We start from the raw sequence: 56,735 nt of genomic DNA on the forward strand, positions 1-56,735 counted from the left end.
CAAGCGTTGCGCTCATATCCAATAGTCCATCAGCTTTTTAAGGGACTATTGGTTAATATGAGCCATGTGATAGCATTCCAAGAAGCGAGCTCGGAGAGCGAAGCTGATTGGCATAATGCGAACCACTCAGGGGCTGGCATCCCGAAGGGATGACTGAGGAAGTTTAATCTTTTTACAGCCCCAAAGGAAGTTTCTTCACTTGTCTGCTTAACGGTTCGCCGTGCTCTGCGAGCAGCCGCGCACTGCCGTGCTTGCTCCTTGGAAGGCTATCACAGGGGCCAATTAAGAAGAATTGACACTATTCTTATTTTCGAAAGCTGAAAATGATAATCTGTGGCAGGCTGTCCGTGCTTGCGTACTCCTGTGCCGCCCATAAAAACAGTGGCAAGGCTGAAGGGATATGATATAATAGAGGCGGAGCAATGTGACTTTATTTTTTTCAGTGAAGGTGGGACGTAAAAAGTACCACGGGGGACAGATATGAAACCAATGAGCTTGGATCAAGTAATCAATCTACAAAACAAACTGGTTCCGGAAATGGTCCAGCTGCTGATTGAGCGCTACAAGGTACTGCGCCAGATCAGCCACGACCAGCCCGTAGGGCGGCGTACTTTGGCCAAGACCCTGGGAATCAGCGAACGGATCCTGCGCTCCCATGTGGATTTTCTCAAGGAGGCAGGTCTTTTGGACTTCTCCCTGACGGGGATGAGCATTACAGAAGAAGGCGCTGCCCTGCTGCAGGAATTGCAGGACTATGTGAACCGTCTGCAAAAATTGTCGTCCCTGGCCCAGCTCCTGGAAGAAAAGCTCCATTTGCAGAAAGCAGTGGTGATTCCAGGAGATGCAGACCTGGATCCGGTGGGCACCCGGGAAATTGGCCGGGTGGCAGCGGGCATCCTGCTGCGGCTGCTGGGGGACCACAAAGCCCATATTGTGGCGGTTACCGGGGGTACCACCATGGCGGCTCTTGCCGAAAACATCTACGGCAATGAACCCCATTGCACGGTAGTGCCTGCCCGGGGCGGACTGGGGGACAAAATGGAACTCCAGGCCAATACCATTGCCACGGTGCTGGCAGGCCGGTTGAAAACCAAGTACCTGCAGCTGTACGTTCCCGACAGCGTCAGTGAGGACGTGCTGGACAAGATTCTGGAAGAAGACGCAGGGGTGAAGCAGGTGGTGGAAACCATCAAAAGTGCTGACATCCTGGTCCATGGCATGGGACAAGCCCAGGTCATGGCCGAAAAGCGGGGCGTAGATCCCTGCATCATTGCCCGCCTGAAAGAGGAGGGGGCCGTAGGGGAAGCCCTGGGCCAATATTTTAGTTTGGATGGCAGGGTGGTCTATAGTACGGATACCCTGGGCCTGATGGTCAACGATCTGGAAAAGATTCATACGGTCATGGGCATTGCCGGGGGCCATTCCAAGGGACCGGCCATCCTTTCCGTGCTGCGCAGCGGCAAACAGGATATCCTGGTAACCGACGAGGCAGCAGCCCGGGAAATCATCAATTGTTTACAGATGGAAAACAATCATAAGCTGGATAACATTTAGGAGGAATGAAAAATGGTAAAAGTTGGTATTAACGGTTTTGGTCGTATTGGTCGCTGCGCTCTGCGCATTGCTGTAAAGAACCCGGAAGTAGAAGTGGTTGCAGTCAACGCCCGTTCTGGGATTGACACCTATGCCCATCTGCTGAAATACGATTCCGTCCATGGTACCTTTGATCTGGACGTACGGGTTGACGGCGACATCATGCACGTTGGCGACAAAGCCATCAAATTCACCCATTACACCGACCCCAAAGAAATTCCCTGGGGCGAACTGGGCGTAGATGTTGTACTGGAAACCACCGGCAAATTCAAGAGCCGTGAACAGGTACAACCCCATCTGGACAACGGCGCCAAGAAAGTCCTGATTGCCGCTCCGGCCAAAAACGAAGACATCACCATCGTACTGGGCGTTAACGAAGACCAATACGATCCGGCAAAACATAACATCATTTCCAATGCTTCCTGCACCACCAACTGCCTGGCTCCTTTCACCAAAGTACTGCTGGACAACTTCGGCATTGAAAACGGCATGATGACCACCGTTCACTCCTACACCAACGACCAGAAGATTCTGGACGCTGCCCATAAGGACCTGAGACGTGCCCGTGCCGGCGCCTGCTCCATCATTCCTACCACCACCGGCGCTGCCAAAGCCATCGCCCTGGTACTGCCTGAACTGAAAGGCAAACTGAACGGTATGGCCATCCGCGTCCCGACTCCGGACGTTTCCCTGACCGACCTGGTAGTGAACCTGAAGAAAGAAACCACCAAAGAAGAAATCAACGAAGCCATGAGAGTTGCTTCCGAAACCACCATGAAGGGCATTCTGGGCTACAACGAACTGCCCCTGGTTTCCAAAGACTACAGCGGCTGCCCGCTGAGCTCCATTGTTGACGGCCTGTCCACCATGATGGTTGGTCCCAAGACCGCCAAAGTAGTTTCCTGGTACGACAACGAATGGGGTTATTCCAACCGTTTGGTTGAACTGGCCATCTTCGTAGCCAAAAAAGGTCTGTAAGAGAAAGGCGGGTACAACCATCCATGGAAAAAAAGACGGTCAAAGATATTGATCTGAAAGGGAAAAAGGCACTGGTGCGGGTGGACTATAACGTCCCCATGAACGACCAGGGGGAGATTACGGATGTGATTCGTATCGAAGCTTCCCTGCCTACCCTGTACTACCTGCTGGACCAGGGCGCTGCAGTCATTCTGCTGGCGCATCTGGGACGGCCCAAAGGCAAGGTAAACCCCAAATACAGCCTGAAGCCTGTGGCAGAATGCCTGTCCAACATGATCCATCGGCCGGTGAAATTTGCCGAGGACTGCATTGGACCTGTTGCCCAAAAGGCTGCTGAAGTGCTGCAGCCCGGGGATATCCTGCTTTTGGAAAACCTGCGCTTCCATCCGGAAGAAGAAAAAGATGATCTGGACTTTGCCCAGGAACTGGCTTCCCTGGGGGATGTGTACGTCAACGACGGCTTTGGCGTATCCCACCGGGCCCACGCTTCCGTAGAAGGCATCACCCATTATCTGCCGGCTGTAGCTGGCTTCCTGCTGGAAAAGGAAATTGCCTACCTGGGCAACGCTGTGGATAAACCCCAGCGTCCCTTTGCTGCCATCATCGGCGGCGCCAAGGTAGCCGACAAAATCGGGGTTATCCGCAGCCTGATCAAAAAGGCTGACGTAATCCTCATTGGCGGCGGCATGGCCAACACCTTCCTGGCTGCCCAAGGCTATAACCTGGGCAAATCCCTGGTGGAAAAAGAAAGCCTGGGTATTGCCAAGGACCTTTTGGCCGAAGCAGCAGCCCAAAACACCAAAATGCTCCTGCCGGTGGACCTGATTATGGCCGAGAAATTTGACAATAACGCAGAACACGAAGCAGAAGACCTGGATAAACTGAATCCGGAATACATGGCCCTGGATATCGGCCCCAAAACGGCTGAGCTGTACGCCAAGACCCTGGCCGGCATGAAGACCATTGTGTGGAACGGTCCTATGGGCGTATTCGAAATGCCCAACTACGCGGAAGGCACCCGCCGGGTGGCCGAAGCTATGGCTGCTTCCGAAGGGATTACCATTGTAGGCGGCGGCGATAGTGCTGCAGCCGTAAAACAAATGGGCCTGGACGACAAGATGAGCCACGTTTCCACGGGCGGCGGTGCTTCCCTGGAATACCTGGAAGGCAAGGTCCTGCCGGGCCTGGCTTCCCTGGATGACCTGAGAACCCCCATTGTGGCTGGCAACTGGAAATGCAACAAGACCGTGGACGAAGCCCTGCAACTGGCACACGAAGTGCTCCACAGCACGGAAGAAGCCAGATGTGAAGTGGTGCTGTTCCCGCCCTTTACGGCGCTGGAATCCGTAGCCGCAGTAGTGGACGACGCAGGCCTGGGCTACGGCGCCCAAGACCTGTTCTACGAAGACGAAGGTGCCTACACCGGTGCCGTTTCCGGCAAGATGATTGCCGAAATCGGTTCCCAGTACGTTATCGTAGGCCATTCCGAACGGAGAAAATTCTTCGGGGAAACCAACGACCTGATTGTGAAAAAAGTGCTGGCTGCCTATCGCAACGACCTGGATCCCATCCTGTGCGTAGGGGAAGACGCTGACGAACACGAAAAAGGCTCCACCAAGGACAAGATTTTGTCCCAGCTGCTGCCCGTGCTCCAGGTACTCACCGACGAACAGGCCAAGCGCCTGCTGGTTGCCTACGAACCGGTTTGGGCCATTGGCACCGGCAAGAGCGCCGAAGTGCGTGATGCCGTAGCGGCTGCCGAACTGATCCGCAGCGAAGTGGCCAAGAAGTTTGGCAAGGACGTAGCCCGCTACACCCGTATTCTGTACGGCGGCAGCGTGACCAGCGAAAATGCCCATGCCTTCCATGAAGACGGCATCGATGGGGTTCTGGTAGGCGGCGCCAGCCTGTCTGCCAAAGACTTCTCCGCCATTGCCAACACGTTTTGAGGCGGCTTATGAGTAGTAAACTTGCTGTACTGATGATTCTGGACGGGTGGGGCATTGCTCCGCCCGGTCCAACCAATGCGGCTTTCTGTGCCCGGACGCCCCATTTGGATTTTTATTTCAACCGGTATCCCCATAGTGAGCTTCTGTGCTCCGGGGAAGCGGTGGGGCTCCCTGACGGCCAGATGGGCAACTCCGAAGTGGGCCATCTGAGTATCGGCTCCGGCCGGATTGTGTACCAGAGCCTGACCCGGATTACCCGGGCGGTGAAAGACGGCTCCCTGGAAAAGAACCCGGTGCTGCTCCAGGCTATGGAGCAGGCCAAGGCACCTGGGAAGACCCTGCATCTCATGGGGCTCCTCAGTGACGGCGGTGTCCACAGCCATATTGACCACCTGCTGGGACTTTTGACCATGGCCAAAAAGCAGGGAGTGGAGCAGGTATGCATCCACGCTTTCCTGGACGGCCGGGATACGCCGCCCCAAAGTGCTGGGGTGTACCTGGAACAACTGGAAAAAGCCTGCCAGGAACTGGGTCTGGGCCGTATTGCCACCGTTTCCGGTCGGTACTACGCCATGGACCGGGATAAACGCTGGGAACGGGTGGAAAAGGTGTACGCTGCTATGACGGGAACGGAAGCTCCCAGCTATGACAGTGCCGCCGCAGGTCTCAAGGCTTCCTACGAAGCCGGCAAGACCGATGAATTTGTGGTGCCCTTCCAGGTGAAGGGAGCCTTTGCTCCGGTGAAAGCCGGGGACAGCGTGATTTTCTTCAACTTCCGCCCGGACCGGGCCCGGGAACTGACCCATGCCTTTACAGATGCGGACTTTACGGCCTTTGCCCGGCCTCAGGAAGCCTATCCGGTGCATTTTGTCTGTATGACGGAATACGAAAAGGGCATTGCTGCGCCGGTGGCTTTCCCGCCGGAAGAAATCAACGATACCCTGGCAGAAACCGTTTCCAAGGCGGGCCTGAAGCAGCTGCACATAGCCGAAACCGAGAAGTACGCCCACGTGACCTTCTTCTTTAACGGCGGCCGGGAACAGCCCTTCGCTGGCGAAGACCGGATTCTCGTGCCCTCTCCCAAGGTGGCAACCTACGATTTGCAGCCGGAAATGAGTGCCTATCTGGTTACGGAAAAGCTCAAGGAAGCCCTGGAAAGCGAAAAGTACCAGCTGGTGATTTTGAACTTTGCCAACCCGGATATGGTGGGCCATACCGGCTCCTTTAAGGCTGCGGTAGCCGCAGTGGAAGCCGTGGACGAATGTGTAGGCGGTCTGGTAGAAGAAATCCTGCGCCAGCACGGCACAGTGTGCATTACGGCTGACCATGGCAACGTGGAAGAAATGGAAGACCCCATTACCCACGCCCCCATGACGGCCCATACCACCAACCCGGTGCCCTTCCTGGTAGTGGGACAAGGCCCCGAGGTGAAGGTGGAAAACGGCGGGCTGGCGGATATTGCGCCCACCCTGCTGGATATTTTAGGTTTGGACAAACCGGCAGCAATGACCGGCCACAGTTTGTTAGTACATAAATAGAGGTGGAAAATATGCCAATTATTGAAAATGTATGCGCAAGAGAAATCCTGGACTCCCGGGGCAATCCTACGGTTGAAGTAGACGTACTGCTGGACGACGGTACGGTGGGCCGCGCTGCGGTTCCTTCCGGCGCTTCTACCGGCGTGCACGAAGCTGTAGAACTGCGGGATGGAGATGCCAAACGCTTCGGCGGCAAAGGCGTCAACAAGGCTGTGGAAAACGTCAATGAGACCATTGCCGATGCCTTGATTGGCCTGGATCCTACCCGTCAGGTAGAAATCGACGAAATGCTGATCCGGCTGGACGGCACCCCCAACAAGGGCCGTCTGGGTGCCAACGCCATCCTGGGCGCTTCCCTGGCTGTGGCCAAGGCTGCTGCCGAGTCCCTGGGTCTACCTCTGTACCAATACCTGGGCGGCGTTAACGCCAAGGAACTGCCGGTGCCCATGATGAACATCCTGAACGGCGGTGCCCATGCAGACAACAACGTGGACATCCAGGAATTTATGGTTATGCCCGTTGGCGCTGACAGCTTCGCAGAAGCCCTGCGCATCAACGCGGAAATTTACCAAGCCCTGAAGAAAGTGCTGAAGGGCCGGGGCCTGGCTACCGCTGTAGGCGACGAAGGCGGCTTTGCTCCTAACCTGGAATCCAACGAAGAAGCCTTGCAGGTCATTGTAGAAGCCATTGAAAAGGCTGGCTACAAACCCGGTGAAGAAGTGATGCTGGCCATCGATACCGCTGCCAGCGAACTGTACACCGATGGCAAATACGACCTGAAGGGCGAAGGCGTGGTAAAGACCTCTGCCGAAATGGTGGACTGGTACGCCGACCTGGCTGACCGGTATCCCATTATCTCCATCGAAGATGGTCTGGCAGAAGACGATTGGGACGGTTGGAAGCTGCTCACCGACAAGCTGGGCAAGAAGGTCCAGATTGTGGGCGACGACCTGTTCGTGACCAACGTAGAACGGTTGGCCAAAGGCATCGAACTGGGCGTAGCCAATGCCATTCTGATCAAATTGAACCAGATTGGTACCCTGACCGAAACCCTGTCTGCCATTGAAATGGCCAAACGGGCTGGCTACACCGCCATCGTTTCCCACAGAAGCGGTGAAACGGAAGACACCACCATTGCTGACGTGGTAGTAGGCGTCAACGCCGGCCAAATCAAATCCGGTGCACCCTGCCGGACCGACCGGGTGGCCAAGTACAACCAGCTGCTGCGGATCGAAGAAGATCTGGGTGCTGCTGCCCAATACAACGGCCTGAAGGTATTCTACAATTTGAAGAAATAATCCTTCGGGATAGAAAAATCCCCTGCTTTGGAAAGTTCCAAGGCAGGGGATTTTTACGTTCTAGTTACAGGGTGTAGCGTTTGCACAGACCGGCCAGGTGCAGGTTCATGCCTTCGGTGGGCAGGCTGGCGTATTCCAGGACCAGCCGGGCCTGGGGAGCGAACTTCTTCACGCCGCTAAAGAAGCCGGGCCAGCTGATGGTGCCGGAGCCCACAGGCAGGTGCTGGTCGCCCTGGCCATCGTTGTCGTGGACGTGGCAGCCCAAGAGCCGGGGGCCAAACTCCCGCAGCACCTCCGTCAGGTTCCAGCCGTTGACATGGGCGTGGCCCGTGTCCAGCAGGAAGAAGGCTTCCGGGAAAATTTCCTTTAGGGCGGAGAAGTGTTCCCAGTCAAACAGTACGTTGTTATAGGGCCGCAGGCCTACGTTCTCGATGACCAGGGGAATCCCCGCTTCCTCGCTGATTTTCAGCAGGGTGGACAGCTTCCGCCAAACCCGGAGCCGCAGGGTTTCCAGGGTTTCTTCCTGGGGCAGGGCCTCGTTGGTGTGGATCACCACAAACTCCGCCTGGATTTTGGCAGCGTAGCGGAAGGTGTCCAGAAACACGTTCAGGTAATGGGTTTCGTCCGGGGCCGCCAGATTCACCTGGACGCAGGGGCCGTGGACGCTGATGCCGTTATGGCGCTGGTCGGTCATTTGGGGCAGCACCGCATCCCAGTAGGCCGGGGTGCCAAACTCGTAGAAGAATTCCAGCCCGTAGGCCTTGTCCAATTTACAGAAGTCGTGGAAGCGGAAGCCGGCGTAGGCCAGGTCGCTGACGGACAGTTTCATAGTAGAACCTCGCTTTCTGCATCAAAGAAACAGGTATCTTCCCAGGCAAAGCTGATGCCGGGGGCATTTTCCGGCATGGGGGCGGCGGTGCTTAGCCGCAGGTCCGTACCGTCCGGCAGGGTCAGATACGTAATCCAGTGGCTGCCCAGGTTTTCGGCGTAGCTGCGGACGGCGGGGAGCATGGCGTCCGGGGCAAAATGGCATTTTTCCGGTCGGATGCCCAGGATAATTTCGTCCCGGGCGTGGAGCTTCTCCGCATAGGGGGCCGGTACCTGGAGCCGGTGCTTGCCCCAGATCAGCACATCGGTGCTGACCTTGGCCCGAATCAGGTTCATGGCCGGGGTGCCGATGAACTGGGCCACAAAGGTGTTGGCCGGCCGGTGGTACACGTCCTCTGGAGTGCCAATCTGCTGCAAGATGCCCTGGTTGATAATGGCAATCCGCTGGGCCACGGTCATGGCTTCCACCTGGTCATGGGTTACGTAGATCATGGTGGGGTGGTAGATTTCGTGGAGCTTTACCAGCTGGGTCCGGGCCTGCTGCCGGAGCTTGGCGTCCAGGTTGGACAGGGGTTCATCCAAGAGAAAGTAGGGGGACTGCTTTACCAGGGCCCGGCACAGGGCCACCCGCTGCTTCTGGCCCCCGGACAGCTCCTTGGGGTAACGCTGGGTCAGGCCCTCCAGGTCCAGCAGCTCGATAACCTGCTGGGTGCGGTTTCGGATTTCTTCTTCCGGCAGCTTTTGCAGGTGCAGGCCAAAGGTGATGTTGTCCCACACGGTCATGTGGGGGAACAGGGCGTAGCTCTGGAACACCATGGCAATATTCCGCTTGCCGGGGGCCACGTCGTTGACCCGCTGGTCGCCCATATAAAGGTCACCGCTGGTAATGGATTCCAGACCGGCAATCATGCGCAGGGTAGTGGTTTTGCCGCAGCCGGAGGGGCCCAAAAGAATCAGCCGCTCCCCCTGGCGGATGGACAGGTTCAGGTCCCGGACCACCTGGACTTTCCCGTAGACTTTGGATACGTGCTTAAAGGTCAAACTGTATTGGGGCTCAGACATGGAGTACTTTCCTTTCAGCCCTTCATGCCGGACTGCATGAAGGTATTGAGAATAAATTTTTGGCAGAACAGATACAGGATCAGGGGCGGCACGCTGGTCAGCATGGCTACGGCCATGGCGATGCCCCATTCACTGCCCCCTTCGGCGCTGATGAACATCTGGAGGGCCAGGGGCAGGGTGTAGTTGTCCCGGTCCTGGAGAATCAAGAGGGGCCAGAAGTATTCGTTCCAGGAGTTGATGAAGAAGAAAATCCCAATGGCCAGGGCGGAGGGCTTTACCAGGGGGAAGACAATCTTCCGCAAAATGGTCAGGGCCCCGGCGTTTTCCAGCACCGCCGCTTCCAACAGTGCCTTGGGAATGCCCCGCATGGTCTGGCGCAGGAGGAAAATCCCCATGCCGTCTGCCAGGCTGGGCAGAATGACGCCCCAGGGGGTATTTAACAGCCCCAGCTGGCTCATGAGCAGGTAGTTGGGCATAATCAGCACGGTGGTGGGAATGAAAAAGGTCAGCAGCATGGCATTAAACAGGGTTTCCCGGCCCTTAAAGTCGTAGTACACAAAGACAAAGGACGCCAGGGTACTGGTTACCAACTTGCCCACGGTGACGATGCAGGCAATGAAGAAGGTGTTTCCCAGGAAAATGAAGAAGGGAAAACGGTCCAGCACCACCTCGTAGTTGTCCCAGGTGGGGGGCCAGGCAAAGGGGTTCAGGGATGCTGCAAAAATCTGGTTCATGCTTTTAAAGGACGTGGTAAACATGAACAGCAGGGGGTACAGGGTCAGCAGTACGGCAAAAAGCAGCAGCAGGTTCCAAAGGGGGCTTGTGCCCGCAGATGGTTTTTTCATGGCAGCCTCCTTTTAGTTTTCGTAGTGGACACGTTTGTCCAGGAACCGGGTCTTCAGCGCCAGGAAAATCAAATACACTGCCATACACAGCATGGCAAAGGCTGCGGATTTGCCTGTCTGGAAAAACACCAGGGCGTATTGGTAAACGATATAGACAATATTGGAACTTCCCTGGTCCGGACCGCCCTGGGTCAGCATATTCACCGGCACCAGCATATACTGGAGCCCAAAGATAATGGTAATGGTGAACACGTAGAGGGCGGTGGGGGAGGTCATGGGAACGATAATCTTCCGGAAGATGGTCCAGTTGGAAGCATCTTCCAGCCGGGCGGCTTCAATCAGCTCTCGGGGTACGGCCACCATGGCGGCCAAAAGGACAATCAGGTTGTAGCCAAAGGCCTTCCAGCCGATGATGGTGGCAATGGCAAAAATTACCAGGCCGTCTTCCTTGAACCAGCGGGGGGATTCTACGCCAAAGTAGTGGAGAATCAGGGACACCGGGCCGGCCAGGGGATTGTACATCCACAGGAAGATAATGCTGGCTACAGCCAGGGAAATGGTGCTGGGCAGGAACAGGGCGGAGCGGTAGAAGGTCTTTAACTTTTCGTTCTGCACCAGGTAGGCCAGGACGAAGGAAAAAACATAGGGCAGCAGGAAGTTGAAAATCAGGAGGAAGCCGGCCAGGGTAAAGGTATTGCCCAAAATCTTGGCAAATTCCGTGCTGGCAAAAATCTCCTGGTAGTTTTGCCCACCTACATATTTCATATCGGGACTGATCATATTCCACTGGAAGAAGCTCAGGTACGCATTCTGCACCAGGGGCTTGTAGTAGAACAGCCCGAAAATCACCAGGGCTGGCAGCATAAACAGCAGCGCCCGGCCCAGCTGGCTTTTGGAGGATTTTACCGGAGTGTTCATAGGAACCTTCTTTCTTTGCTTAGAGATAAGGGAAAGGACCGGGAAGCCAGCATCCCTAGCTCCCGGTCCTCAAGAGTCCTGCTACAGCAGGGCGTTCACTTTTTCAGCGGTTTCTTTCAAAGCATCTGCAGCGGATTCCTTACCGCTCAAGATTACATCTCGCACGTCGATCAGCAGCTGTTCCGCTTTCAGACCGTTGGCACCAGGGAAGCTGGCCCATTTAACCAGGTCAGGCATAGTGGACAGGGCGTTTTGGATGTTCTTGTTGCCGTCAATGACTTTCTTGAAGGCGGAACCTTCAGCATCCATGCCTTTGCGGGGCGGCAGGTAGCCGGTACCGGTGCTCCATTTGGTCAGGGCTTCCTTGGATTCCAGGAATTTGATGAATTCCCAGGCTGCTTTTTGCTTGGCAGGATCCTTGGAGAAGCACATCAGGAAGTTGCCGCCGGCAGGTACCTTGCGGGCTTTGCCGTCAAATACGGGGAAGGGTTCGGCAATGACCTTGAAGTTGGCGCTCTTTTCAAAGTTGGCCCGTTTGCCGATGGTGGTGCAGACCATGCCCACCTTGCCACTGATAAAGGCCTGGAAGCCTTCTTCGTTGGTGGCGTGGAGGCCGCTGCCGTTTTTCACCATATCTGCCAGCAGCTGGTAGGCTTGGGCAGCTTCGGGGCTGTCAAAGGCAGCGCGGACTTTGCCGTTTTCCTTCTTCAGCATTTGGCCGCCGTTGGATTCGATGAGCGCCTGCTGGGCCCAGTTGTCGGCGTATTCCTGCATGAAGAAGCCAGGGTCGCCGGTCTTTTCTTTAATGATGGCGGCGTCTTTGGCCACTTCCGACCAGGTCTTGGGCGGGTTGTTGGGGTCAAGGCCGGCTTTTTGGAACAGATCCGGGTTGATGTAGAGCACGGGCACGGATACGGAGTAGGGCAGACCAATCTGTTTGCCGCTTTCCGTTTGGGCCAGGGCCAGCACGTTGGGCAGGAAGTTTTCCTGGAGGTAGCCCTTGTCGTACTTGTTGGCCAGTTCGTTGATATCCGTGTACTTCAGGTTATCGTTGGCGTAGTTCAAATAGCTGTAGCCCATTTGGACCACGTCCGGGTTTTTGCCGGAAGCCAGGGCTGCCTGGAGATTCTGGGTCAGGCCCTTGTACATATCCGGATTGTATTTTTCGGTGACTTCAATATCCGGGTGGGATTTGTTGAATTCTTCCACCAGCTGTTTCACGGTTTGTCCGCCGAAGTTTTCGGCAGCCACATGCCAGTATTCAATTTTGACTTTCTTGTCAGCCGAGCCGCCGGTGCCTGCTTGGGAGCCGCAGCCCATAATGCCCAGGGACAGTACCCCTGCCAGGGCCAAGGCCAACGTTTTGGATAATTTCATAGTGTTCCTCCTGTGAAATGGTTTTTGTTTTGTCACAAAGCCAGTATAAAAAGTTCATGTATGAAACCTGTGCACAGGGGGTAAAATTCCCGTAAAATTTCACTAGATTGAAAATTCCAAAGCGTCCTGCTATAATAAATACAAATATGAGATAATTTTTAGCGGCATATAACGGAAACTGTTGGGAGGTTAGTCATATGAAACAACATAAATTTTGGGCTTGGGCCACCTGTTTTGCCTTTGTGATGACCATGGTAACGGGAATGAAAAGAAAATAATGCAGCAAAGGACTGACGCAGGCTAGCACCCAGCGCAGTCCTTTTGTTTCTGAAAGGAGTCTTAACCATGCCTTGTACAACCTTACTGGTAGGAAAGAATGTAAGCTATGACGGGTCCACCCTGATGGCCCGGAACGAGGATTCCCCCAGCGGGCAATTTACCCCCAAAAAATTCATTACGGTGCTGCCCGAGGAGCAGCCCAAGGAATACCATGCCGTACTGTCCAAAGTGGTGATTCCCCTGCCGGATAACCCCCTGCGCTATACGGCCATGCCCAATGCCCAGAATAACGAAGGGATTTGGGGCGAAGCCGGCATCAACGCCTGCAACGTGGCCATGAGCGAAACGGAAACCATTACTTCCAATCCCCGGGTGCTGGGAGCGGACCCCCTGGTCAAGGACGGCATCGGGGAAGAAGACCTGCTGACACTTGTCCTGCCCTATATCCGCACGGCCCGGGAAGGGGTGTTGCGGCTGGGGAAGCTGCTGGAAACCTACGGCACCTATGAAATGAACGGCATTGGCTTCCAGGACGTGAACGAAATCTGGTGGCTGGAAAGCATCGGCGGCCATCATTGGATTGCCAAACGGGTACCCGATGATGAGGTGGTAGTCATGCCAAACCAGCAGGGCATCGACTATTTTGACCTGTGCGACGCCTTTGGGGAGCAGAAGGAACACCTGTGTTCCCAGGATCTGCTGAGCTTTATTACGGAAAACCACCTGGACCTGACCCTGAACGAGGAACGGGACGTGCCACTGGCTAAGGATACGGTGTTTGATTGCCGGCTGGCCTTTGGCAGCCACGATGATGCGGACCATACCTACAATACCCCCAGAGCCTGGTTCATGCTCCGGTATCTGGCCCCCTTCAGCTACAAATGGGAAGGGCCCGACGCCATTTTCCGCCCGGAAGATGACGACCTGCCCTGGTCCCTGGTCCCCGACCGGAAAGTGACCGTGGAAGACGTAAAATACCTGCTCAGCAGCCATTACCAGGGCACCCCTTACGACCCCTATGGCCGGGGCAGCGAAGCCCAGAAGGGCAAATACCGGCCTATCGGCATCAACCGCACCAACTTTGTGGCCCTGACCCAGCTGCGGCCCTATATGCCGCCGGAAAAAATGGCCGTGGAATGGATTGCCGAAGGCTGCAACGTGTACAATGCCTTCGTGCCCTTCTACGCCAATGTGGACCGGACCCCGGAATACCTGTCCCAAACCGGCGAGCTGCCCGATACCCACGAGTTTTATTGGGCCAACCGGCTGATCGGCGCCCTGGCAGATAGCCACCATGCGGCCACCGCCAGCGCCATTGAACGCTACCAGAACGCCGTAGCGGCCAAGGGCCGTGCCCTGCTCCAGGAAGGGGATAAGGCGGACCTGCCGGCGGACGGCGTCAGCGAAGCCCTGGCCCAGTGGAACGACAAAATTGCCTCCATGGCCCAGGAAGAAACCCAGAAAGCCCTGGGCAAGGTCCTGTACGAAGCCAGTAACGGCATGAAAAACAGCTTTGCCCGTTCCGACGCCTAAGCAAACAGCAAAATAGACGCAAAAAAGCCTTCAAGTTCCAGCCCGGTGCTGGAGCCTGAAGGCTTTTTCATTAATCCAGGTCGTCGTCCTTATTTTCTTTCTGTTTTTCTACCTTGGGACAGGTAATGTCAATCAGTAGTTCAATCATATGGTGGAGCAGCCGGACTTCTTCGGTATTGGCTGCCTTGTAGTAGGTTTCCTTGCCCGAACGGCGGCTGACAATCAGGCCGTTTTCCCGGAGCTGCCGCAAATGGTGGGACAGGGCAGGACTGCTCATGTGCATCAGGGCCGACAGATTGATGACGCATTCCTCAAAATGGCACAGGAACCAGAATAACTTGATGCGATTGTTGTCGGATAAACAGCCAAACAGTGTGGAGACAGCAGAAAAATTGGTTTGGTCCGGCAGGTCCTTCAAAACGTAATTGAGATTTTCACCGTGATCATGAGGCAGAGCTTCCATGCATATCTTCATCCCTTCGCTTTGATAATGGATTTGTCAGTATTCATTATACCATAATATCGTATGTTTTCTGAAAATAGCTAAAAAGAATTTTTTTCGCCGGAAGGGAAGTGCTAACAAACATTATCTTGGGTTTTTTCATCCTAACTGTGGACAGGTCCCCAGGTTCGTCCTATAATGGAAACAATGCGGAGATTCTTTATTTACACAGGGGGACTGTACATGCTGTTAAAAGATTTACAGATTGGAGAATCTGGAATCGTACGAAAAATAAATCTTCCCTTTCAGGTGGAACGGCGGCTGCAAGCCTTGGGCATGACCCCGGGCACCCAGATCAGCGTCATCAACCGGAAGGGCAAGGGCATTATGATTATCCTGCTGCGGGGCACCCGGTTTGCCCTGGGCTACAATATGACCCGGAACATTACCGTGGAAAAGGGGGCTGCACCCCATGTCTAAACACGAAAACCTGACCATTGGGTTCATCGGCAACCCCAACTGCGGCAAAACCACCCTGTTCAACGCCTATACCGGCGCCAATCTAAAGGTGGCCAACTGGCCCGGGGTAACCGTAGAGAAGGTGGAGGGCGCCATCCGCCACCACAACATGAACATCCGGCTGGTGGACCTGCCTGGGACCTACAGCCTGACCTCCTATACCATGGAAGAAATCGTTTCCCGGGACTTTATCCTCAGCGATGAAGTGGACGTGGTCATCAATGTGGTGGATGCCTCTGCCCTGGAGCGGAGCCTGTACCTGACCCTTCAGCTGCTGGAACTGGGCAAGCCCGTGGTGATGGCCCTGAATATGATGGATATTGTAGAAAAGCGGGGCATGGAAATCGACCTGCACCGGTTGCCGGAAATGCTGGGCATTCCGGTAATTCCCGTTTCGGCCCGGAAGCGTCGGGGCCTGGACGTACTGCTGCACGCAGCGGCCCACCATAAGGACGCCAAGTCCACGGACCCCTTGATCCACAACCACAAGGCCATGGGCAGCCATGTGCTGAACCACAAGGAATACGCCATGGTGTATTCGGATTCCATCGAGGATCGGATTGACCAGGTGGAAGCGGCCCTGGAGGCCCGCTATCCCGAACTGGTGAACAAGCGGTGGCACGCTATTAAGCTTCTGGAGCGGGACAAGGAAATCTGGAAGCGCTGTCCGGTGGACCTGCCGGAGGTGCTGGACAAGAACTACGAAACCCAGATTATCAAGGAAAAATACGATTTCTTTGAAGAAATCATTCGGGAAGTGCTGCTCCATAAGGAGGAGCGGGACAAGCTCACCGACCGGCTGGACAAGGTGCTCACGGACAATATCTGGGGCATTCCCGTGTTTCTGCTGATTATGGGGCTGGTGTTCTTCCTGACCTTTACGGTGGGCGACTGGCTGAAGGGGTATCTGGAAGCCGCCATTGGCTGGTTCAGCGACGGCCTGGCCGCCCAACTGGCTGCCTGGCAGGTCAACGCAGCCCTGACCAGCCTGATTATCGACGGGGCCCTGGGAGGCGTGGGCATCATCGTTACCTTCCTGCCCAACATCCTGATTTTGTTCCTGACCCTGGGCTTTTTGGAAGACAGCGGCTACATGGCCCGGGTAGCCTACGTGATGGAAGGCATCATGAGCAAGGTGGGGCTGTCCGGCAAGGCCTTTATCCCCATGCTGCTGGGCTTTGGCTGCACCGTGCCGGCGGTCATGGCCTCCCGGAGTCTGGAACACAAGCGGGACCGGTTGAAGGTTATCCTGGTAACGCCTTTTATGAGCTGCAACGCCCGGCTCACCATCTATATCCTGTTTTCCGAAATGTTCTTCGGGAACCGGGCCATGCTGGTGGCCTATTCCATGTATATGATTGGCCTTTTGGTGGCCATTCTGGTATCCCTGGTTATCCACTGGACGGATAAGGCCCGGCACAAGGACAAGGACGACTACCTGCTCATCGAGCTGCCGGAGTACAAGATGCCGGACCTGCGTACCGTGTGCATCTACGTGGAAGATAAGGTGAAAAGCTACCTGGAAAAGGCCGGCACCACCATCTTCCTGGCTACGCTGCTTATCTGGTTTGTGCTGAACTTTGGCCCCAGCGGCTATACCACCGACGCGGCCCAAAGCTACGGCGCCGTCCTAGGCCACTGGCTGGTACCGGTGTTCCGGCCCATCGGCCTGGGCTTCTGGCAGATTACCCTAGCACTGCTGGCCGGGATTTCCGCCAAGGAAGTGGTGGTTTCCAGCTGTGCCGTGCTTTTTGGCATTACCAATACGGGCTCCGGGGAAGGGCTGGGAGCCTTTGCTCAGGCCCTGGGGGGCATCGGCTTTACCTCCATCAACGCCCTGTGCCTGATGGTGTTCTGCCTTTTGTACGTGCCCTGTGCGGCGGCCCTGGCTACCATCCAGAAAGAAACCGGCAGCTGGAAATGGACCGCAGAAGAAGCCCTGTTCCAGCTGGCTGTGGCCTGGGGGTTCACCTTCCTGTGCTACCATTTGCTGCTGTTATTCTAGCTTTTGTTAAAAACTAAACAGTTTATTCTAAAAGAGGGATTTGGGACAACTTGTTCCAAGTCCCTCTTGACTATTCTCTGAAAATGGCGTATAAAGTAGGTAGAAACAATTAAAGAAATTTTTAATCGTTATTTCGGAGGAGGAACCCATTATGAAAAAAACTTATGCAATCAAAGCGGACTGCGCCAACTGTGCAGCCAAAATGGAAGAAACCGTTAAGCAAACTGCTGGTGTGACCGATGCTGTGGTGAATTATATGCTGCTGAAACTGAAGGTTACTTTTGCCGAAGGGGCAGACCCAAAAGCAGTAATGGCCCAAGCTCGAACCAATGTTCGGAAGATTGATGACGAGCTGGATATTGATTGTTAACAGCGTTACGATTAAATAAAACATTAATGGTAGGTGAGAATTATGGAGAAGGAGCACCAGGTGATGGTGGCCCGGATTGGGGCAGCCGCTCTGCTTACTGCGGTGGGCAGTTTCTTCCTGGGGGATTTGTCCGGACCCGGTCTGGACACAGGTTCTCGGGTGCTGCACGCGCTGCCCTATGTGCTGGGTTACATCATCATTTCCTATGATATTTTGCGCAAGGCCTGGCGAAACATCCGCAAGGGGCAGGTCTTTGACGAAAACTTTTTGATGGCTATAGCCAGTTTGGGGGCCTTGGGCCTGGCCATTTATGAAAACGGGGACTACGCGGAAGCCGTGGCCGTTATGCTGTTTTATCAAATTGGAGAAACCTTTGAAGATTATGCCGTGGACAAAAGCCGGCGCAATATCAGCGAGCTGATGGATATCCGGCCGGATTACGCCAATATTGAAAAGGACGGCAAGCTGGTTCAGGTGGACCCCGAGGACGTGGCCCCGGGTACCCGGATTGTTGTTCAGCCCGGGGAAAAGGTGCCCATTGACGGCGTGGTAGAGGCCGGTACTTCCTCCCTGGATACCGCAGCCCTTACCGGTGAAAGCCTGCCCCGTCAGGTGGCCCCCGGGGACGAAGTGGTCAGCGGCTGCATCAACCTGAATGGGGTGCTGACGGTAACCACCAGCAAGGACTTTGGCGAATCCACCGTCAGCAAGATTTTGGAATTGGTGGAAGACGCCGGTTCCCGGAAGGCCAAGTCGGAGGTCTTTATTTCCAAATTCGCCCGGGTCTACACCCCGGTGGTCTGCGGCAGTGCCCTGGCACTGTTCCTTTTGCCGCCTCTGGTACGGGTGGCGTTTTTGGGCCTGCCTCCTTCCTGGGAAACTTGGCTGTACCGGTCCCTGCTGTTCTTGGTTATCAGCTGCCCCTGCGCCCTGGTACTGAGCATTCCGCTAAGCTTCTTTGCCGGAATTGGGGGCGCCAGCCGGCAGGGCATTCTAATTAAGGGTGCCAACTACATGGAAACCCTGGCCAATACGGCCTATGTGGTTATGGATAAGACCGGGACCCTGACGGAAGGGGTCTTTGAAGTCTGCGGCATCCACCATACACCCCTGGAAAAGAAACAGGTGGTGGAACTGGCCGCCCTGGCCGAAAGCGCCTCCTCCCATCCCATCAGCAAAAGCCTTCAGAAGGCCTACGGACGGGAACTGGACCGGAGCCGGGTGAAAAACATCCAGGAGCTCAGCGGCAAAGGGGTCCTGGCAGAAGTGGACGGACACCAGATTGCAGCCGGCAACGGCAAGCTCATGGAACAATTGGGAGTTTCCTATATGGATTGCCATATGGTGGGCACCCTGGTGCATCTGGCTGTGGACGGCAAGTACGCCGGTCATATCCTCATTGCAGACAAGATTAAACCCCACGCGGCGCTGGCCATCGACAAGCTGAAGGAAGCTGGGGTGAAGGCGGTCATCATGCTCACCGGGGATTCCCGCAAGATTGCCGACGCTGTGGCTCAGCAACTGGGCATCCAAAAGGTGTACAGCGAGCTGCTTCCTGCCGGCAAGGTGGAAAAGGTGGAAGAACTGATTCAAAAGAAGAACCCCAAGGACAAGGTAGCCTTTGTGGGGGACGGCATCAACGACGCTCCGGTGCTTTCCCTGGCGGATATTGGCATTGCCATGGGGGCCCTGGGCTCCGATGCAGCCATTGAGGCTGCAGATGTGGTGCTGATGGACGACGATCCCTTGAAAATCAGCAAAGCCATTCGGATTGCCCGGAAGTGCGTGAGCATTGTGTACCAGAACATCGTACTTGCCATCGGCATCAAGGTTGTGGCCCTGATTTTGGGCGCCTTGGGGGTTATCAATATGTGGGTGGCCATTTTCGCCGATACCGGCGTTTTGATTTTGGCCGTGCTGAACGCCATGCGGTGTTTATTCGTAAAAGAAGCATAAAAATACAGTGGATGGGTTAATGCCTGTCCACTGTATTTTTTTGCCCTAAATGGTAAAAAACGGTGAAAAAGTGTGAATAAACAGGGATAATTTCCCTTTGTTAAGAAATTTTTTTTCGGAATTGAGAGAGCTTTTTGAGAGAAAACGGAAAAATAATTTTGCAAAAATATACCATTTTAGGAAATTTGTGCTATAATAGGGCTACTTTCATTTCAATAAAGAAATTACAGAGGCAAGGGGTGTGTACCATGTTTAAAGTATTTATCGACGGACAAGAAGGAACTACAGGCCTGCGCCTGGCTGAGCGCCTGGCCCGCCGCAGCGATATCAAACTGCTGTCCATTGACAGCGCCCTGCGGAAGAATACCCAGGCACGGCTGGAAAAAATCAGCCAGGCGGACGTGGCCTTCCTGTGCCTGCCCGATGCGGCTTCCAAGGAAATTGTGGAGGCTGCCAAGGACTGCCCCACCAAAATCATTGATACCTCTACGGCCTTCCGCTGCAGCGACGGCTGGGCCTATGGTTTCCCGGAATTGGGCCATGCCTACGCCAGTGCCGTTGCCAATAGTTCCCGCATTGCCAATCCGGGCTGCCACGCCACTGGCTCCATTGCCGTTTTGGCGCCCCTGGTGGCTGCTGGGCTGATTCCCGCTGACGGGCTGTATACCCTGACTTCCCTTACCGGGTATTCCGGCGGGGGCAAAAAGATGATTGCCGAGTACGAAAATCTCCACGATCCGGAACTGGACGCTCCCCGGCTGTACGGGCTGAACCAGAAGCACAAGCACCTGCCGGAAATTGCCAAATACGCCAAACTCACCACGGCACCCATTTTCCTGCCCATTGTGGCACCCTACTACAGCGGCATGCTGGTTACCGCCGGCTTTGCCAACACCCAGGGCCTGCCCCTGGCCGCCCTGCGGAAGCTGTTTGCTGACTTTTACGGCAAGCAGCCTTTCATTCAGGTGCAGACCAGTGAAGAACTGCCCAAGATGCTGGGTTCCAACAACCTGGCCGGTAAGGATTCCCTGAAAATCTACATTGCCGGCAATGAAGAGCGGTTCACTGTGTCCGCCCAGTTTGACAACCTGGGGAAGGGGGCCAGCGGCGCCGCCATTGAAAACATGAATATTGCTCTGGGGCTTGCCCCGGAAGAAGGCCTGGATTTATAAGCGCCAAGCCGTGAGCAGGACCGTTTCCTTTGCAGCAGCAGGGAAATGGTCCTGTTTTTGTTCCAGTTGCAACATAATTGCTGAATTTTATAATAATTATATGTATTGTTAAAATGGTAAGAGAAAAAATAGAAAAAAATTCTAAAAAAACCTCTTGCATTCGGCAGAAAAACTGCTATAATAAAGGTCGTAAAGGATAATAAATATCAAAAACGATTCCTTTCAAATCTATGTATAGTGTTGAAGGTCTATGTATAGAGCTGAAGGGAACCAAAAAATTAGGGGAGGCTTATATTATGAAAAAATTCATTTGTAGAGTGTGCGGTTACATTTATGAAGGTGAAGAAGCTCCGGAAAAGTGCCCTCAATGCGGCGCTCCTAAAGACAAATTCGATGAAATGAAAGACGGCGTTAAGGAATACGCTGACGAACATAAAGTTGGCGTAGCCAAAGGCGTTGATGAAAGAGTTCTGGAAGGCCTGCGTCAAAACTTCACTGGTGAATGCTCCGAAGTTGGTATGTACCTGGCTATGTCCCGTGTAGCCGATCGTGAAGGCTATCCGGAAGTTGCAGAAGCTTATAAACGCATCGCTTTTGAAGAAGCAGAACACGCTTCCAAGTTCGCTGAACTGTTGGGCGAAGTCGTTACCGACAGCACCAAGAAGAACCTGGAAATGAGAGCTGCTGCAGAACAAGGCGCTTGCGCTGGCAAGAAAGAAATCGCTACCTTGGCTAAACAACTGGGCTACGATGCCATCCATGATACGGTTCATGAAATGTGCAAAGACGAAGCTCGCCATGGTCGTGTATTCGATGGCCTGCTGGCTCGTTACTTCAGCAAATAAGCCTTCCCGGCTTTGCAAAAAAGTCTCTGTCCTCCTGAGTGGGGACAGGGATTTTTTTTGCCTTATTGGGACCTGAGGAAGTTTCCTCCCTTTTCCTTCAAGCGATTTCCGCCCCCATGCAGGGATTTGGACCTGTGTGCCGTAAAAGAATAGAAGAAGGCTTTTATGCGTTACAGGTCACAGCGGGAAGAAGGGAAGGGTATGGGAAACTTTGGCATCGCATTTAACGCAGTAGCGCCTCTTTTGCTTTTTATGCTGGCGGGACTGTTTGCCCGGCACCAGCTGCACTTGGGGGACCGGGCCGTGTCGGAACTGAACCGGCTGCTGTTTGGGGTGTTCCTGCCGGCCAATATGTTTGCGTCCGTGTACTTTACCCAGGCTTCCCAGCTGATTACCCCCAGCTTTATCCTGTACGGGGTCCTGTCCCTTTTGGCCGTCTACTGTCTGGGCTACTTTCTGGTGGTCCGTTTTGTAAAAAGCAACCGGAAACGGGGTGCCATGATCCAGGCCATCTACCGGAGCAATTTTATCCTTTTGGGGGTGCCCCTGATTGAGAATATCTACGGGGCCTACGCCGTGCCCGTACCCATGATGCTGGCAGCCTTTGTGGTGCCCATCTACAACGTGCTGGCCATCTTTACCCTGGAGCGTTTTCGCAGCGATACCCCGGACATCCGGCCGGGACACATCTTGGCCGGAGTCCTGCACAATCCCATGGTTATCGGGGCCATTCTGGGCCTTTGCTGCAAGCTGCTGCCTTTTGACCTGCCGGCCCTGGTGGAAAAATGCATTCACCAGCTGGCGTCCGTGACCACGCCTTTCGCCCTGGTGGTGCTGGGGGCTTCCTTTACCCTCCAGGGAGCCTACAGCGAGCTGAAGGAAGTGACCATCAGTGTGGTGGCCCGGCTGGTGCTGGCGCCGCTTTTGGTGGTAGGCGCGGGGCTTGCCCTGGGCTTTCGGGGCATTGAACTGGCCAGCCTTCTGGCCATGTCCGGGACGCCCGTTGCTGTGGCTTCCTTTGCCATGGCCCAGCAGATGGGCAGCGATGGGGAACTGGCTGGGGATACGGTGATCTTTTCCTGCGCCTTTTCCTTTATTACCCTGTTTTTGTGGATTTATGGCCTTCAGGCCCTGGGCGCACTCTAGGACTCCTGGAGGGGGGCAATAGGCTGGCTTTTCTCCCTGGCAGGTTTTGGCAAAATCCGGACTCATCAGTCAGAAAACTGACTCTATAGTTCCTTTGTTGAACAAAATGAGAAGGAAAAGTCAGAAAACTGTCAAATATTGTCCCAAAATCCCTATGGAAAGCCGGGGATTATTTACCTTTTTCGGAATTTGTGATAATCTTAAAAATTGAAGTGTATACCAATTGCCAAGGAGGCTTAACGTATGGGAAATTTTGTGGTTGCCTTAAATGCCGTAGCCCCCTTGCTGCTTTTCATGCTGGTGGGACTCTTTGCCCGGCACGCTTTTCATTTTACGGACAAATCCGTATCCACGTTTAACAAGCTTTTATTTGGACTGTTCCTGCCCTCCACCATGTTTTCCTCGGTGTATTTTACCAAGGCGGAAACCATGGCGGCCCCGGCCTTTATCGCTTATGGGTTCTGCTCCGTGTTGGCGGTGGCTTTTCTGGCCTATCTGGTAGTAACCCATTTCGTCAAGGATGACAAGAAACGGGGAGCCATGATCCAGGCCATCTACCGGAGCAATTTTATCCTTTTGGGGGTTCCTCTGGTAGAAAATATCTATGGGCCAGAAGCCGTAGCCGTACCCATGCTGCTGGCGGCCTTTGTGGTGCCCCTGTACAATGTACTGGCAGTCATTATCCTGGAGACCTTCCGGGGCGGCAAAAGCACCCTGACCTTCAAAAAGCTGGTCAAGGGGGTCCTGACCAATCCCATGATTGTAGGCGCTCTCCTGGGCCTTTTCTGCCGACTTTTGCCCTTTCCCCTGCCGGCCATGGTGGTGAAATGCGTCAAACAGATGGCAGCTACTACCACGCCCCTGGCCCTGGTGATTCTGGGAATTTCCTTTACGGTCCAGGCGGTGTTGGGAGAACTCCGCTATTTGGTCATTACCATTTTTAGCAGACTGGTACTGGCGCCCCTTTTGGTGGTGGGCGTAGCCATTGCCCTGGGCCTTAGAGGCGTGGAACTGGCAACCCTGATCGGCATGGCGGCTACCCCCTGTGCGGTGGCGTCCTTTGCCATGGCCCAGCAGATGGACAGTGATGGGCAGCTGGCAGGAAACTGCGTAATCTTTTCTACAGCAATTTCATTTGTTACCATGTTCTTCTGGATTTTGGCGGTCCAGAGCATGGGACTCCTGTAAGCAGGAATATTTTGTATGATGGAGTGAACGGTATGGTCAAAATCAATCAATCCCTTTCCAAGGAAAAACGCATCTTGAAGGCGGCGGAAACGGTCTTTTCCAAAAAAGGCTATTCCCAGGCCACCCTGGATGAAGTCATCAAAATAGCCGACACGGGCAAGGGAACTGTATACAAGTATTACCAAAACAAGGAAAAACTGTTCTATACCCTGATTAGTGAAAAAAGCAGACGATTTTCCGCTTCTTTGGAAAAAGCCTACAAGGACAATGCTTCCTTTAAAGACCAGATGACCCAGTACGCTTATACCTGCATCAAATTCTTTACCAAGCAGGAAGTGCTGTGGTCCGTGCTGCTGTTTGAAGTGCTCAACGAGCAGGGGGGCTGGCGCCTGTTGTGGGATGATACTCTCCAGGATTACAAAGTGGAAATCCGTTGGGGCAAGGGCCCTTCAGAGCAGGAAGTAGCCGTGAAAAAGCGCTACGCCGAGCTGCTGCGAGCAGAAATCATGCCCCTGCGCCAAATCCTTCATGATGCCATTGCGGCAGGCTTTATCAAACCCATTGCCAATCTGCCCATGATGACGGAAAACTTCTTCTTCTCTCTGGTGATGCTGGTGTTCCAGCATACTGTGAACCCCGAAAATATGGAAAAATCCGTGGACGAGATGCTCAATCGTTTCCTCTACGGCCATTGGCTTGGCAGCACTGCCCCTGAAGAAACGGGGACAGGAAAGACCAGCAAATAGACTGGTAAAATGTAAGCAATCCCAAAAGAAAAGCAGTCCAGCTACAGGAAAATCTGTAGCTAGACTGCTTTTTTGCGTATAGGAAAACTTTTTGTTTAGACCTGGGTACCTTTTTTCCGCAGGGCATCCATGGACGCTTCCAGACCCTTGATGGTCATGGGGAACATATCCACCCGCTTGCGGATTTGGGCCAGGGTGTAGTAGTACCGCCAGTTCACTTCTCGCATGGGATTTAGCCAAATGGAGGCGGGGTACAGCTGCAGCAGTTCCTCCAGCCAGGAAATCCCCGGGCGGTTGTTGCCCTGGATGTAGTCGATATTGCCGTTCACATCCATGAGTTCTTCTTCCCCCATCCGGGCGTCGCCTACGATGATTACCTGGTAGCCATTTTTGTACTGGTGGAAAACCCATTCGGTGTCAATCCGGTTTTCCCAGGCGCAGTCGGGCTTGGTGAACAGGTAGTCGTAGAAGATGTTGTGGAAGTAGAAAATCTTCAGGTCCTTGAACTGGTTGTTCTTGGTTACGGCCTGAAACAGCCGCCGGCACAAATCCGCAAACCCCCACATGGAACCGCCGCTGTCCATGAGCAGCAGCAGCCGGGTCTGGTTTTTTCGGGGCCGTTTGTAGATTACGTCCAGCAGCCCGCCCCGGTTGGAGGTGGCCTTAATGGTTTCGTCAATATCCAGCTCGTCCTTGGGCTGTTCATTTTGGCTGGAAAGCCGGCGCAGCTTGCGCAGGGCTACCTGGAACTGCCGGATGTCCAGCACCGTATCATCCCGGAAATCCCGGAAATGCCGCTCCTGGGCAATGGAAAAGGCGCTGTGCCAGGTGCCCTTGCCCATAATCCGGATGCCCTTGGGAGCGTAGCCTGAATGGCCAAAGGCCGTCTGGCCCCCGGTACCCACCCAGGTGGTGCCGCCATTGTGCTGCTCCTTTTGCAGCTTGAACCGCTCCTCCAATAGGTCATTGATTTCCTCTTTGGTAAATTGGTTCCAGATCCGGTCCACTTCTTCCTTGTTGTAGGGCGTGGCGGGGGCAGCTTTTTCCAGCCACTTTTCAAAAGCCTCCGGGATAATGCCCAAATCCACCAGATTTTGGAAATACGCCGTAAAAGCCTGGTCAAAGCGGTCGTAATCTGTTTCCTTTTTGATTAAGGTGGTGCGGGCCAGATAATAGAACTCGGTAAAGCTGTTCTGGTGCAGTCCCAGGCGCAAAGCCTCCAAAAACGTATCCCATTCAATCAGACTTACTTTGACACCATAAGACCGCAGCTGGTAAAAGAAGTCCGTAAACATATCAGTACCCCGCCCTTTGAAGGTCCTCGGTTTTCTTCAGCAGTACGCCAATGTAGGGCAGCTTCTCATTCAGTTTGTCTGCCGGCACGCCGCCGATGAGCAGGGCCTGGATCCAGTCCAGCAGCTCCGCCGTGCTGGGCTTTTTGTTGATGTCCGGCAGTTTGCGCAGCTTGTAGAAGGCAGCGGTGGCGCTCTCCAGCAGATCTTCTGCCAGGGTGGGGAACTTGGCTAGGACAATTTCCCGCATGGTGTCCGGCTCCGGGAAGGCAATGTAATGGAAAATGCAGCGGCGCAGGAATGCGTCGGGCAGCTCTTTTTCCGCATTGGAGGTAATGATGACAATGGGCTTATGAATGGCTTTCACCGTTTCCTTGGTTTCCGGAATGTAAAATTCCATTTTATCCAGTTCCCAGAGCAGGTCGTTGGGGAACTCCAGGTCCGCCTTGTCAATTTCGTCAATGAGCAGCACCGCCTGTTTCTGGGATTGGAAAGCTTCCCCCAGTTTGCCCAAATGAATGTAGCGGCTGATATCGTCCACGCCGGCTGTGCCAAATTGGCTGTCGTACAGCCGCTGTACCGCATCGTACAGGTACAGGCCGTCCTGGGCCTTGGTGGTGGATTTGATGCTCCAAATGTACAGGGGCAGCTCCAGGGCCTTGGCCACTTCTTCGGCCAGAACAGTTTTTCCGGTGCCGGGTTCCCCCTTGACCAGCAGCGGTTTCCCCAGGGCAGCTGCAATATTCACACTGCGCAGCAAATCTTCCGACGCAATATAGGTAGAGGTTCCTTTAAATTCCTTCATAACTAAACTCCTTTGAAATATACAGAATTATCTCCATTATAGCATGGAGCGCCGGTGATTTACAGATGGGCAACGGAGAACCTTTGCGGGCGAGGCTTGCATGGGCAGTTTAACCAGGTAAAATACAGCCGCCTCTGAAAGTTTTAGCATTTACACCTTCTGGCAGAAATATCCTCAAGTCCTTGAAAATTTATGCTCCTGACCCAAAGAAAATTTGCCTCAATTGCATTTAACAGGAACTAGTTTTTACGAAATTTGCATATTGAAAGAACATATGTTCGTTTGTTATACTATAGGCAATGGGCGTGGTGGTGCAGAACGCTTCCAGCTACACAATGTATCCTTTTTCAGGCTGGGGAACCTACGCCCTTCTTCCAACAGCCGGGAAACCGCATTTTCCTGCTGACCCCGGAATCCCACGCTGCCAGGCACGGCATAGGTCAACCAAGGCAAAATTACCTATATTGACTATCATATATTGGAATGATTTGTTATAATAAAGGGATTAGAAATGTATAAACTTGCGTTTGAGGAGAAGGTCCTATGAACGAAGAAAATGAAAATCTAACGCCCCCCATTGATGGGGATCCGGACCAGGAGGATATGGGTGCCATCAAGGTAGCCGACGAGGTTCTGAGCATTGTGGCAGGACTGGCGGCTTCCGAGGTCACCGGAGTCTACGGCATGAGCGGCGGTATCCGGGAAGGGCTTACGGATATGCTGGGCAAGCAGAACTTTTCCAAGGGCATCAAGGTCTATACGGAAGGGCATACCGTCCGGGTGGAAGTCCATGTGATCATTACCTATGGCTACAACATTCCCGATGTGGCCATTAAGCTTCAGGAAAAGGTCAAAGAGGCCGTGGAAAACATGACCGGCTATGAAGTCACCGGCGTGGACGTCCATGTGGAAGGGGTCCGCAAGAAAGAAGAAAAGCCGTTCTCCGACAAGGATTATACAGATGAACTGGTAAAGAAGTGGGAAGAACCTCCTGCTGAGCCGGCAGCCCTGCCGGAGTCCGCAGAAGGGGCAGCCAAAGAAAATAGTACTGAGGCACCGGCTCCCCAGCAGGAAGCCCCAGCGCCCCAGGCAGCTGCCACTCCCGAAACAGAAAAGGCCAAAACTGCTGAAGGCGGGACTCCGGAGGTAGAACCATGAGCATACTGGATCGGATTATCTTAACCCTTTATACCTGCATTATGGCCGTAGTGGCCGTTTTGGTGGTGGTGGTCAGCGTCAACGGGATTCCCGTGGCGGACCTGATGGATTTTGCCGCCCAGGTGCCGGGCCGCATTGAGTATACGGTGGGCGGCCTGGTGCTGTTTTTGGTGAGCATCCGCCTGATTGTGGCCAGCTGGAGCCCCGGCGGCAGCAACGACCTGACCTTTGAAAACGACCGGGAAGGGGTCATCCATGTGAGCCAAGGAGCCATGGAAGACTACATTGCCGGCTTTACCAATGATGTGTACGGGGTGTTCGGCGCCAAGGTCCGGGTCAAGATGGCCAAGGATAACCAGCTGAATGTGCGGATCAACGCTTCCATTGAGCCGGGCATCAACATTCCCGATACCACCGACGAAGTGAAGCGCACCGTCAAAAAGAACATCAAGAATGTAATCGGCGTGGATGTGGCCGATGTAGCACTCTATTTTAAGCATATCAAGGCGAAGGAATAGGGGGTTCACTATGTGGCAGGAAATCCTGAAAAAATTGTTTGAAACCTCCCGCTGGCGGATTATTTGCGCTTTCACCGGACTGGTGGTAGGCGTATTATTCATCCTGTTGGGATTTTTCCGGGCGGTATTTTTATTGTTTTGTATCGGCCTGGGATTTTATATTGGAAACAAAATGGACGAAGGCGAGGATCTGGTGGATTTGCTGGATAACCTGCTGCCGCCCTATCGCAAATAGAATAGAAAAGAACCGGAGAGAAAGAAATGAGCAGAAGAGACGCACGTACCATTGCCTTAAAGAGTTTATTTGCCCTGGATTTTGACCAGGAGAAGACAGAACAAACCGCAGCCGAAACCGTGGCTTCCTTGGCCACTGAAGAAGAATTTGCCAAGGTAGGCAAGAAGGACAGAGCCTATGCCCTGGCCCTGGTGGAAGGCACGGAAAAAAATCAGGCTGCCATTGATGCAGAGCTGGAATCCCTGTCCGGGAACTGGAAAGTGGAGCGCATGAGCGCCATTGACCGGAACCTGCTGCGGATTGCCGCTTATGAAATCCTCTATGCTCCGGAGCCCGTACCGGCCGCAGTGGCCATCAACGAGGCTGTGGAACTGGCCAAAGCCTACGGCGGAGATGATTCCCCGTCCTTTATCAACGGCCTGTTGGGACACCTGGTGAAAAAACATGGTGCCTGAGGAAGCCGTGCTGGGTATAGATACCAGCTGTTATACCACTTCTGTGGCTGTTCTCAGCCTGGAAGGAAAGCTGCTTGCCGATGAGCGCCGGCTGCTGAAGGTAAAACCCGGCAGACGGGGGCTCGCCCAATCGGAAATGGTCTTTCAGCATACCCGCAACCTTCCTGAATTAATTGAAAAAATCAATCTGGCCGGCATATCTCTTAAAGCGATCGGAGTCTCGGAAAGACCCCGGCCGCTGGAAGAATCCTATATGCCGGCCTTTCTGGCAGGCTTGGGAACCGCCAGAAGCCTGGCCCATCTGCTGGGACTGCCCCTTTATACCACTACCCACCAGCATAACCATATGTATGCCGGCCTGTGGTCCGTGGGGCAGGAGGCTCCGGAACGGTTCCTGCTGGTGCATATTTCCGGGGGAACCACGGATATGCTCCTGGCCGAAAAGACACCGGAAGGGGAAGTGCGGCTGACCCCGGAGGGCACCAGCATTGACCTGCACGCCGGTCAGTTCATTGACCGGGTGGGGGTGGCCCTGGGCCTTGCCTTTCCCGCCGGTGCTGCCCTGGAAAAGCTGGCCGAAACGGCGGCTAAGGCCTATCCGCTGCCCGTTTGGACCAAGGAGTCCCAGCTGAGCCTGTCCGGTCCCTGCACCAAGGCCCTTAGGGCTGCCCAGCAGGGGGCAGACCCGGCGGAGCTGGCCCTGGGAGTGGAAACGGCCATTGGCCAGGGCCTTGGCAAGGTGCTGGGCTATTTGTGCGGGAAGTACAACGTAACCAAGGTACTTCTGGCCGGCGGGGTCAGCGCCAACGGGGAAATCCGCCGGCAGGTGGGCAGCGCCTTGACCAAACAAGGCTGCCAGCTGTGGGCGCCGGAGCCCCGCTATAGTGTGGACGGTGCCGTGGGCACCGCTTGGTATACGGCCCAAAAGGAGGGACGGAAGCCATGATTTTTGGCAAAATCTATACAGTTACGGAAGTCAACAAGATTGTCAAAGGTCTGATCCATGAGGAACCGGAATTTGCCAATCTCCAGATTCAGGGGGAAGTGTCCAACTTCCGCCAGTATCCTTCCGGCCACTGTTATTTCAATTTAAAAGACGACCGGGGCCTTTTAAAGGCCGTGATGTTTGCCGGGGCTGCCCGGCGTCTGAAGGCCCTGCCCAAAAACGGGGATCAGGTCATGGGCGTTGGCCGCATTGACCTATACGAACGGGACGGGGTCTACCAATTTTACGTAGATATGCTGATGCCCCTGGGGGCTGGCAATCTGATGGCAGCCTTTGAGGAATTAAAGCAGAAGCTTTCCGCCGAAGGTCTGTTTGACCCGGAGAAAAAGCGCCCCCTGCCGGCCCATCCGGAAGTGGTGGGGGTCATTACCTCCTCTGCTGGAGCAGCGGTCCGGGATATTATCAACGTAGCCGGCCGCCGGGACCCGGGGGTCAAAATCCGGCTTTACCCGGTAAAGGTCCAGGGTACGGAAGCCCCCGAAGAAATTGTCCGGGGCATCCGCTTCATGAACCGGCACAAACTGGCCGACGTATTGATTGTGGGCCGGGGCGGCGGGTCCATGGAAGACCTGTGGGCCTTTAACGACGAGCGGGTGGTCCGGGCCATTGCGGCCTCCCAGATTCCTGTGGTTTCCGCAGTGGGCCACGAAATTGACTTTACCCTCAGTGACTTTGCCGCGGACCTTAGGGCGCCCACCCCGTCTGCAGCAGCAGAGCTGGCGGTGCCGGAACGCACCGGGGACCGGGAAAAGCTCCAGAACCTGACCAGACGTCTGGAACGCCAGGTCACCAGTGCCCTGGACCAGTGGGAAAACAGATTTCTGCGGGCTGCCCAGTCCCGGGTGCTGCGCCATCCGGAGGGACTGCTGAAAGACCAGCAGGAGCGGCTGGAACGGGCCGCTGCTTCCTGGGTGTTTACCCGGCCGGAACGGCTGTGGGAAAACAAAAGCCGGCAGCTGGAACGGCTGCAAAGCTCCTGGACCTTGCGGGAACCGGAGCGGCTGTGGGAAGACCAGAGCCAGCAGCTTGATATGCTGCTCCAGCGGCTCCAGGCTTCGGCCAAACAAGCCCTGGAAATCCGGCAGCACCGGTGGGAAGTGGTAAGTTCCAAGCTGGAAGCCCTGAGCCCTTATGCGGTGCTCCAGCGGGGCTACTCGTTAACTGAAACTGACAAGGGCCAGGTTATCCGGTCCATCTCCCAGGTAGAGCCGGGCAGCCGGCTGGTTACCCATGTGGCAGATGGTACCGTGGTATCCACGGCTCAGGAGATACAGGAGAAAAAGGAAGGACAATAAACCATGGTGAGAAAAAAAGCAGAAACCCCGTCCTTTGAAGAGGGACTGAAACGGCTGGAAACCATTGTAGAACAACTGGAAAGCGGCGAACTGCCCCTGGAAGAAACCCTGGCCCTGTTCAAGGAAGGCATGGGGCTCAGCAAGCAGTGTGCAGGCCAGCTGCAGCAGGCCCAGCAGGATGTGAAGAAAATCGTGGAAGACGGCAAGGACGACTTTTCCTTAGCCCTTTTCCCGGAGGAGAAAGAATAATGGAACTGAAAAGTTATTTGGCAGAGCGGGGCAAACTGGTAGGGGACTACCTGCACCAGCGTCTGGGCCAGGGGAGCATCTCCCCGGTAGATGAAGCCATGGAATATTCCGTGGAAGCAGGCGGCAAGCGGCTGCGGCCTATTTTGATGATGGCAGCGGCCGATGCAGCAGGCGCCGACGGCACCAAGTTTTTGCCGGTGGCCTCCGCCCTGGAAATGATTCATACCTATTCCCTGATCCACGATGACCTGCCCTCCATGGACAACGACGACTACCGCCGGGGCCGGCTCACCAACCACAAGGTGTACGGGGACGCCATGGCGCTGCTGGCCGGGGACGGCCTTTTGACCCAGGCCTTTGAAGTCATGCTGGAACAGCCAGGCGTAGACCCTGCGGTCCTTTTGAAAGTTGTCCGGCTGGTGGCCCACTGCGCTGGCCCTGTAGGCATGGTAGGGGGGCAAGCTTTGGATATTACCTCCGAAGACAAGCACCTGTCCGCCGCCGAAATGAAACAGCTCCATGAAGCCAAAACCGGTGCCCTGTTTGTGGCAGCGGTCCGGGGCGGGGCCCTGCTGGCCGGAGCTGATGCCAAGACCCTGGAAGACCTGACCCATTTTGCCAAACTCTTTGGCCTGGCCTTCCAGATTACCGACGATATCCTGGATGTGGTAGGGGACGCAGCCGTTATGGGCAAGCCCAAGGGCTCCGATGAGAAGCTGCATAAATCCACCTACGTATCCTTGTATTCCTTAGAAAAAGCCCGGGAAATGGCTGCAGAAACCCTGCGCGAAGCCGAAGCAGTACTGGCTCCCTACGGGGAAAAGGCCGAAGTACTGTTAGAAATCACCCGGTATCTATACAATCGCAAGAAGTAAGTGAGAGAGGACAGGTGTTAATGAGCTTACTAGAAACCATTCACACACCGTCAGACCTAAAAAAAGTACCTGTGAACAAACTACCCCAGCTGTGCCAGGAAATCCGTGACCTGCTGATCCAGGTGACCTCCAAAAACGGCGGCCATCTGGCCCCCAACCTGGGGGTGGTGGAGCTTACCGTAGCCCTGCACCGGGTGTTTTCCATGCCCCGGGACAAGCTTGTCTGGGACGTAGGCCACCAATCCTACGTCCACAAGATTCTCACCGGGCGTCAGGACGCGTTTTCCACCCTGCGCCAGTACGGGGGCCTCTGCGGCTTTCCCAAGCGCACGGAGAGCGAATATGACTGCTTTGGCACCGGCCACTCCAGCACCTCCATTTCGGCGGCTCTGGGGATTGCCTGTGCCAGGGATCTGGCAGGGGACGACTACAACGTGATTGCCGTCATTGGCGACGGCGCCCTTACCGGCGGCGAAGCCATGGAAGGGCTGAACAATGTAGGGGATATGCACAAAAAGCTGATTGTCATCTTAAATGACAACGAAATGTCCATTTCCAAAAACGTAGGGGCGCTGTCCACCTATCTTATCGAGCTGCGCACGGACCCCAAATATTCCCGAGTGAAAGAAGACATCGAAGGGGTGCTGAAAAGCATACCCTCCATCGGGGATTCGGTGGCCCGGCTGGCAGCCCGGCTGAAGGACAGTTTCAAATACTTTTTTGTGCCCGGTATGCTGTTTGAGGACCTGGGCTTCAAGTACCTGGGTCCGGTGGACGGCCACGACCTGGCAGCCCTGACAGAAACCCTTGAAAAAGCCAAAAATCTGGATGAACCGGTGCTCATCCATGTAATTACCACCAAAGGAAAAGGGTACAAACCGGCGGAGCAGGAACCCAACCGGTTCCACGGCACCGGCCCCTTTGACATTGCCACCGGCAAGAAAATCGCCAAGGCGGGCACCCCCATTACCTATACCAAAGCCTTCAGCAACACCCTGGTGGAGCTGGGGGAAAAGGACAAGAAGCTGGTGGCCATTACGGCGGCCATGCCGGAAGGCACGGGCCTGGACGTGTTTGGCAAGTACTACCCGGACCGGTTCTTTGACGTGGGCATTGCCGAGCAGCACGCCGTCACCATGGCAGCAGGGCTGGCGGCCAATGGCTACCACCCGGTAACCGCTCTGTACTCCACCTTTGCCCAGCGGGCCTTTGACCAGCTGCTCCACGATGTGGCCATGCAGAACCTGCCCTTTATCCTATGCCTGGACCGGGCGGGACTGGTAGGGGACGACGGCGCCACCCACCACGGCAACTACGACCTTTCCTTTGTGTCCCTGCTGCCCAACTTTACGGTGATGGTACCCAAGGACGAAAACGAACTGCGGCATATGGTGAAAACCGCCGCGGCCATGAAAACCCCGGTGATGCTCCGGTATCCCAGGGGCGCCGGGCTGGGGGTGGATATTTCGGAACCCCTGCACACCCTGCCCCTTGGCAAAAGTGAGCGGCTGGCAGAAGGTACGGATCTGGATATCTGGGCCGTGGGCACCATGGTGGAAACTGCCCGGGAGGCCGCAGCAGAACTGGCCAAGCAGGGCATTTCCGCCGGGGTGGTGAACGCCCGGTTTGTGAAGCCCCTGGACCAGGAAGCACTGGTGAAAGCAGCCCAGCGGGTACCCCTTCTGGTTACCCTGGAAGAAAATGCCCTCCGGGGCGGCTTTGGCGCCGGAGTCCTGGACCTGCTGAACCGGCAGCAGCTGCTGAAGCGCTGCCAGGTGCTGAACCTGGGGATTCCCGACGTTTTTGTCACCCATGGCAAACGGGACCTGCTGCTCCGGGATTTGGGCCTGGATGTTCAAGGCGTTACCCAAACCCTGACAGAAGCCTGGGCAAATCTGAGAAAAGAGAAAGAGAAGCAATGAGTAAAGAACGACTGGATGTATTTTTGACCCGGGAAGGGTATTTTGAAACCCGCAGCAAGGCCCAGGCCGTAATCATGGCCGGCGAGGTCCTGGTCGACGACCAAAAGGTGGACAAGCCGGGAACCATGGTAAAGCCAGATGTGAAGATTACCCTTTTGGGCAAGAAAATGCCCTATGTAAGCCGGGGCGGCTACAAGCTGGCCAAGTCCCTGGAAGTATTTCCCATCGATTTGACGGACAAGGTTATCGCAGACCTGGGAGCTTCCACTGGGGGGTTTACAGACTGCGCCCTGCAAAACGGCGCCCGGAAGGTATTTGCCATTGACGTGGGCTACGGCCAATTGGCCTGGAAACTGCGCCAGGACCCCCGGGTGGTCAATCTGGAACGGACCAATGTCCGCTTTTTGGAAGAAGATTCCCTGGGAGAAAAGGTGGACGGCATTACCATAGATGTGGCCTTTATCTCCCTGGACAAGGTACTGCCCAGTGCCTATAAAATTTTAAAAGACGATGGCTTTCTCATTGCCCTGATCAAACCCCAGTTTGAAGCTGGCCGGGAGAAGGTGGGCAAGAAAGGGGTGGTCCGGGACCGGGCCGTCCACTTGGAGGTCATCGAAAAGGTGCTGGCCACCGCCCGGGAAATCGGGTTTGTGCCTTTGGGCCTGGATTTTTCACCCATCCGGGGACCGGAAGGCAATATAGAATATCTATTATATGCAGGAAAACAGGGGGAAGATGCTGTTACGGAAGACCGGATTCAGGCCGTGGTTGCAGCGTCCCATGACACCCTGGAAAAATGAGGGGGTAAAACTATGGACGAGATGCAGATTGGTGTTTTTCCCAATTTACCCAAAGAAAAAGTACGGGATATATTGCCCAAATTGGTGGAGTTCTGCCGGAAAAACCAGATTCAGGTGATTTTTCCCCAGGAAATTGCGGACTCCTTCGGGGTGCCCGGCTATGACCAGGACGACCCGGCCAGCCTAAGCAAGCTGGACGTGGCCCTGACCCTGGGCGGCGATGGAACCATTCTTCGGGCCGCCCGGCACGTGACGCCGCTCAATATTCCCCTTTTGGGCATTAATCTGGGAAAACTGGGCTTTTTGACCGAAGGGGAGCTGGCGGACCTGTACCCTTGCCTTTTGAAGGTGCGGGACCGGCGCTATACCATTGAAAAGCGCTCCATGCTCCAGGTCACCGTGTGGGAAGGCAAGCACCTGGTGACCAAGGCCCACTGCCTGAACGATATGGTGCTGGAAAGCGCCGACCGTTCCCGGCTCACCCGGCTGGGGGTAAAAATCGGCGGAGAACCTACCGCCAATGCGCCTTCCGACGGCCTAATCGTGGCCACCGCTACTGGCTCCACGGCCTATTCCCTGTCCGCAGGGGGCCCGGTGGTCCATCCCAGCCTGAAGGTAGCCATTTTGACACCCATCTGCCCTCACGCCCTCCATGCCAGACCCCTGGTGATTCCCATCAAGGATCCCATTGAAATTGAACCCCGGCCGCCCTACGAAACCATCTTGATTTCCGCAGACGGCATGACGGTCAGCCACCTGGAGCCCAACCAGAAGGCTGTCATTGAAAAATGTCCCTTTGATGCCCGTTTTATCCGGACCAGCCCCTTGTCCTACTACGAAACCTGGCAGGAACGGATGCTGAAGAACGAGGGACAAACCATCAAGTAGGAGGTTTCCAGACCATGAAACTATCAAGACAAGAAGCCATTAAAAACATTATCGCTACCCAGCATATTGAAACCCAAACGGACCTGGCCGAGGCTCTGCGGGACGCCGGCTTTAACGTGACCCAGGCCACCGTGTCCCGGGACATCAAGGACATGATGCTCATCAAGGTCCCAGATGACAATGGCCGCTACAAGTACGGGTTCCCCACGGACAACGGCGAGATTCTGACCCGGGAACGGCTGGAGGATACCCTCCGGCGCTACATCCTCACCATCAACTCCTCGGAAAACCTGATTGTGATCCACACCCAGCCCGGTACGGCCCAGGCCGTAGCCTATTCCCTGGACCACCTGAACTGGGGGGACCTGCTGGGTACCGTAGGCGGGGACGATACCGTCCTTTTGATTGTGGACGGCAAAGAAAATGTGGAAGCCGTGAAAAGACGGCTGATGCTGAAAAAGGTCTGATACCATGCTGACCTCACTGGAAGTACATAATTTTGCCCTGATTGACCACCTGCGGGTGGATTTCACCCCGGGCTTCAATGTGTTTACCGGGGAAACCGGTGCCGGCAAATCCATTCTCATTGATGCCTTCAGCATTGTGCTGGGCAGCCGGGCTTCCGTGGATTATTTGCGCCAGGGGGACGATGCCTACTGGATCCAGGCCGTTTTCGATATTGAAGATCAGCCCGGGGTGCAGGCTATTTTGAAAGAACTGGACATGGACGCCGAGGACGGCATGCTGTTCCTGCGCCGGAAAGTCACGGCCCAGGGCAAGAGCCAGGCCTTTGTCAACGAACGCCAGGTGCCCGTCCACGTACTGTCCCGGCTGGCTTCCCAGCTGGCGGATATCCATGGCCAGCACGAAAACCAGACCCTTTTGGCTGCGGGCGCTGCCCTAAACATCTTGGACAGCTACGACCCGGGCATTGGGCCCCTGCTGAAGGACTACCAGGACAGCTACCGCCAGTGGCAGCAGGCTGACCAGGAGCTCCAGCGCTGGCTGAAGAAGGATTCCCGGCAGACCGAGGACCTGGAACGGCTGGAGGGGGAAATCAAGGAAATTGAGGACGCCCATATCCAGCTGGGCGAGGACGAAACCCTCCGGACCCAGGTGAAGAAGCTGCTGAACCAGGAAAAAATCCTGGAAGCAGTGGGGGAAGCCTATCACTACCTGAACGGCTCGGAAGAAGAAAGCAGCAGCGTCCTGGACAGCCTGAACGCTGCCCTGGGCTCCCTGGATCGGGTGCTGGAATACGCCCCGGAGCTCAGCCGTTACCGGGAGGCCATGGATTCCTCCTGGCAGGTGCTGGAGGACGTGCGCCAGTCCCTGGGGGACCTGCTCAGCAGCGACCCGGAGGACCGGGAGCAGCTGGCCCAGGCCCAGGAACGGCTGGACCTGCTGTACCGCCTGAAACAAAAATATGGGGGCTCCCTGGAAAAGGTACTGGCCTACCAGGAAGCCGCCCAGACCGAATACCAGGGCCTCCTTTCCCTGGAATCCACCATCCGGAACTGCCGGAAAAAGGCCGATGCCCTGCGCCAGGAACTGGAGCGGAAGGCGGAGGCCCTGACGGTGGAACGGAAAAAGGCAGGGGAGTCCCTGTGCAAGGCCCTGCTGCCCCATATCCACGATTTGGCCATGCCCCAGGGGCGGGTGGAAATCGGCTTTACCAAACTGTCCCACTGCGGCCTGAAAGGCCAGGACGAAGCCGTTTTCCTGTTCTCGGCCAATGCTGGGATGCCTGTAAAGCCCCTGGCCCGGATTGCTTCCGGCGGCGAATTGTCCCGGTTTGCTTTGGCGCTGAAGACCGTCATGCTGCGGAATTTTGGGGTTCCCACCATGATCTTTGACGAAATTGATACCGGGGTGGGCGGGGTGACCGCCCAGAAAATGGCCGAAAAGATGGCCCTGATTGCCGGCGAGCGCCAGGTGCTGTGCATTACCCACCTGGCCCAGATTGCCTGCTTTGCGGACCACCACCTGTATATTCACAAATCCACCGCCGGCAGCAGCACCACCAGCCAGGTGGAAGCCCTGGACCAGGAAGGCCGGATTCAGGAAATCATGAGAATGACCGGCGGCACCAACCAATCCCAGTCGGCCCGGGAAAACGCCCGGGAGCTGCTTGCTATGGCGGCTGCCGTGAAAAAACAGAATAAGGAGCCGAAGAAAAAATGAAAATCATGCATGATCAGCGCCTGGACGAAGAAAAGCTGTCCAGTGAGCGCGGGTTTGACGGACGCCTGCTGCACGTGGATATTGACCGGGTCAAACTGCCCAGCGGACGGATTACCACCCGGGAGACCATCAAGCACCCTGGAGCAGTAGGTATACTTCCCGTGCATACCGACGGACGGATTACCTTAGTGAAACAGTATAGATACCCTGTGCACTCCGTTTTGTACGAAATTCCCGCAGGAAAATTGGAAAACTGCGAGAATATCATCGACTGTGCCAAGCGGGAACTGTCTGAAGAAACAGGTTTGACCGCAGACGAGTGGACTTACCTGACTTCTATTGTCACTACACCTGGCTTTACCGATGAGGTAATACATTTGTACGTAGCAAAAGGACTGCATGAAGGGGCTCAGCACCCGGATCCTGACGAATTTCTGGATGTGGAAACCTTTACCCCGGACCAAGTTCGGGAAATGGTCCTGAAAGAAGAGCTTTTTGACGCAAAATCCCTGTCCGCCCTGCTGTTATATCTGATAAAAGGGGAACATTGTTAAAGGAATACGAAATTTCTATAGCCAAAATAAAAGATAATGTAATGCTTTTTGGGAAAATGTGTTATAATAACAATAAATTTATTTTTAAATTTATTGTTCATTATTGAAAAAACGAGGGGGATACACAACATGGATGTACTAAAAGTTTCTACAAAATCAAATCCGAATTCTGTAGCTGGCGCATTGGCCGGAGTTCTGCGGGAAAATGGCAAAGCAGAAATCCAAGCCATCGGTGCTGGTGCCCTGAACCAAGCTGTTAAAGCAGTGGCCATTGCCCGTGGCTTTGTGGCTCCCCACGGCATGGACCTGGTGTGTGTTCCCGCTTTCATCGACATTAATATTGATGGGGAAGAAAGAACGGCAATCAAATTGCTGGTTGAACCGCGCTGAGTAAAATCGCTAAAAATGCAAAAAAATAAGGAATGGAAAACAATTGTTTTCCATTCCTTATTTTTATTTTAAACGCTTACTGCACGAACAGCGCGTCCACATCGACTTTCTTCTCCATCATGCCGGATTGTACCAGGAAGTCCTGGGTCTTTTTCAGGGATTCCTTGGCTTCAGGAGTGATGGTCATGCTGAAGTCATACAGAGGGAACATTTCCTTGACGGCTTCGGGGCTCAGGTCCGTGGCTTTGGCTGTCAGGGACAGGGCTTCGTCAGGGTTCTTCTTCATGAAGTCCAGGGTTTCTTTCTGGACGGCCAGGAAGGTGTCTACCAGGTCCTTGTGGTCCTTGTAGAACTTGCCGCTGACGGCAGTAACGGTCAGGCCGGAAACCAGACCGTCGCCGGTGGTAACCACGTTCAGGCCTTCTTTTTCGGCGTTGTAGGCCAGAGGGCCAGCCAGCAGGGCGCAGTCAGCGCTGCCGTTTTCCAGGGCGGAGTGGGCAGCGGGCAGGCCCATGGAAACGAATTTCACATCATTCATGGTGAGCCCGGCCTTTTGCAGGTAGGCTGCCAGCAGTTCGTGAAGGATGGTGCCCTTAGGTCCGGCAATGGTTTTGCCTTTCAGGTCAGCAGCGGTCTTGATGGAGCCGTCCTTGCTGAACAGCTTGAAGGCTTTGGGAGCCTGGGAGTATAGGCTGATAATCTTGATGTCGTTGCCATTGGCAGCGGACAGCAGGACGGAGGAGCCGCCTACACAGTTCAGGAACTGAATGTCCCCGGAAGCCAGGGCAGCAGTTTGGTCAGCCCCGGAAGTAATGGTGGAGTAGGAGGCGGTGATGCCTTTTTCCTTGAATTTCTTTTCAAAGCTCTGCTGGGCCTTTTCCACAATGGAAGGCACGTTCAGGGGAGCCTGTACATAGGTAATGCTGACTTTGTCCACAGAGGGGGCTGAGGGCTTTTGGCTGGTGGTGCTGCTGCCGCAGCCGCCCAGAAGTGCTGCCGCAGCCAGACAGCAAACGGCGAGAAACAGGGAATGGAGTTTCTTCAAGTGAATCAAATCCTTTCTAAAGTAGAAATTTATGCGAAAGCAGCCAAAATGCTGCGTTTGGCCTCAATAAAAGCAGGCGAGAGCAGGTCCCGGGGGGCTTCCTGCCGGGGGAAGGTTTCTTCGTGGGCCAGGCACCCGTCCTGGAGCACCAGGATCCGGTCCCCCAAGAGCAGGGCCTCGTCCACGTTGTGGGTGACCAGCACGTAGCCGATCCCCAGCTGCCGCTGCATCCGCAGGAGCTCCAGCTGGAGCTGGCCCCGGGTGAAATAGTCCAGGGCGGCAAAGGGCTCGTCCATGAGAATCAGGTCGGCCTGTAGGGCCAGGGTCCGGGCCAGGGCCGTGCGCTGCTGCATGCCCCCGGATAATTCGCTGGGGTAGAGCTTAGCGGCTTCCATGAGCCCCGTCAGCTTCAGCAGCTGGTCCACCTGGCCGGGCTTTTCCCCTTTTGGGAGCCCCAGGGCGATGTTTTCCCGGCAGGTGAGCCAGGGCATCAGCCGGGCCTCCTGGAACATCATGCCCAGCTTCAGCCCTTCCGGCAGGGTAATTTGGCCGGAGGTGGGGCGCTCCAACCCTGCCAGGAGCCGCAGAAAGGTGGTCTTCCCGCAGCCGCTTTTCCCCAAAAGCACCGTACAGGCGCTGGGGTCAAGGGTCAGCGTCAGGTCCCTTAGGACCGTCTTGGACCCAAAGGCTTTGGTCAAATTTTTAATGACCAGCGGTTTCATAGGCGCCTCCTTTCCCAGGGCAGGCAGAGCCAGGTCAGCAGGGTAAAGGCCCCGTCCAGCACCAGCCCCAGGGCTCCAATGGTGAGAATGCCGATAATGACCTTGTCGCTGCGGCTCATGGCTTGGGCGTCCAGAATCAGATACCCCAGCCCGCTGTCGGCGGCAATCATTTCCGCCCCGATAATGGCCCGGAGACTGTAACCCATGCCCACTTTCATGCCTGTGAGAATCCCCGGCAGAGCAGCCGGCAGACGGATTTTCCGCAGCTGGGTCCAGCGGTTCATGCCCAAAATCCGGCCTACCTCTAACAGCTTGGGGTCGCAGCGCCGGAACCCGTCATCCATATTCAGATAGATGGGGAAAAAAGACGCCAGGATAATGACGATGGCCTTGGGCACCTCCCCGATGCCAAACCAGAGAATCAGGAGCGGAATCAGGGATAGAGGGGGTACATGGCGAAACACTTCCAAAAGCCCGCTGTAGGCCGCCCGGAGCCGGGGGAAAAGCAGCCCTACCGCACTAAACAGGCAGGACAGCCCAAAGGCGCAGACAAAGCCCAAAAGAATTCGGCGCAGGCTGATGGCCGTATGCTTTGCCAGCTCCCCGGATTGGAGCAGTTTCTGGGCCGTGGCGCATACCCGCTCCGGAGAGGGGAGAATGTAGCTGCTCCACAGACCCAGCTGGGTCACCAGCTGCCACAGGGCCAGTACCACCAAAAAAGGCAGCAGGTAGGAAATTGCCTTCTTCATTTCTTTTCCGCCTTGGCATAGGCGGTTTTAGCGGATACTCCGTCTAGTTTGCCAATCCGGCCGGACAGGGTGCTGATTGCGTCCTGGGGCGCGTCCACCACTACGCTGATGATGTTCATGTTCCGGGCGTGGTAGGGAATGCCCATCCGGCCGATAATATAGGGGCTGAACTGATGGAGCAGTTGGTTCAGCGCCTGGATGGAATCCGGATTTTCTACAATAATGCCGATAATGGCCACACGGGTTTCCATGGGAACCTCCTTGTATCATAAAAAAAGCCGCACCTGGGACAGATGCGGCGCAAAAAGACTATGCGAAAAACGTGGCATCTTCCATCGCAAGAAACTTTTGATGTGAGAGCAGGGCTTGGGCGGCCAGGGGATACCTTTTGCAGGAAGCACTTCCTGCGGCAGGACAATCCGCAGCCTTTAATGAGTATACGCCCGGACCGATGCTTTGTAAAGACTTTGACACTTTTCCAAGAGGACTCGGAAGAATCTGACAACAGTTTTCCGTAGAGAAAAAATAATATTAACTGCCTCTATATTTATAGTAAACTGCTATGTATCCATGCTATAATAAGAAAGCAAAAATGTGATTTTTTATACAATATATATGTGAGGCGGGATTTCTACGGACAGTTCAACGCGTAAAGAAAAAGAGAATGCGAAACTCCACAAGATGCTGGAAACGCCGGTACGCAAGCTCATTGCTTCCCTGGCCCTTCCTTCCATCGTCAGTATGCTTTGTACCAGCTTTTACAATACGGCTGATACGTACTTTGTCAGTAAGATTGATACCAGTTCCACCGCAGCGGTAGGGGTTACCTTTGCCAGCATGGCCATTATCCAGGCCATTGCCTTCTTCTTCGGCATCGGTTCCGGCAACTCCATTTCCCGGCTGCTGGGGGCCAAGGAGCGGGAAAAGGCCCATGTGATGGCTTCTACCAGCTTTTTTTATGCCTTTATCTGCGGCTGCCTGGTGGCCCTTGTGGGGAATCTGTTTGTGTCCCAGATTGCCACGGCCATCGGCTCCACACCCACCATTTTGCCCTACGCCATTGCGTACCTCAGCGTTATCCTGTGGGGGGCGCCCATAATGATGTGCTCCCTGGTGATGAACAACCACCTGCGGTTCCAGGGCAGCGCTGCCTTTGCCATGGTAGGCATTACCGCCGGGGGCTTTCTGAACGTGTTCCTGGACCCAATCTTTATCTTCAAATTCCACCTGGGGGTGGCCGGGGCGGCCTACGCCACCATCCTCAGCCAGTTTGTCAGCTTCTGCATCCTGTTTAAGATGACCCGGACCGGGGGCAACATTCCCATCCGGCTGAAGGATATCCATCCTTCTCGGCGGCTTTTCCAGGAAATCGCCGCCGGGGGCGCACCTTCCCTGGTGCGGCAGGGTACCACCAGCGCTGCCACCATTTTCCTGAACGTGGCCGCCGGCGCCTTTGGGGACGCCGCCATTGCCGCCATGTCCATTGTGACCCGGCTGAACTTCTTTGCTGCCGCCGTGATCATCGGCTTTGGCCAGGGCTTCCAGCCCGTGTGCGGCTTCAGCTATGGGGCTCGGAAATTTGCCCGGCTGCGGAAGGGCTTTACCTTTGCCCTGGAGTTCACCACCTGTTTTGGCATTGTGGTTTCCATTGTAGGGGCCATCTTTGCCCGGGAAATCATGGTGCTGTTCCGGGATGACCCAGCGGTAATCACCACCGGTATTTGGGCCCTGCGGGCCCAGTGCCTGACCTTCCCCCTGTCGGCCCTGGTGGTCATGACCAATATGACCCTCCAGACCACCAGGCATACCCTGGGCGCCATGATGGTGGCGGCCGGCCGCAGCGGGGTCTTCCTGATTCCACCCCTTTTGGTGCTGCCCCGGCTGTTCGGCCTGGGTGGACTGGTATGGTGTCAGGCTATATCGGACGTGCTGTCCTTTATTCTTGCTGTAGCCTGGATTCGGGCGTTTTTCCGGGAAATTCCCAAGCAAAACCTGGTATTAAACACCGATTCCACCATAAAATAAAACCATTTGACAGTCCACGCCAAAATGACTATACTAAGTATGCAATTGAATAGCTCCGGTAGGTAAGGCTACTACAGGGATATGGGCTGCTGCCGCAACAGGATGGAGACATCCCGCGTAGGTCTGAACAGGCTGCATCAAATCGAAGGTGCAGCATAATGCAGTTACACCGCCCTGCAGAGTTAAAGCTCGTACGGCGGCAGAGTTAAATCGTTTTTCTGTGTTTTCGCCGTTCGGGTTTTCCCGGACGGCTTTTTTATTGTATTGACAAGGAGGTGCACCATGAACAAGAACACTATGGAAAAGAAAAATCAGGCAGCCGCTGCTGCTACCCAGGCTGCCCTGCAAAAGGAAGCAGCCCTGACCGCAGAAGCCCTGCTCCAGCAGTTGGGAAGCTCAGCCCAGGGCCTCACCGCCGACCAGGTGGAAAAGAACCGGGAAACCTATGGAGAAAACAAGGTTACCCAGGAAAAGAAAAAGTCCGTGGGGGTGCGCCTGGCCGAAGCCTTTATCAACCCCTTTACGGTAATCCTGTTTGTGCTGGCCGGGGTATCGGCGGTCACCGATATTATACTGCCTCTCATGCAGAACCGGCTGGACGACTACAACCCGGCCACCGTTATCATCATTACCGTGCTGGTGCTCCTGTCCGGGTCCCTGCGCTTTATCCAGGAAACCCGCAGCGGGGACGCCGCCGCCAAGCTCCTGGAACTGATTACCACCACCTGCACGGTCATCCGCCAGCCGGAGGGCCAGACGGAAATCCCCCTGGAAGACGTGGTGGTAGGGGACCTGGTATTCCTGTCCGCCGGGGACATGGTTCCTGCGGACCTGAGAATTTTGGAAGCCAAGGACCTGTTCGTCAGCCAGGCCTCCCTTACCGGGGAAAGCGCGCCCCAGGAAAAGGTGCCGGCAGTGGCTGCCACTTCTGACAAAGCCGTGACCGAGCTCAGCAACCTAGCCTTTATGGGCACCAACGTCATCAGCGGTTCTGCCACCGGCCTGGTGCTCCGCAGCGGGGACCACACCCTGTTTGGCAGTCTGGCCAGCTCCATGGCCCAGGAAGCTCCGGAAACCAACTTTACCAAGGGCGTCAACGCCGTATCCTGGATTCTGATCCGCTTTATGATGGCCATGGTGCCCATCGTCTTTGTAGTCAACGGCCTGACCAAAGGGGACTGGCTCAACGCCTTCCTGTTTGGGATTTCCGTAGCCGTGGGCCTGACCCCGGAAATGCTGCCCATGATTGTTACCACCTGCCTGGCCAAGGGCGCCGTTTCCATGAGCGAGAAAAAGACCGTGGTGAAAAGCCTGAACTCCATCCAGAGCTTTGGAGCCATGGACGTGCTGTGTACGGATAAGACAGGGACCCTGACCCAGGACCGGGTAGCCCTGGAATACCACCTGGATGCCTTTGGCAAGCCCAGCCAGCGGGTGCTGCGTTATGCGTACCTGAACAGCTACTTCCAGACCGGCTACAAGAACTTTATGGACCGGGCCATCATCGCCCGGACGGAGCGGGAAGAAACCGAAGACCCCAAGCTCCAGGACCTGTCCGAAACCTACACCAAGGTGGACGAGATTCCCTTTGACTTCTCCCGCCGGCGCCTGTCGGTGCTGGTAATGGGCCACGACCACAGCACCCGGATGATTACCAAAGGGGCCGTGGAAGAAATGCTTTCCATCTGCAAATATACCGAGCAGGGCGCGGAAGACGTGCCCATGACCGACGAATTGCGCAAAACCATCCTGGCCGTGGCTGACCGGCTCAACGACGAAGGCATGCGGGTTATCGGCCTGGCCCGGAAGAACGACCCCTCTCCGGTAGGCGCCTTTGGGGCCAAGGACGAAACGGACATGATCTTCATGGGCTACCTGGCCTTCCTGGATCCGCCTAAGGATACCGCCATGGCCGCCATCAAGGCCCTGAAGGACCACGGGGTTTCCACCAAGGTGCTCACCGGGGATAACGAAAAGACCACCCGGTGCATCTGCCGCCAGGTGGGCCTGCCGGTGGACCACATCCTCCTGGGCAGTGACCTGGAACACATGGACGACGCCACCCTCCAGAAGGAAGCCGAAACCACCACCGTCTTTGCCAAACTGTCCCCGGACCAGAAAGCCCGGGTAGTGGAAGCCCTCCAGGCCGCCGGTCATACCGTGGGCTTTATGGGGGACGGCATCAACGACGCCCCGGCTCTGAAGATTGCCGATATTGGCATTTCCGTGGACAGCGCCGTGGATATTGCCAAGGAATCCGCCGACATCATCCTGCTGGAAAAGAGCCTTATGGTGCTGGAGCAGGGGATTGTGGAAGGCCGGAAGACCTACGCCAACATGATCAAGTACATCAAGATGACCGCCTCCTCCAACTTCGGGAACATGTTCTCCGTCCTGGCAGCCAGTGCCCTTTTGCCCTTCCTGCCCATGATGAGTCTGCAATTAATCATCTTGAACCTGGTGTACGAAATCTCCTGCATCGCCATTCCCTGGGACAACGTGGACGAGGAATTCCTCAAGGTGCCCCGGAACTGGGACGCTTCCACCATTGGCAGCTTCATGATCTGGATGGGGCCCACCAGTTCGGTGTTCGACTGGATTACCTATCTGGTGCTGTACTTTGTGATTTGTCCCCAGTTTGTGTCCGGCGGCCTGACCTACAACCAGATTCCCACTACGGCGATGCTTACCTCCGGCCCCATGGCCGGCCTCACCGTCCGGGACGCCTACGAAGCCATGTTCCAGGCCGGCTGGTTTGTGGAATCCATGTGGACCCAGACCCTGGTTATCCACATGATCCGCACCCCCAAGATTCCCTTCCTGCAAAGTCATGCGTCGGCTACCCTGACCACGCTCACCTGCGCCGACATTGCCGTGCTGACGGCTCTGCCCTTTACGGGAATCGCCCGGGACCTGGGTTTCGTGCCCCTGCCGGGAAAGTACTTCTACTTCCTGGCCCTGGTGGTCATTGCCTATATGCTGCTGGCCACCAGCGTAAAGAAAGCGTATATCCGGCATTACGGCACCCTGCTGTAGTGCTTAGCCTATAGACAGCCTGGAAGAAGGGAGGGGAGCGCCATGCTGCATATTGAACCGATTTTTTGGCTGGGCATGGGAGCCATTGCGGTGGTCGTCTGCGTTATGCAGATTGTCTGCTGGAACCTGACTCCGAAAGCGCCGCGTCATGACTGACCGATCGTGCCTGAAAAAACAAGAAGACCCCCCTCCTGGTGAGCGGGGCCGCGTGGGCTGGAAATAGCCAGCCTGAAAAAAATGCCTTGTGAGCGGTAATTGCGTTCACAAGGCATTTTTGCGTTAAGAAGACTGGTGGTCAGCGGTTTTCTGACGGAAAAGTTTTATCGTAGGCCGTCAGGCGAATATAAAATACCTTGTCCGAGATGGACGCGGGACCGTGGGAAATGACCAGGTTGCGCTGCGCCCAATGGTTCCAGACCGCCACCTCAAAGGGCACCCGGCGGGCCTTCAGGTACCCCATGAGCCTCTTGGCCTTGGTGTCTTCGATACCCACTACGCCCAATAGGGCATATTCCGCAGCGTAGGCGTCCTGAAGCGCTTCCCCATTGCTGACAGGGACCGCAAGGGCCACCTTGGAAACATACCCGGCCTTGTTGGCATAGGCTGTGATGAAGACCCCGTGCTGGCCGGGAACTCCCTTCCGCACAGCCCCAAAAACATAGGCGTCGTACAGCTTCCCCGGAATGGGCTCAGCAGGCGGTTTGTCAAATGTAAGCCCCGTACCCTTTGCCGCACTGTGAGCCTCTAGCAGCTGAAAAAACTCAGGAAAAGACATATCCGTCAGCTGCACCAATTCCGGCGCAGCAGCCCCGGCAGCAGAACAAACCGGCAGGGGAACAAACCCCAGACTCACGGTACAGAGTAGGAACAAAATCGCTAAAAATTTGCGCATGAAAAACCTCCTTTACTTGGGAGCACTTGCGTAGCCTAGAGAGCGCCAGCAGCCTAAAACAGAGGAGCCAGCGAAAGTCGTATGCTTATGGTATTCAACAAAGGAGAGAAAATTCCTTTATTGGGAAAAAGGAGAGTGGGGAGTGAAGGCTGGGGTTCACAGCCAAGCAGACCCCGAGAGCCCACAACCCAGCCGTCCCCACACAAAAAGCCTTGCCGACGTTTTTGCGTCCGCAAGGCTTTTTCACACCGCTTTTCAGCGCTTCTTCAATTGGGAAACTGCAAAGTAAACAGCTTGATATCAATCAGCTTGGTCTGGGGATTCCGTACGTAGGCCAGGATACCCAGGGTTTTGCTGTCCATGGCAGTAAGCTTGGCGCAGTTCAGGTTGTTATCCAGCAGCTTGGAACTGTTGAACGCCCCCAAATAATGGCCGTCACGGTTCCAAATCTTCAGTGTGAAGCCGTCAATGACCACCACGTAATGGTCCAGTACCGCCAGGTCCACCAGGTTGTAGATGGAATCCTTGTCCGTCTGGATGTAGCTGCCGTAGGTTTGCAGCTGCTTGCCCTGGGGGGAGAAGGAGGCCACGATATTAAAGTCGTTGGTCTTGATCCGGCCGCCCCCAAACACCGTGCCGTCCGGGGCAATCCGCACCAGGGTCAGGCCCCCGGCAAAGGGCTTCGCCCGGTTGTGGAGGAAGGCCGGGTGGTTGTTGTCAAAGGACCCGTCATGGATATCCGCCAGGGTAAAGTTGTCGTTGCCGTACAGGTAGGCCTGCTGGTCTCCGGGGAGCAGGGCCACCCGGGTGGCAGTGGTGCTGCCCTTCAGGCTGATGATGTCGTTGCCGTCCTTCAGGGTATGGATGCCATTGCGCACGTAGTAGACTTCCCCTTTGCTGCCCACGTTGACGCTGAGAATCATCTTTTCGTGGATGGTGAACACCCCGTCTTCCCCGAAGGAACGGTGGGCGAACAAGCTGCCGTTTTTCACGTCAAAGGCGTCAATATGGGTGCTTTCCCCGTCCTGGCTGCGCAGGGCCAGGTAGAATACCTCGTCCCGGTAGTGGAAGCTGAGAATCTTGTCCACATCGTAGCTGGTCAGCTCCGGCGTGTTGATTTCCTGGAGGTTCAGATTGGTGTTGGCAATGGTTACCGTCTTCACCGGCTGGGGCTTGTAGTGCATAATGTGCATCTTGATGTCCGCCCGGTAGTTGTAGGCCATGACCCCCAGAATCACCAGGGCCGTCAGCAGCAGAAAATACAGGGTGGAATGATTTTTCTTGGGAGGCTTCCGCCGGGCCTGCCCAAAAGCAACGGGCTGGGGCCGGGTAGGCCGTTTTCTATGGAATAGCGCCAAGGGTTTGCGCTCCTTTCATTATGGTCAAAACCTAGTATAGCATGAAAAAAAGCGTTTTACCAAGAGATTTGGCAAAACGCTTTGTCCCGGCCTTACGCTCCGGGGAAATTCTTGCTGAAATACATATTGTAGGCTTTGTGGAAAATCAGGTTTCCCACGTAGTAGCCCTGACTGTAGGGCAGAATGTCCAGGGCCGTGCCGTCCACCTTGCCAGGGGCCTGGTTTAACAGTTTGCCTTCCTCATCGCAGGGCAGGGCAGCCTTGAAGGTCAGCTTCATGGTCTGGTCCTTGTAATTGTAGGTGTACAGCTGGGTGTATTGGAAGCCGCTGTGGTTTACATAGTCCAAAGTGTAGGTGACCACCGAAAGCTGGTAGGCCGGGGGAGCGTACTGGACCACCTGTACCGAATCCAGGTCCACATACCGTCTGCCCTTTTGGGACGTATCCACGCAGACAAAGCGCTGGGGCTGCTGGTCAAAGGAATTGGCAAAGCCCGGCACTGCAAACGAGCACAGCAGCATCAGCACCAAAAAGAATTTCTTCATAAGTCTCGCCTCCTCAAATGTGAATAAGGTGTATTTTTATTATAGCATAGAATTGCAAGAAAATTCCTGGGATTTATCGCTGCCAAAAGGGAGCAGGGGGAACACAAAAAAATGCACCAGCCGCAGCTGGTGCACCAAAAATCCCTACTTACAATCCTTATTTAATTTTATTCTTGTTCAGCTTGCTGGAGAACCGGTTGCCGCAGGACTGCACCAACTGCACCAGGGCAATCAGCACGATAACCGTGGCCAGCATGGTGTCGGCCTGGAACCGCTGATACCCGTAGCGGATGGCCAGGTCCCCCAGACCGCCGCCGCCCAGGGCGCCGGCCATAGCCGAGCTGCCGATCAGGCTGATGATGGCCAGGGTAATCCCCAGCACGATGGAGTGCATGGCTTCCGGCAGCAGCACCTTCCAGATGATTTGCAGGGGAGAGGCCCCTACAGACAGGGCTGCTTCAATAACCCCGTGGTCCACTTCCAAAAGGGAGGACTCAATAATCCGGGAAATAAACGGAGTGCAGGAAATGGTCAGGGGCACAATGGCTGCGGTGGTCCCGATAGAAGACCCGACAATAATACGGGTCAGGGGAATAATGGCAACCATCAAAATGATAAAAGGCGTGGAACGGGTGGCGTTGACAATGGCGCCCAAAATCCGGTTCACCACTTTGTTTTCCATAATATGGCCCTTGCCGGTCACCGTCAGGATAACCCCCAAAGGAATCCCAAACAACGTAGCCAGAGCGGCGGAAACCACCACCATGTAGCAGGTTTCCCCCAGAGCCTTGATTAGCAGATTCATCATATTAGGAGACATAGCCAATCACCTCCACCTTCAATTGCTGCTTGGCCTGGAGATAATCCAGGGCCTCCTTCATATGCACCTCGTCGCCTTCCAGCTCTACCAGCAGCGTCCCGTAGGGGGTGTTCTGGAGGCTTTCAATGTTGGCGGTGAGGATGTTCACGTCAATATCAAACTGCTTGATCAGCACGGAAATCACCGGTTCTCCGGCGCTTTCCCCAATAAAGGACAAGCTGACCAGCGCCTTGTTTCCCGGCTGGTAGACCTTTTGGATGTTCATCTGTTTTACGAAATCCGGCAGGTCGTTGTGCTGGATGCTGGCCACAAATTCCTTGGTGGTGGCCTTCTGGGGATTGGTGAACAGGTCGAACATGGTGCCTTCTTCAATGATTTCCCCGTTTTCAATAACGGCAACCCGGTCGCAGATTTCCTTCACCACATTCATCTGGTGGGTAATCATCACGATGGTAATGTGCAGCCGCTTGTTGATGTTCCGGAGCAGGTCCAGAATGGATTCCGTGGTTTGGGGGTCCAGGGCGGAGGTGGCTTCATCGCACAGCAGCACCGTAGGGTCGGAAGACAGGGCCCGGGCAATGCCTACCCGCTGCTTCTGGCCGCCGGACAGCTGGGACGGATAATGGTCCGCCCGGTCGGTGAGGCCCACCAGTTCCAGCAGGGGATCCACCTTCTTTTTGATGGCAGCCTTGTCCAGCCCTTGGATTTCCAGGGGGAAGGCAATGTTGCCGTAAACGGTCCGGCTGCTCAGCAGGTTAAAATGCTGGAAAATCATGCCGATGTTCTGCCGGGCTTTCCGCAGTTCCACCGGGCTCATGGCCGTAATGTCCTGGCCGTCCACAATCACCTTGCCGCTGGTGGGTTCCTCCAGCCGGTTGATGCAGCGGACCAGGGTGCTTTTGCCGGCCCCGGACAAACCGATGATGCCGAAAATTTCACCTTCATTAATAGACAAGTTGATATCTTTCAGGGCGTGCAGGTCCCCGGAGCTCGTGTGATAGATCTTGTCAATGTGCTGCAGCTCTATCATAAAATATGTCCACCTCCATACAATAAAAAAACCTCTTCACTCAATATGAAGAGGAATGCGTTTGGCTTAATCATCTTCATCTTTCAGGCTGCACCTGATGGACTTAGCACCGTTCACAAAGTGATGGTTGCCGTAACATCATCGGGCCAGTCCCTCCGTTACTCTTGATGAATCCGTGTGGATAAATGATACTCTGTTATGTACAGTTTGTCAATGTGTTTTGGCAAAAAAAGCCTCCAAAGTGGAAAAATGTCAAAGTTTGGTAAAAACTAGAAAAAATACTTGACTTTATTACTTCATCGGAGTAAAGTACTAAATCAGTAAAGAGGTAAAGCAAGATCGGCATTCGGTCCATTTCATAAACCAAACCTGGAAACACCTAGAAAGGGGTACCAACATGATTATTCAAGCAGGTTACAACAAAAAAGAACTTCTGCAGCTGGCTGACGCGTTCCTCACCCTGGAGAACAAGGAAATGTGCCTGGCCTTCCTGGAAGACATCTGCACCCCCAACGAGCTCAAGGCCCTGGGCCAGCGGCTGGAAGTGGCGGTGCGTCTTCATCGCGGCGAAAATTATGCCAAGATTGTCAAGGATACGGGCGCCAGCAGCACCACCGTTTCCCGGGTTAATCGCTGTTTAAACTATGGGGCAGGCGGCTACCAAACCGTCATTCCCCGTATTACCAAAGGAGAAGAAAACGCATGAGTACCAACATTTTGAGAATTCCCTATGGAACCAAAGATATCCTGCCGGGAGAAGCCCGGCTGAAGCGGAAAATGGAGGACCAGATTGCAGACAATTTTCTGTCCTGGGGCTATGACGAAGCCATTACCCCCACCTTTGAATACGCAGACACCTTTGCCCTAAGCGGCGCCGGCATTACGGAAGAAAGCATGAAGTTCATGGACCGGGAAAGCCGCACCATGATCCTGCGCACGGAAATGACCACCCCGCTGGCCCGGATGGTAGCCACCCGGCTCAAGGCTGACAAGGGCATCAAACGGCTGTTCTACATTGCCAACGTGTTCCGCCACGAACAGACCCAGGCCGGCCGCCAATGCGAATTCAGCCAGGCAGGCATCGAGCTCATCGGGGCAGCGGCTCCCATGGCGGACGCCGAAGTCCTGGCCCTGGCCGTCAGCAGCCTGAGGGCCGCCGGCCTGACGGATTTTCTCCTGAGCGTCGGCCACAGCGGCTTTTTGGCAGGGCTCATGGAAGAAGCGGAGCTTACCGGCACCCGGGCCGAATTTGTCAAGCACATGGTGCTGAGCCACAACGCCGTGGGCCTGAAGGAAGCTGCGGATTCCTACATCCGCAAGCCCGTGAAGGAACTGTTCCGGGAGCTGCTCTACCTCCAGGGCGGCGTGGACCTTTTGGACCAGCTGGAACGCCAGGTTTCCAATGAAAAGAGCAAGGAAGCCCTGCGGAACCTGAAAGCCATCTACCAACTGGCTTCCGCCTACGGCGTAGGGGACTACCTGTCCTTTGACCTGTCCCTGATTCGTGACTTTGATTACTATACCGGCATGGTGTTTGAGGCTTATGCGCCCCATATCGGTTTCAATATCTGCGGCGGCGGCCGCTACGACAAGATGATGGAGAACTTCGGGGCTCCGGCACCGGCCACGGGCTTTGCCATGGGCATCGACCGGATCATCCTCAGCCTCCAGCGGGAAGGCAAGTTCAACCAGGAATCCAAATGGGATATTTACGTAGCCTGGGCCCCCGGTCATCAGCAGCAGGCCATTGCCAAAGCCATGTCCCTGCGCGCAGACGGCAAGAACGTGAAGGTTGCCACCGACGCCCTGACCCCGGAAGAAGCGGACAAGGCCTGTGCAGCTAACCGCTGCGAAGCTGTAGCATACGTACGATAGGAGAGCTGTGAAATGGACTATTTAACGATTGCATTGCCCAAGGGCAAACTGTTTGCCAAATCCGTGGACTTGCTGGCCAAGGTAGGCTACGCCGCCGAAAACGTGGTGGAAAATTCCCGGAAACTGGTGATTACCAATGAAGAAACCAAAGTAAAATTCATCATCGTGAAAACCGTGGACTTGCCCACCTACGTGGAATACGGGGCCGCCGATATCGGCATCATCGGCAAGGACGTGCTGCGGGAAGAACAAAAAGATATCTACGAACTGCTGGATATGGGCTACGGCGCCTGCCATTTGATGATGGCCGTGCCCGAAGCCAAGCAGCTGCCCAACCTGACCGACTACGCCCATATGCGGGTGGCCACCAAATACCCCCATTCTGCCTCCGAGTTTTTCGAAAAGCTGGGCATGCAGATGGAAATCGTCAAGCTCAACGGCTCCATCGAGCTGGCCCCCATTGTGGGCCTTAGCGAACTGATTGTGGATATTGTCGAAACCGGCCGCACCCTCCGGGAAAACAAACTGAAGGAAATTGCTACCGTGTACCCCAGCTCCGCCCGGCTCATTGCCAATAAGGTCAGCTTCAAAATGCAGTATGACCGGATCAAGAAACTGGTGGAAGACCTGGAAACCGTACTCAAGGAGGAAGAATAAATGAAAGTATTGGATGAAAGAAAAAGCACTGCGGCCGAGATCAGCCGTTTACTGGAAAAGAAATCCTTTGATGAAGTAGAACTGTCCCCGAAAGTCAAGGCTGCCGTAGAAAAACTCTTTGGCCGGCCTCTTACGGCGGCAGAAGAAGTGGATATGATCGTAAACGACATCCGCAAGGAAGGGGACGCCAAGCTGTTCGCCTACACCAAAATGCTGGATGGGGCGGACTTGAATCCTGAGACAATCAAGGTCAGCGAAGCCGAATTTGCCGAAGCCGAAAAGGCCGTGGACCCCAAGACCATGGGTGCCATCAACCGGGCCATTGCCAACGTGCGCAAGTTCCACGAAGAACAGCTGCCCAAAACCTGGCTGACCCCCCGGGCCTATGGCTCCTTCCTGGGCCAGAAAATGACCCCGGTGGACTCCGTGGGCATCTACGTGCCCGGCGGCACCGCAGCCTATCCTTCCTCCGTGATTATGAACGCCGTTCCTGCCAAGGTAGCCGGCGTGCCCCGGATTGTCATGGCAGCCCCGGCTGGCCGGGATGGGAAAATGAACCCCTACGTACTGGCCACCGCCAAAGCCATCGGCATCACCGAAATCTACAAAATGGGCGGCGCCCAGGCAGTAGCGGCCCTGGCCTTTGGGACGGAAACCGTGCCCAAGGTGGAAAAAATTACCGGCCCTGGGAACATCTTCGTGACCCTGGCCAAGAAAGCCGTCTACGGCCACGTGGATATCGACATGCTGGCTGGCCCCAGTGAAATCCTGATTGTAGCCGACAAAACCGCCGACTACCAATACCTGGCTGCGGACCTGCTGAGCCAGGCCGAACACGACCCCCTGGCCTGCGCCATCCTGATTACCGACGATGAAAAGCTGGCTAATCAGGTAGCCGAAGAAGTGGAAGTCCAGCTGGCCCGGCTGCCCCGGCGGGAAATTGCCGCCCAGTCCCTGGCCGCCCAAGGCAAGATCATCCTGGCCAAGGATATGGAAACCGTGGTGGAAATGGCTAACCTGTCCGCCCCGGAACACATGGAAATCAACACCAAGGAACCCTTTGCCCTGGTACCCTATATCCGCAACGCCGGCGCCATCTTCCTGGGAGCCTACTCTCCGGAACCCCTGGGCGACTACTATGCCGGCCCCAACCACATTCTGCCCACCGGCGGCACTGCCAGATTCTATTCGGTACTGAATGTGGAAACCTTCATGAAAAAGACCAGCATCATTTCCTATACCAAGGAAGCGCTTTCTGAAGCCGCCGATGACATTATTGCCATGGCCGAAGCCGAAGGGCTCCAGGCACACGCCAATGCCATCCGCATCAGAAAGGAAAAACAACTGTAAGAACCTGGCTCAAAAAGTTTAGAAATATTGGGAGGAAGTATTATGACGGAAATCAAGGCACGGGCATGCTTGTCCAAATTTGAAGATTATCAGGTAGAAACGGTACCTGATGCAGATATTATCGTAAACGCCAACGAAACCAACTGGGACCTGACCCCGGAGCTCCGGGTAGAGCTCCAGACCCGGATCAGCGAAAACGCCTTTAACCGGTACCCTACCATGCACGGGGAAGAATTGTCTGAGCAGATTGCCAAGGCCCTGGGCGTAGACCCGGCCACGGTGGTCATTGGCAACGGTTCCAGCGAACTGTTGGAAAAAGCCTGCTTTGCCTTTGGCGGTGCCGGCACGAAAATTGCCTATCCGTCCCCGTCCTTTTCCATGTACGAAACCTACGCCGTACTGGGGGACGCAGAGCCCATCGCCTTTGCCCTGACCCCGGAAGGCTTCATTGACCCGGACGCGGTCATCGCCTTCTGCCAAAAGGAAAAGCCCAATGCGCTGATCATCTGCAACCCCAATAACCCCACCGGGAACTTTAACCCCCGCAGCGACATGGAAAAAATCATCCGCAATGTGGACTGCCTGGTGATTATGGACGAAGCCTACCTGGAATTTTCCAAGGAAGACGGCCAGGTGCTGGCCAACTCCACCTTGGAGCTCACCAAGGAAGTGGACAACCTGCTGGTGCTGCGCACCTTCTCCAAAGCCTACGGCCTGGCCAACCTGCGGATTGGCTACGGCATTGGGAGCCCGGCAGTGATGCGGGTACTCAAGAAAGTGCTGCTGCCCTATACGGTAAACGGCGTGTCCATCCTGACCGCCGGCCTGGTCTATGCCAAGCCGGAAGTGCTGGCCCAGCGGGTGCGGGCCGTGGTCAAGGGCCGGGAATACCTGCGGGAGCAGTTTACCGCCCTGGGCTTTAAGGTCCTGCCCTCTGCCACCAACTTCATTCTGGTGCTGCCCCAGGGCAAGGTACTGGACAACCTGGCTGCCCAGGCTGGCAAAAGCGGTGCAGAACCCGCTGCCAAAGCCAAGGCCGCTGGCTCCTACCTGTTCAAGCAGTTATTGAAACGGAAAATCCTCATCCGGGACTTCTCCCAAAAGGACCAGCTGCCGGGAGGCCTGCGGATTTCCATTGGCACCGCCCAGGAAAATCCGGAAATTATTGCAGGCGTCAAAGCCATTTTGGCCCAAGGGGAGGCATAAATCATGCGGGAAGGTTTGGTGGAACGCAGTACCAAAGAAACCCAGGTGAAGGTCCAGGTGAACCTGGACGGCTCCGGGAAAGCAGATATTTCTACAGGCATTGGCTTTTTTGACCATATGCTGACCCTTTTGGCGGTCCATTCCTTTATGGACCTGCGCATTGAGGCCCACGGGGACCTGGAAGTAGATTCCCACCACACCGTGGAGGACGT

General features: G+C 55.2%; 55 protein-coding genes and 2 riboswitches (1 of these 57 running past the window's edge). Of the genes, 38 read left to right on the plus strand and 17 right to left on the minus strand.

Annotated elements, in window-relative coordinates; all coding sequences use genetic code 11:
- Positions 1–480 precede the first annotated feature (480 nt).
- The 5 genes from C7E10_RS11195 to eno are packed head-to-tail and all read left to right on the plus strand — an operon-like array spanning position 481 to position 7,356.
- Positions 481–1,554 (plus strand): sugar-binding transcriptional regulator, encoded by a 1,074-nt coding sequence (locus C7E10_RS11195; RefSeq protein ID WP_105327343.1) that lies wholly within the window; start codon positions 481–483, stop codon positions 1,552–1,554.
- Positions 1,555–1,566: 12 nt separating this feature from the next.
- Entirely contained in the window at positions 1,567–2,571 is a 1,005-nt protein-coding gene (gene gap, locus C7E10_RS11200; RefSeq protein WP_105327344.1) for a type I glyceraldehyde-3-phosphate dehydrogenase, read from the plus strand.
- Between the two features lie 23 nt (positions 2,572–2,594).
- The gene (gene tpiA, locus C7E10_RS11205; RefSeq protein WP_105327345.1) at positions 2,595–4,520 is read left to right on the plus strand and encodes a triose-phosphate isomerase; all 1,926 of its coding nucleotides are present in this window, start codon (positions 2,595–2,597) and stop codon (positions 4,518–4,520) included.
- A gap of 8 nt (positions 4,521–4,528) precedes the next feature.
- Positions 4,529–6,058, plus strand: coding sequence for a 2,3-bisphosphoglycerate-independent phosphoglycerate mutase (gpmI, locus tag C7E10_RS11210; RefSeq protein WP_105327346.1), 1,530 nt, complete (start codon positions 4,529–4,531; stop codon positions 6,056–6,058).
- Positions 6,059–6,069: 11 nt separating this feature from the next.
- Positions 6,070–7,356 (plus strand): phosphopyruvate hydratase, encoded by a 1,287-nt coding sequence (gene eno, locus C7E10_RS11215; RefSeq protein WP_105327347.1) that lies wholly within the window; start codon positions 6,070–6,072, stop codon positions 7,354–7,356.
- Positions 7,357–7,420: 64 nt separating this feature from the next.
- On the opposite strand, the gene C7E10_RS11220 is transcribed toward eno, so the two are convergent.
- The 5 genes from C7E10_RS11220 to C7E10_RS11240 form a co-directional block, all read right to left on the minus strand.
- A complete protein-coding gene (locus C7E10_RS11220; protein ID WP_105327348.1) occupies positions 7,421–8,185 on the minus strand; it encodes a sugar phosphate isomerase/epimerase family protein in 765 nt (254 codons plus the stop codon).
- Positions 8,182–9,246: an ABC transporter ATP-binding protein gene (locus tag C7E10_RS11225; RefSeq protein ID WP_105327349.1), complete on the minus strand. Its 1,065-nt coding sequence runs from the start codon at positions 9,244–9,246 to the stop codon at positions 8,182–8,184. The genes C7E10_RS11220 and C7E10_RS11225 overlap by 4 nt, the downstream gene beginning before the upstream one ends.
- 14 nt (positions 9,247–9,260) lie before the next feature.
- Complete coding sequence (locus C7E10_RS11230) at positions 9,261–10,091, minus strand: carbohydrate ABC transporter permease (RefSeq protein WP_105327350.1); 831 nt, start codon at positions 10,089–10,091, stop codon at positions 9,261–9,263.
- Between the two features lie 12 nt (positions 10,092–10,103).
- Entirely contained in the window at positions 10,104–11,009 is a 906-nt protein-coding gene (locus C7E10_RS11235) for a carbohydrate ABC transporter permease (RefSeq protein ID WP_105327351.1), read from the minus strand.
- A gap of 81 nt (positions 11,010–11,090) precedes the next feature.
- The gene (locus tag C7E10_RS11240; RefSeq protein ID WP_105327352.1) at positions 11,091–12,386 is read right to left on the minus strand and encodes an ABC transporter substrate-binding protein; all 1,296 of its coding nucleotides are present in this window, start codon (positions 12,384–12,386) and stop codon (positions 11,091–11,093) included.
- Positions 12,387–12,731: 345 nt separating this feature from the next.
- On the opposite strand from C7E10_RS11240, the gene C7E10_RS11245 reads away from it, so the two are divergent.
- Entirely contained in the window at positions 12,732–14,198 is a 1,467-nt protein-coding gene (locus C7E10_RS11245) for a C69 family dipeptidase (RefSeq protein ID WP_105327353.1), read from the plus strand.
- Positions 14,199–14,268: 70 nt separating this feature from the next.
- Here the strand turns inward: C7E10_RS11245 and C7E10_RS11250 are convergent, their stop codons facing one another.
- Positions 14,269–14,661, minus strand: a complete 393-nt coding sequence (locus C7E10_RS11250) for an ArsR/SmtB family transcription factor (protein WP_105327354.1) — start codon at positions 14,659–14,661, stop codon at positions 14,269–14,271.
- Positions 14,662–14,883: 222 nt separating this feature from the next.
- Between C7E10_RS11250 and C7E10_RS11255 the strand changes: the two genes are divergently transcribed.
- From C7E10_RS11255 to C7E10_RS11295, 9 genes are all read left to right on the plus strand, one after another.
- Positions 14,884–15,120, plus strand: a complete 237-nt coding sequence (locus C7E10_RS11255) for a FeoA family protein (RefSeq protein ID WP_105327355.1) — start codon at positions 14,884–14,886, stop codon at positions 15,118–15,120.
- On the plus strand, positions 15,113–17,164 hold the full coding sequence (gene feoB / locus C7E10_RS11260) for a ferrous iron transport protein B (RefSeq protein ID WP_105327356.1): 2,052 nt from the start codon (positions 15,113–15,115) through the stop codon (positions 17,162–17,164). The genes C7E10_RS11255 and feoB overlap by 8 nt, the downstream gene beginning before the upstream one ends.
- A gap of 151 nt (positions 17,165–17,315) precedes the next feature.
- A complete protein-coding gene (locus C7E10_RS11265) occupies positions 17,316–17,534 on the plus strand; it encodes a cation transporter (RefSeq protein WP_105327357.1) in 219 nt (72 codons plus the stop codon).
- Positions 17,535–17,576: 42 nt separating this feature from the next.
- Positions 17,577–19,490: a heavy metal translocating P-type ATPase gene (locus C7E10_RS11270; RefSeq protein ID WP_105327358.1), complete on the plus strand. Its 1,914-nt coding sequence runs from the start codon at positions 17,577–17,579 to the stop codon at positions 19,488–19,490.
- Between the two features lie 248 nt (positions 19,491–19,738).
- Positions 19,739–20,662 carry an N-acetyl-gamma-glutamyl-phosphate reductase gene (argC, locus tag C7E10_RS11275; protein ID WP_105327359.1) on the plus strand — a complete coding sequence of 308 codons (924 nt, stop codon included), beginning with the start codon at positions 19,739–19,741 and terminating at the stop codon, positions 20,660–20,662.
- A 296-nt stretch (positions 20,663–20,958) separates the two neighbouring features.
- Positions 20,959–21,507 (plus strand): NADH peroxidase, encoded by a 549-nt coding sequence (locus C7E10_RS11280; protein ID WP_105327360.1) that lies wholly within the window; start codon positions 20,959–20,961, stop codon positions 21,505–21,507.
- A 201-nt stretch (positions 21,508–21,708) separates the two neighbouring features.
- Positions 21,709–22,653 (plus strand): AEC family transporter, encoded by a 945-nt coding sequence (locus C7E10_RS11285; protein ID WP_105327361.1) that lies wholly within the window; start codon positions 21,709–21,711, stop codon positions 22,651–22,653.
- 243 nt (positions 22,654–22,896) lie between these two features.
- Entirely contained in the window at positions 22,897–23,841 is a 945-nt protein-coding gene (locus tag C7E10_RS11290; protein ID WP_105327362.1) for an AEC family transporter, read from the plus strand.
- Positions 23,842–23,873: 32 nt separating this feature from the next.
- The gene (locus tag C7E10_RS11295; protein ID WP_105327363.1) at positions 23,874–24,587 is read left to right on the plus strand and encodes a TetR/AcrR family transcriptional regulator; all 714 of its coding nucleotides are present in this window, start codon (positions 23,874–23,876) and stop codon (positions 24,585–24,587) included.
- Positions 24,588–24,682: 95 nt separating this feature from the next.
- On the opposite strand, the gene C7E10_RS11300 is transcribed toward C7E10_RS11295, so the two are convergent.
- Together C7E10_RS11300 and C7E10_RS11305 are read right to left on the minus strand one after the other, a co-directional pair.
- Positions 24,683–25,882, minus strand: coding sequence for a VWA domain-containing protein (locus C7E10_RS11300; RefSeq protein ID WP_105327364.1), 1,200 nt, complete (start codon positions 25,880–25,882; stop codon positions 24,683–24,685).
- Position 25,883: 1 nt separating this feature from the next.
- Positions 25,884–26,684, minus strand: coding sequence for an AAA family ATPase (locus C7E10_RS11305; protein WP_105327365.1), 801 nt, complete (start codon positions 26,682–26,684; stop codon positions 25,884–25,886).
- 543 nt (positions 26,685–27,227) lie between these two features.
- Here C7E10_RS11305 and C7E10_RS11310 point away from each other — a divergent pair.
- From C7E10_RS11310 to C7E10_RS11380, 15 genes are all read left to right on the plus strand, one after another.
- A complete protein-coding gene (locus C7E10_RS11310) occupies positions 27,228–27,842 on the plus strand; it encodes an Asp23/Gls24 family envelope stress response protein (RefSeq protein ID WP_105327366.1) in 615 nt (204 codons plus the stop codon).
- Complete coding sequence (gene amaP, locus C7E10_RS11315) at positions 27,839–28,360, plus strand: alkaline shock response membrane anchor protein AmaP (protein WP_105327367.1); 522 nt, start codon at positions 27,839–27,841, stop codon at positions 28,358–28,360. The genes C7E10_RS11310 and amaP overlap by 4 nt, the downstream gene beginning before the upstream one ends.
- 10 nt (positions 28,361–28,370) lie before the next feature.
- Positions 28,371–28,595, plus strand: a complete 225-nt coding sequence (locus C7E10_RS11320; RefSeq protein ID WP_105327368.1) for a DUF2273 domain-containing protein — start codon at positions 28,371–28,373, stop codon at positions 28,593–28,595.
- A gap of 26 nt (positions 28,596–28,621) precedes the next feature.
- Complete coding sequence (gene nusB / locus C7E10_RS11325; protein ID WP_105327369.1) at positions 28,622–29,050, plus strand: transcription antitermination factor NusB; 429 nt, start codon at positions 28,622–28,624, stop codon at positions 29,048–29,050.
- Positions 29,040–29,996 (plus strand): Kae1-like domain-containing protein, encoded by a 957-nt coding sequence (locus C7E10_RS11330; protein WP_105327370.1) that lies wholly within the window; start codon positions 29,040–29,042, stop codon positions 29,994–29,996. Before nusB ends, C7E10_RS11330 begins: the two co-directional genes overlap by 11 nt.
- On the plus strand, positions 29,993–31,351 hold the full coding sequence (gene xseA / locus C7E10_RS11335) for an exodeoxyribonuclease VII large subunit (RefSeq protein ID WP_105327371.1): 1,359 nt from the start codon (positions 29,993–29,995) through the stop codon (positions 31,349–31,351). The genes C7E10_RS11330 and xseA overlap by 4 nt, the downstream gene beginning before the upstream one ends.
- 3 nt (positions 31,352–31,354) lie before the next feature.
- Positions 31,355–31,600 carry an exodeoxyribonuclease VII small subunit gene (xseB, locus tag C7E10_RS11340; RefSeq protein WP_105327372.1) on the plus strand — a complete coding sequence of 82 codons (246 nt, stop codon included), beginning with the start codon at positions 31,355–31,357 and terminating at the stop codon, positions 31,598–31,600.
- Positions 31,600–32,475, plus strand: coding sequence for a polyprenyl synthetase family protein (locus tag C7E10_RS11345; protein ID WP_105327373.1), 876 nt, complete (start codon positions 31,600–31,602; stop codon positions 32,473–32,475). The genes xseB and C7E10_RS11345 overlap by 1 nt, the downstream gene beginning before the upstream one ends.
- 20 nt (positions 32,476–32,495) lie before the next feature.
- Entirely contained in the window at positions 32,496–34,397 is a 1,902-nt protein-coding gene (gene dxs / locus C7E10_RS11350) for a 1-deoxy-D-xylulose-5-phosphate synthase (protein WP_105327374.1), read from the plus strand.
- Positions 34,394–35,197 carry a TlyA family RNA methyltransferase gene (locus C7E10_RS11355; protein ID WP_105327375.1) on the plus strand — a complete coding sequence of 268 codons (804 nt, stop codon included), beginning with the start codon at positions 34,394–34,396 and terminating at the stop codon, positions 35,195–35,197. The genes dxs and C7E10_RS11355 overlap by 4 nt, the downstream gene beginning before the upstream one ends.
- A 12-nt stretch (positions 35,198–35,209) precedes the next feature.
- Positions 35,210–36,085, plus strand: a complete 876-nt coding sequence (locus C7E10_RS11360; RefSeq protein ID WP_105327376.1) for an NAD(+)/NADH kinase — start codon at positions 35,210–35,212, stop codon at positions 36,083–36,085.
- A 14-nt stretch (positions 36,086–36,099) separates the two neighbouring features.
- Complete coding sequence (gene argR / locus C7E10_RS11365) at positions 36,100–36,552, plus strand: arginine repressor (protein ID WP_105327377.1); 453 nt, start codon at positions 36,100–36,102, stop codon at positions 36,550–36,552.
- Positions 36,553–36,556: 4 nt separating this feature from the next.
- A complete protein-coding gene (gene recN, locus C7E10_RS11370; RefSeq protein ID WP_105327378.1) occupies positions 36,557–38,269 on the plus strand; it encodes a DNA repair protein RecN in 1,713 nt (570 codons plus the stop codon).
- Positions 38,266–38,823 (plus strand): NUDIX domain-containing protein, encoded by a 558-nt coding sequence (locus tag C7E10_RS11375; RefSeq protein WP_199614613.1) that lies wholly within the window; start codon positions 38,266–38,268, stop codon positions 38,821–38,823. Before recN ends, C7E10_RS11375 begins: the two co-directional genes overlap by 4 nt.
- A 129-nt stretch (positions 38,824–38,952) precedes the next feature.
- Positions 38,953–39,213, plus strand: coding sequence for a stage V sporulation protein S (locus C7E10_RS11380; protein WP_071142732.1), 261 nt, complete (start codon positions 38,953–38,955; stop codon positions 39,211–39,213).
- Between the two features lie 76 nt (positions 39,214–39,289).
- Here the strand turns inward: C7E10_RS11380 and C7E10_RS11385 are convergent, their stop codons facing one another.
- The 4 genes from C7E10_RS11385 to C7E10_RS11400 all read right to left on the minus strand — a co-directional run bounded on the left by C7E10_RS11385 (position 39,290) and on the right by C7E10_RS11400 (position 41,980).
- Positions 39,290–40,201, minus strand: coding sequence for an ABC transporter substrate-binding protein (locus C7E10_RS11385; protein ID WP_370450905.1), 912 nt, complete (start codon positions 40,199–40,201; stop codon positions 39,290–39,292).
- Positions 40,202–40,287: 86 nt separating this feature from the next.
- The gene (locus tag C7E10_RS11390) at positions 40,288–40,980 is read right to left on the minus strand and encodes an ABC transporter ATP-binding protein (RefSeq protein WP_105327379.1); all 693 of its coding nucleotides are present in this window, start codon (positions 40,978–40,980) and stop codon (positions 40,288–40,290) included.
- Positions 40,977–41,729 (minus strand): ABC transporter permease, encoded by a 753-nt coding sequence (locus C7E10_RS11395; RefSeq protein ID WP_105327380.1) that lies wholly within the window; start codon positions 41,727–41,729, stop codon positions 40,977–40,979. Before C7E10_RS11395 ends, C7E10_RS11390 begins: the two co-directional genes overlap by 4 nt.
- Positions 41,726–41,980, minus strand: coding sequence for a TM1266 family iron-only hydrogenase system putative regulator (locus tag C7E10_RS11400; protein ID WP_105327381.1), 255 nt, complete (start codon positions 41,978–41,980; stop codon positions 41,726–41,728). The genes C7E10_RS11395 and C7E10_RS11400 overlap by 4 nt, the downstream gene beginning before the upstream one ends.
- Positions 41,981–42,410: 430 nt before the next feature.
- Here C7E10_RS11400 and C7E10_RS11405 point away from each other — a divergent pair, with 430 nt between their 5' ends.
- Both C7E10_RS11405 and mgtA read left to right on the plus strand, forming a co-directional pair.
- The gene (locus C7E10_RS11405) at positions 42,411–43,754 is read left to right on the plus strand and encodes an MATE family efflux transporter (protein ID WP_105327382.1); all 1,344 of its coding nucleotides are present in this window, start codon (positions 42,411–42,413) and stop codon (positions 43,752–43,754) included.
- A 47-nt stretch (positions 43,755–43,801) separates the two neighbouring features.
- A riboswitch (M-box (ykoK) riboswitch) is annotated at positions 43,802–43,963 on the plus strand.
- Between the two features lie 73 nt (positions 43,964–44,036).
- Positions 44,037–46,790 (plus strand): magnesium-translocating P-type ATPase, encoded by a 2,754-nt coding sequence (gene mgtA, locus C7E10_RS11410; RefSeq protein ID WP_105327383.1) that lies wholly within the window; start codon positions 44,037–44,039, stop codon positions 46,788–46,790.
- 295 nt (positions 46,791–47,085) lie between these two features.
- On the opposite strand, the gene C7E10_RS11415 is transcribed toward mgtA, so the two are convergent.
- The 5 genes from C7E10_RS11415 to C7E10_RS11435 all read right to left on the minus strand — a co-directional run bounded on the left by C7E10_RS11415 (position 47,086) and on the right by C7E10_RS11435 (position 51,435).
- Complete coding sequence (locus C7E10_RS11415) at positions 47,086–47,682, minus strand: hypothetical protein (protein WP_105327384.1); 597 nt, start codon at positions 47,680–47,682, stop codon at positions 47,086–47,088.
- A gap of 266 nt (positions 47,683–47,948) precedes the next feature.
- Positions 47,949–49,040: a hypothetical protein gene (locus tag C7E10_RS11420; protein WP_231086155.1), complete on the minus strand. Its 1,092-nt coding sequence runs from the start codon at positions 49,038–49,040 to the stop codon at positions 47,949–47,951.
- Positions 49,041–49,132: 92 nt separating this feature from the next.
- Entirely contained in the window at positions 49,133–49,585 is a 453-nt protein-coding gene (locus tag C7E10_RS11425) for a hypothetical protein (RefSeq protein ID WP_105327385.1), read from the minus strand.
- A 157-nt stretch (positions 49,586–49,742) separates the two neighbouring features.
- Positions 49,743–50,405 (minus strand): methionine ABC transporter permease, encoded by a 663-nt coding sequence (locus tag C7E10_RS11430; protein WP_105327386.1) that lies wholly within the window; start codon positions 50,403–50,405, stop codon positions 49,743–49,745.
- Positions 50,395–51,435 carry a methionine ABC transporter ATP-binding protein gene (locus C7E10_RS11435; protein WP_105327387.1) on the minus strand — a complete coding sequence of 347 codons (1,041 nt, stop codon included), beginning with the start codon at positions 51,433–51,435 and terminating at the stop codon, positions 50,395–50,397. The genes C7E10_RS11430 and C7E10_RS11435 overlap by 11 nt, the downstream gene beginning before the upstream one ends.
- A 73-nt stretch (positions 51,436–51,508) precedes the next feature.
- Positions 51,509–51,609: riboswitch (SAM riboswitch) on the minus strand.
- Between the two features lie 223 nt (positions 51,610–51,832).
- On the opposite strand from C7E10_RS11435, the gene C7E10_RS11440 reads away from it, so the two are divergent.
- The 6 genes in view from C7E10_RS11440 to hisB are tightly spaced (at most 42 nt apart) and all read left to right on the plus strand, a layout consistent with a single transcriptional unit that may run on beyond the window.
- Positions 51,833–52,141, plus strand: a complete 309-nt coding sequence (locus tag C7E10_RS11440; RefSeq protein WP_255668088.1) for a YerC/YecD family TrpR-related protein — start codon at positions 51,833–51,835, stop codon at positions 52,139–52,141.
- Positions 52,138–53,310: an ATP phosphoribosyltransferase regulatory subunit gene (gene hisZ, locus C7E10_RS11445; RefSeq protein ID WP_105327388.1), complete on the plus strand. Its 1,173-nt coding sequence runs from the start codon at positions 52,138–52,140 to the stop codon at positions 53,308–53,310. The genes C7E10_RS11440 and hisZ overlap by 4 nt, the downstream gene beginning before the upstream one ends.
- Positions 53,311–53,322: 12 nt before the next feature.
- Entirely contained in the window at positions 53,323–53,967 is a 645-nt protein-coding gene (hisG, locus tag C7E10_RS11450; RefSeq protein WP_105327389.1) for an ATP phosphoribosyltransferase, read from the plus strand.
- Positions 53,968–55,317, plus strand: coding sequence for a histidinol dehydrogenase (gene hisD, locus C7E10_RS11455; RefSeq protein WP_105327390.1), 1,350 nt, complete (start codon positions 53,968–53,970; stop codon positions 55,315–55,317).
- Positions 55,318–55,359: 42 nt separating this feature from the next.
- Positions 55,360–56,523: a pyridoxal phosphate-dependent aminotransferase gene (locus C7E10_RS11460; protein WP_105327391.1), complete on the plus strand. Its 1,164-nt coding sequence runs from the start codon at positions 55,360–55,362 to the stop codon at positions 56,521–56,523.
- Positions 56,524–56,735, plus strand: the 5' end (the start) of a protein-coding gene (hisB, locus tag C7E10_RS11465; protein WP_353937266.1) for an imidazoleglycerol-phosphate dehydratase HisB. The gene runs 376 nt beyond the window's last position; the window shows 212 of its 588 coding nt (coding positions 1–212); its start codon is at positions 56,524–56,526; the stop codon falls past the right edge of the window.

The sequence above is a fragment of the Acidaminococcus hominis genome, from assembly GCF_900291475.1.
Classification (GTDB): domain Bacteria; phylum Bacillota; class Negativicutes; order Acidaminococcales; family Acidaminococcaceae; genus Acidaminococcus; species Acidaminococcus hominis.

Bases quoted from the DNA above. Each gene is read 5' to 3' on its own strand.
- C7E10_RS11290 (WP_105327362.1), top strand. From the start codon at position 22,897: ATGGGAAATTTTGTGGTTGCCTTAAATGCCGTAGCCCCCTTGCTGCTT.
- C7E10_RS11425 (WP_105327385.1), bottom strand. From the start codon at position 49,585: ATGAAGAAATTCTTTTTGGTGCTGATGCTGCTGTGCTCGTTTGCAGTG.
- C7E10_RS11300 (WP_105327364.1), bottom strand. From the start codon at position 25,882: ATGTTTACGGACTTCTTTTACCAGCTGCGGTCTTATGGTGTCAAAGTA.
- C7E10_RS11430 (WP_105327386.1), bottom strand. From the start codon at position 50,405: ATGTCTCCTAATATGATGAATCTGCTAATCAAGGCTCTGGGGGAAACC.
- argC (WP_105327359.1), top strand. From the start codon at position 19,739: ATGTTTAAAGTATTTATCGACGGACAAGAAGGAACTACAGGCCTGCGC.
- feoB (WP_105327356.1), top strand. From the start codon at position 15,113: ATGTCTAAACACGAAAACCTGACCATTGGGTTCATCGGCAACCCCAAC.
- C7E10_RS11400 (WP_105327381.1), bottom strand. From the start codon at position 41,980: ATGGAAACCCGTGTGGCCATTATCGGCATTATTGTAGAAAATCCGGAT.
- C7E10_RS11245 (WP_105327353.1), top strand. From the start codon at position 12,732: ATGCCTTGTACAACCTTACTGGTAGGAAAGAATGTAAGCTATGACGGG.
- mgtA (WP_105327383.1), top strand. From the start codon at position 44,037: ATGAACAAGAACACTATGGAAAAGAAAAATCAGGCAGCCGCTGCTGCT.
- C7E10_RS11390 (WP_105327379.1), bottom strand. From the start codon at position 40,980: ATGAAACCGCTGGTCATTAAAAATTTGACCAAAGCCTTTGGGTCCAAG.
- C7E10_RS11235 (WP_105327351.1), bottom strand. From the start codon at position 11,009: ATGAACACTCCGGTAAAATCCTCCAAAAGCCAGCTGGGCCGGGCGCTG.
- C7E10_RS11440 (WP_255668088.1), top strand. From the start codon at position 51,833: ATGATTATTCAAGCAGGTTACAACAAAAAAGAACTTCTGCAGCTGGCT.
- C7E10_RS11310 (WP_105327366.1), top strand. From the start codon at position 27,228: ATGAACGAAGAAAATGAAAATCTAACGCCCCCCATTGATGGGGATCCG.
- C7E10_RS11345 (WP_105327373.1), top strand. From the start codon at position 31,600: ATGGAACTGAAAAGTTATTTGGCAGAGCGGGGCAAACTGGTAGGGGAC.
- C7E10_RS11270 (WP_105327358.1), top strand. From the start codon at position 17,577: ATGGAGAAGGAGCACCAGGTGATGGTGGCCCGGATTGGGGCAGCCGCT.
- C7E10_RS11305 (WP_105327365.1), bottom strand. From the start codon at position 26,684: ATGAAGGAATTTAAAGGAACCTCTACCTATATTGCGTCGGAAGATTTG.
- dxs (WP_105327374.1), top strand. From the start codon at position 32,496: ATGAGCTTACTAGAAACCATTCACACACCGTCAGACCTAAAAAAAGTA.
- C7E10_RS11265 (WP_105327357.1), top strand. From the start codon at position 17,316: ATGAAAAAAACTTATGCAATCAAAGCGGACTGCGCCAACTGTGCAGCC.
- C7E10_RS11355 (WP_105327375.1), top strand. From the start codon at position 34,394: ATGAGTAAAGAACGACTGGATGTATTTTTGACCCGGGAAGGGTATTTT.
- argR (WP_105327377.1), top strand. From the start codon at position 36,100: ATGAAACTATCAAGACAAGAAGCCATTAAAAACATTATCGCTACCCAG.
- C7E10_RS11195 (WP_105327343.1), top strand. From the start codon at position 481: ATGAAACCAATGAGCTTGGATCAAGTAATCAATCTACAAAACAAACTG.
- recN (WP_105327378.1), top strand. From the start codon at position 36,557: ATGCTGACCTCACTGGAAGTACATAATTTTGCCCTGATTGACCACCTG.
- hisG (WP_105327389.1), top strand. From the start codon at position 53,323: ATGGACTATTTAACGATTGCATTGCCCAAGGGCAAACTGTTTGCCAAA.
- amaP (WP_105327367.1), top strand. From the start codon at position 27,839: ATGAGCATACTGGATCGGATTATCTTAACCCTTTATACCTGCATTATG.
- C7E10_RS11240 (WP_105327352.1), bottom strand. From the start codon at position 12,386: ATGAAATTATCCAAAACGTTGGCCTTGGCCCTGGCAGGGGTACTGTCC.
- C7E10_RS11295 (WP_105327363.1), top strand. From the start codon at position 23,874: ATGGTCAAAATCAATCAATCCCTTTCCAAGGAAAAACGCATCTTGAAG.
- C7E10_RS11460 (WP_105327391.1), top strand. From the start codon at position 55,360: ATGACGGAAATCAAGGCACGGGCATGCTTGTCCAAATTTGAAGATTAT.
- C7E10_RS11415 (WP_105327384.1), bottom strand. From the start codon at position 47,682: ATGCGCAAATTTTTAGCGATTTTGTTCCTACTCTGTACCGTGAGTCTG.
- C7E10_RS11435 (WP_105327387.1), bottom strand. From the start codon at position 51,435: ATGATAGAGCTGCAGCACATTGACAAGATCTATCACACGAGCTCCGGG.
- C7E10_RS11380 (WP_071142732.1), top strand. From the start codon at position 38,953: ATGGATGTACTAAAAGTTTCTACAAAATCAAATCCGAATTCTGTAGCT.
- xseA (WP_105327371.1), top strand. From the start codon at position 29,993: ATGATTTTTGGCAAAATCTATACAGTTACGGAAGTCAACAAGATTGTC.
- C7E10_RS11375 (WP_199614613.1), top strand. From the start codon at position 38,266: ATGAAAATCATGCATGATCAGCGCCTGGACGAAGAAAAGCTGTCCAGT.
- tpiA (WP_105327345.1), top strand. From the start codon at position 2,595: ATGGAAAAAAAGACGGTCAAAGATATTGATCTGAAAGGGAAAAAGGCA.
- C7E10_RS11230 (WP_105327350.1), bottom strand. From the start codon at position 10,091: ATGAAAAAACCATCTGCGGGCACAAGCCCCCTTTGGAACCTGCTGCTG.
- C7E10_RS11220 (WP_105327348.1), bottom strand. From the start codon at position 8,185: ATGAAACTGTCCGTCAGCGACCTGGCCTACGCCGGCTTCCGCTTCCAC.
- hisZ (WP_105327388.1), top strand. From the start codon at position 52,138: ATGAGTACCAACATTTTGAGAATTCCCTATGGAACCAAAGATATCCTG.
- C7E10_RS11330 (WP_105327370.1), top strand. From the start codon at position 29,040: ATGGTGCCTGAGGAAGCCGTGCTGGGTATAGATACCAGCTGTTATACC.
- C7E10_RS11255 (WP_105327355.1), top strand. From the start codon at position 14,884: ATGCTGTTAAAAGATTTACAGATTGGAGAATCTGGAATCGTACGAAAA.
- C7E10_RS11225 (WP_105327349.1), bottom strand. From the start codon at position 9,246: ATGTCTGAGCCCCAATACAGTTTGACCTTTAAGCACGTATCCAAAGTC.
- eno (WP_105327347.1), top strand. From the start codon at position 6,070: ATGCCAATTATTGAAAATGTATGCGCAAGAGAAATCCTGGACTCCCGG.
- gap (WP_105327344.1), top strand. From the start codon at position 1,567: ATGGTAAAAGTTGGTATTAACGGTTTTGGTCGTATTGGTCGCTGCGCT.
- hisD (WP_105327390.1), top strand. From the start codon at position 53,968: ATGAAAGTATTGGATGAAAGAAAAAGCACTGCGGCCGAGATCAGCCGT.
- nusB (WP_105327369.1), top strand. From the start codon at position 28,622: ATGAGCAGAAGAGACGCACGTACCATTGCCTTAAAGAGTTTATTTGCC.
- C7E10_RS11250 (WP_105327354.1), bottom strand. From the start codon at position 14,661: ATGGAAGCTCTGCCTCATGATCACGGTGAAAATCTCAATTACGTTTTG.
- xseB (WP_105327372.1), top strand. From the start codon at position 31,355: ATGGTGAGAAAAAAAGCAGAAACCCCGTCCTTTGAAGAGGGACTGAAA.
- C7E10_RS11405 (WP_105327382.1), top strand. From the start codon at position 42,411: ATGCTGGAAACGCCGGTACGCAAGCTCATTGCTTCCCTGGCCCTTCCT.
- C7E10_RS11280 (WP_105327360.1), top strand. From the start codon at position 20,959: ATGAAAAAATTCATTTGTAGAGTGTGCGGTTACATTTATGAAGGTGAA.
- gpmI (WP_105327346.1), top strand. From the start codon at position 4,529: ATGAGTAGTAAACTTGCTGTACTGATGATTCTGGACGGGTGGGGCATT.
- C7E10_RS11285 (WP_105327361.1), top strand. From the start codon at position 21,709: ATGGGAAACTTTGGCATCGCATTTAACGCAGTAGCGCCTCTTTTGCTT.
- C7E10_RS11360 (WP_105327376.1), top strand. From the start codon at position 35,210: ATGGACGAGATGCAGATTGGTGTTTTTCCCAATTTACCCAAAGAAAAA.
- C7E10_RS11395 (WP_105327380.1), bottom strand. From the start codon at position 41,729: ATGAAGAAGGCAATTTCCTACCTGCTGCCTTTTTTGGTGGTACTGGCC.
- C7E10_RS11320 (WP_105327368.1), top strand. From the start codon at position 28,371: ATGTGGCAGGAAATCCTGAAAAAATTGTTTGAAACCTCCCGCTGGCGG.